The sequence below is a fragment of the Terrabacter sp. AAH1 genome (assembly GCF_054456855.1).
In genome coordinates, this window is record NZ_JBTJJV010000001.1 from 565571 (window position 1) to 621436 (window position 55866).

The 55866-nt window shown below is 71.8% G+C and carries 55 protein-coding genes (2 of these 55 only partly in view); 27 read left to right on the top strand and 28 right to left on the bottom strand.

Features of this window, described 5'->3' with window-relative positions; genetic code table 11:
• Positions 1–467: the 3' portion of an RNA polymerase sigma factor gene (locus ACXR8F_RS02670; protein WP_458798611.1), read on the top strand. It extends 247 nt beyond the left edge of the window; only the last 467 of its 714 coding nucleotides appear in the window; the start codon falls outside the window, past its left edge; its stop codon occupies positions 465–467.
• The gene (locus ACXR8F_RS02675) at positions 464–703 is read left to right on the top strand and encodes a hypothetical protein (RefSeq protein WP_045191973.1); all 240 of its coding nucleotides are present in this window, start codon (positions 464–466) and stop codon (positions 701–703) included. Before ACXR8F_RS02670 ends, ACXR8F_RS02675 begins: the two co-directional genes overlap by 4 nt.
• A gap of 108 nt (positions 704–811) precedes the next feature.
• Here ACXR8F_RS02675 and ACXR8F_RS02680 read toward each other — a convergent pair whose 3' ends face one another.
• The 6 genes from ACXR8F_RS02680 to ACXR8F_RS02705 all read right to left on the bottom strand — a co-directional run bounded on the left by ACXR8F_RS02680 (position 812) and on the right by ACXR8F_RS02705 (position 7197).
• On the bottom strand, positions 812–1813 hold the full coding sequence (locus ACXR8F_RS02680; protein ID WP_458798612.1) for a helix-turn-helix transcriptional regulator: 1002 nt from the start codon (positions 1811–1813) through the stop codon (positions 812–814).
• A gap of 366 nt (positions 1814–2179) precedes the next feature.
• Positions 2180–2668, bottom strand: coding sequence for a bacterioferritin (gene bfr, locus ACXR8F_RS02685; protein ID WP_045191974.1), 489 nt, complete (start codon positions 2666–2668; stop codon positions 2180–2182).
• The gene (locus ACXR8F_RS02690) at positions 2655–2861 is read right to left on the bottom strand and encodes a (2Fe-2S)-binding protein (protein WP_045191975.1); all 207 of its coding nucleotides are present in this window, start codon (positions 2859–2861) and stop codon (positions 2655–2657) included. The genes bfr and ACXR8F_RS02690 overlap by 14 nt, the downstream gene beginning before the upstream one ends.
• A gap of 82 nt (positions 2862–2943) precedes the next feature.
• Entirely contained in the window at positions 2944–4797 is a 1854-nt protein-coding gene (locus ACXR8F_RS02695) for a TIM barrel protein (RefSeq protein WP_458798614.1), read from the bottom strand.
• A gap of 9 nt (positions 4798–4806) precedes the next feature.
• The gene (locus ACXR8F_RS02700) at positions 4807–5730 is read right to left on the bottom strand and encodes a shikimate dehydrogenase (RefSeq protein ID WP_458798615.1); all 924 of its coding nucleotides are present in this window, start codon (positions 5728–5730) and stop codon (positions 4807–4809) included.
• Positions 5731–5778: 48 nt separating this feature from the next.
• Entirely contained in the window at positions 5779–7197 is a 1419-nt protein-coding gene (locus ACXR8F_RS02705; RefSeq protein ID WP_082081020.1) for an MFS transporter, read from the bottom strand.
• Positions 7198–7340: 143 nt separating this feature from the next.
• Here ACXR8F_RS02705 and ACXR8F_RS02710 point away from each other — a divergent pair, with 143 nt between their 5' ends.
• Complete coding sequence (locus ACXR8F_RS02710; protein ID WP_458798616.1) at positions 7341–8393, top strand: LacI family DNA-binding transcriptional regulator; 1053 nt, start codon at positions 7341–7343, stop codon at positions 8391–8393.
• The gene (aroQ, locus tag ACXR8F_RS02715; RefSeq protein WP_458798617.1) at positions 8390–8839 is read left to right on the top strand and encodes a type II 3-dehydroquinate dehydratase; all 450 of its coding nucleotides are present in this window, start codon (positions 8390–8392) and stop codon (positions 8837–8839) included. The genes ACXR8F_RS02710 and aroQ overlap by 4 nt, the downstream gene beginning before the upstream one ends.
• A gap of 91 nt (positions 8840–8930) precedes the next feature.
• Here aroQ and ACXR8F_RS02720 read toward each other — a convergent pair whose 3' ends face one another.
• The 12 genes from ACXR8F_RS02720 to ACXR8F_RS02775 form a co-directional block, all read right to left on the bottom strand.
• A complete protein-coding gene (locus tag ACXR8F_RS02720; protein WP_458798618.1) occupies positions 8931–9755 on the bottom strand; it encodes an IclR family transcriptional regulator domain-containing protein in 825 nt (274 codons plus the stop codon).
• A 48-nt stretch (positions 9756–9803) separates the two neighbouring features.
• Positions 9804–10481, bottom strand: coding sequence for a 3-oxoacid CoA-transferase subunit B (locus ACXR8F_RS02725; RefSeq protein ID WP_458798832.1), 678 nt, complete (start codon positions 10479–10481; stop codon positions 9804–9806).
• A gap of 5 nt (positions 10482–10486) precedes the next feature.
• Complete coding sequence (locus tag ACXR8F_RS02730) at positions 10487–11179, bottom strand: 3-oxoacid CoA-transferase subunit A (RefSeq protein WP_458798619.1); 693 nt, start codon at positions 11177–11179, stop codon at positions 10487–10489.
• A gap of 43 nt (positions 11180–11222) precedes the next feature.
• The gene (locus tag ACXR8F_RS02735; RefSeq protein ID WP_458798620.1) at positions 11223–12437 is read right to left on the bottom strand and encodes a thiolase family protein; all 1215 of its coding nucleotides are present in this window, start codon (positions 12435–12437) and stop codon (positions 11223–11225) included.
• On the bottom strand, positions 12437–12889 hold the full coding sequence (gene pcaC, locus ACXR8F_RS02740) for a 4-carboxymuconolactone decarboxylase (protein ID WP_458798621.1): 453 nt from the start codon (positions 12887–12889) through the stop codon (positions 12437–12439). Before pcaC ends, ACXR8F_RS02735 begins: the two co-directional genes overlap by 1 nt.
• Positions 12886–13695: an alpha/beta fold hydrolase gene (locus ACXR8F_RS02745; protein WP_458798622.1), complete on the bottom strand. Its 810-nt coding sequence runs from the start codon at positions 13693–13695 to the stop codon at positions 12886–12888. The genes pcaC and ACXR8F_RS02745 overlap by 4 nt, the downstream gene beginning before the upstream one ends.
• Entirely contained in the window at positions 13692–15065 is a 1374-nt protein-coding gene (locus ACXR8F_RS02750; protein WP_458798624.1) for a lyase family protein, read from the bottom strand. The genes ACXR8F_RS02745 and ACXR8F_RS02750 overlap by 4 nt, the downstream gene beginning before the upstream one ends.
• Positions 15062–15664, bottom strand: a complete 603-nt coding sequence (pcaG, locus tag ACXR8F_RS02755; RefSeq protein ID WP_045191989.1) for a protocatechuate 3,4-dioxygenase subunit alpha — start codon at positions 15662–15664, stop codon at positions 15062–15064. Before pcaG ends, ACXR8F_RS02750 begins: the two co-directional genes overlap by 4 nt.
• Positions 15657–16460: a protocatechuate 3,4-dioxygenase subunit beta gene (gene pcaH, locus ACXR8F_RS02760; RefSeq protein WP_045191990.1), complete on the bottom strand. Its 804-nt coding sequence runs from the start codon at positions 16458–16460 to the stop codon at positions 15657–15659. Before pcaH ends, pcaG begins: the two co-directional genes overlap by 8 nt.
• A 76-nt stretch (positions 16461–16536) precedes the next feature.
• Entirely contained in the window at positions 16537–17172 is a 636-nt protein-coding gene (locus ACXR8F_RS02765) for a hypothetical protein (protein ID WP_458798625.1), read from the bottom strand.
• Between the two features lie 71 nt (positions 17173–17243).
• Entirely contained in the window at positions 17244–17486 is a 243-nt protein-coding gene (locus ACXR8F_RS02770; RefSeq protein ID WP_458798626.1) for a hypothetical protein, read from the bottom strand.
• A 99-nt stretch (positions 17487–17585) separates the two neighbouring features.
• Positions 17586–18155, bottom strand: coding sequence for an NADPH-dependent FMN reductase (locus ACXR8F_RS02775; RefSeq protein ID WP_458798627.1), 570 nt, complete (start codon positions 18153–18155; stop codon positions 17586–17588).
• 201 nt (positions 18156–18356) lie between these two features.
• Here ACXR8F_RS02775 and ACXR8F_RS02780 point away from each other — a divergent pair, with 201 nt between their 5' ends.
• The 5 genes from ACXR8F_RS02780 to map all read left to right on the top strand — a co-directional run bounded on the left by ACXR8F_RS02780 (position 18357) and on the right by map (position 27514).
• Entirely contained in the window at positions 18357–18932 is a 576-nt protein-coding gene (locus ACXR8F_RS02780; RefSeq protein WP_458798628.1) for an NADPH-dependent F420 reductase, read from the top strand.
• Between the two features lie 204 nt (positions 18933–19136).
• Complete coding sequence (locus tag ACXR8F_RS02785; RefSeq protein ID WP_458798629.1) at positions 19137–23804, top strand: chitobiase/beta-hexosaminidase C-terminal domain-containing protein; 4668 nt, start codon at positions 19137–19139, stop codon at positions 23802–23804.
• 372 nt (positions 23805–24176) lie between these two features.
• The gene (locus ACXR8F_RS02790) at positions 24177–25136 is read left to right on the top strand and encodes an AfsR/SARP family transcriptional regulator (RefSeq protein ID WP_458798630.1); all 960 of its coding nucleotides are present in this window, start codon (positions 24177–24179) and stop codon (positions 25134–25136) included.
• 100 nt (positions 25137–25236) lie between these two features.
• A complete protein-coding gene (locus tag ACXR8F_RS02795; RefSeq protein ID WP_458798631.1) occupies positions 25237–26694 on the top strand; it encodes a carboxylesterase/lipase family protein in 1458 nt (485 codons plus the stop codon).
• A gap of 49 nt (positions 26695–26743) precedes the next feature.
• Entirely contained in the window at positions 26744–27514 is a 771-nt protein-coding gene (gene map / locus ACXR8F_RS02800) for a type I methionyl aminopeptidase (protein ID WP_458798632.1), read from the top strand.
• A gap of 138 nt (positions 27515–27652) precedes the next feature.
• Here map and ACXR8F_RS02805 read toward each other — a convergent pair whose 3' ends face one another.
• The 5 genes from ACXR8F_RS02805 to ACXR8F_RS02825 form a co-directional block, all read right to left on the bottom strand.
• Positions 27653–28366 carry an ANTAR domain-containing protein gene (locus ACXR8F_RS02805; protein WP_458798633.1) on the bottom strand — a complete coding sequence of 238 codons (714 nt, stop codon included), beginning with the start codon at positions 28364–28366 and terminating at the stop codon, positions 27653–27655.
• Positions 28367–28527: 161 nt separating this feature from the next.
• Positions 28528–29190, bottom strand: a complete 663-nt coding sequence (locus ACXR8F_RS02810) for an HAD family hydrolase (RefSeq protein ID WP_458798634.1) — start codon at positions 29188–29190, stop codon at positions 28528–28530.
• 27 nt (positions 29191–29217) lie between these two features.
• On the bottom strand, positions 29218–30108 hold the full coding sequence (locus tag ACXR8F_RS02815) for an NAD(P)H-hydrate dehydratase (RefSeq protein WP_458798635.1): 891 nt from the start codon (positions 30106–30108) through the stop codon (positions 29218–29220).
• Positions 30109–30113: 5 nt separating this feature from the next.
• Entirely contained in the window at positions 30114–30872 is a 759-nt protein-coding gene (locus ACXR8F_RS02820) for a histidine phosphatase family protein (RefSeq protein ID WP_458798636.1), read from the bottom strand.
• 70 nt (positions 30873–30942) lie between these two features.
• Positions 30943–31398 carry an ArsI/CadI family heavy metal resistance metalloenzyme gene (locus tag ACXR8F_RS02825; protein WP_045191455.1) on the bottom strand — a complete coding sequence of 152 codons (456 nt, stop codon included), beginning with the start codon at positions 31396–31398 and terminating at the stop codon, positions 30943–30945.
• Between the two features lie 101 nt (positions 31399–31499).
• On the opposite strand from ACXR8F_RS02825, the gene ACXR8F_RS02830 reads away from it, so the two are divergent.
• The 3 genes from ACXR8F_RS02830 to ACXR8F_RS02840 are packed head-to-tail and all read left to right on the top strand — an operon-like array spanning position 31500 to position 32949.
• Positions 31500–31847 (top strand): ArsR/SmtB family transcription factor, encoded by a 348-nt coding sequence (locus ACXR8F_RS02830; RefSeq protein WP_045191454.1) that lies wholly within the window; start codon positions 31500–31502, stop codon positions 31845–31847.
• Entirely contained in the window at positions 31844–32533 is a 690-nt protein-coding gene (locus ACXR8F_RS02835) for an aquaporin (RefSeq protein WP_458798637.1), read from the top strand. Before ACXR8F_RS02830 ends, ACXR8F_RS02835 begins: the two co-directional genes overlap by 4 nt.
• The gene (locus ACXR8F_RS02840) at positions 32530–32949 is read left to right on the top strand and encodes an arsenate reductase ArsC (RefSeq protein ID WP_458798638.1); all 420 of its coding nucleotides are present in this window, start codon (positions 32530–32532) and stop codon (positions 32947–32949) included. The genes ACXR8F_RS02835 and ACXR8F_RS02840 overlap by 4 nt, the downstream gene beginning before the upstream one ends.
• Before the next feature lie 38 nt (positions 32950–32987).
• On the opposite strand, the gene ACXR8F_RS02845 is transcribed toward ACXR8F_RS02840, so the two are convergent.
• The 5 genes from ACXR8F_RS02845 to ACXR8F_RS02865 form a co-directional block, all read right to left on the bottom strand.
• Entirely contained in the window at positions 32988–33623 is a 636-nt protein-coding gene (locus ACXR8F_RS02845; protein ID WP_458798639.1) for a hypothetical protein, read from the bottom strand.
• Between the two features lie 150 nt (positions 33624–33773).
• A complete protein-coding gene (gene catC / locus ACXR8F_RS02850) occupies positions 33774–34049 on the bottom strand; it encodes a muconolactone Delta-isomerase (RefSeq protein WP_045191451.1) in 276 nt (91 codons plus the stop codon).
• Complete coding sequence (catA, locus tag ACXR8F_RS02855) at positions 34049–34921, bottom strand: catechol 1,2-dioxygenase (protein WP_458798640.1); 873 nt, start codon at positions 34919–34921, stop codon at positions 34049–34051. Before catA ends, catC begins: the two co-directional genes overlap by 1 nt.
• 83 nt (positions 34922–35004) lie before the next feature.
• Positions 35005–36111, bottom strand: coding sequence for a mandelate racemase/muconate lactonizing enzyme family protein (locus ACXR8F_RS02860; RefSeq protein WP_458798641.1), 1107 nt, complete (start codon positions 36109–36111; stop codon positions 35005–35007).
• Positions 36108–37037, bottom strand: coding sequence for a LysR family transcriptional regulator (locus ACXR8F_RS02865; RefSeq protein ID WP_458798642.1), 930 nt, complete (start codon positions 37035–37037; stop codon positions 36108–36110). Before ACXR8F_RS02865 ends, ACXR8F_RS02860 begins: the two co-directional genes overlap by 4 nt.
• A gap of 194 nt (positions 37038–37231) precedes the next feature.
• On the opposite strand from ACXR8F_RS02865, the gene benA reads away from it, so the two are divergent.
• The 15 genes from benA to ACXR8F_RS02940 all read left to right on the top strand — a co-directional run.
• A complete protein-coding gene (gene benA, locus ACXR8F_RS02870) occupies positions 37232–38629 on the top strand; it encodes a benzoate 1,2-dioxygenase large subunit (protein ID WP_458798643.1) in 1398 nt (465 codons plus the stop codon).
• Positions 38626–39156 (top strand): benzoate 1,2-dioxygenase small subunit, encoded by a 531-nt coding sequence (gene benB / locus ACXR8F_RS02875; protein ID WP_458798644.1) that lies wholly within the window; start codon positions 38626–38628, stop codon positions 39154–39156. The genes benA and benB overlap by 4 nt, the downstream gene beginning before the upstream one ends.
• Positions 39157–39166: 10 nt before the next feature.
• Positions 39167–41812, top strand: a complete 2646-nt coding sequence (gene benC / locus ACXR8F_RS02880) for a benzoate 1,2-dioxygenase electron transfer component BenC (protein WP_458798645.1) — start codon at positions 39167–39169, stop codon at positions 41810–41812.
• A gap of 80 nt (positions 41813–41892) precedes the next feature.
• Positions 41893–44667 (top strand): LuxR C-terminal-related transcriptional regulator, encoded by a 2775-nt coding sequence (locus ACXR8F_RS02885; protein WP_458798646.1) that lies wholly within the window; start codon positions 41893–41895, stop codon positions 44665–44667.
• A gap of 62 nt (positions 44668–44729) precedes the next feature.
• Positions 44730–45416: an HD domain-containing protein gene (locus ACXR8F_RS02890; protein WP_082080958.1), complete on the top strand. Its 687-nt coding sequence runs from the start codon at positions 44730–44732 to the stop codon at positions 45414–45416.
• A complete protein-coding gene (locus ACXR8F_RS02895; RefSeq protein ID WP_458798647.1) occupies positions 45413–46183 on the top strand; it encodes an IclR family transcriptional regulator in 771 nt (256 codons plus the stop codon). Before ACXR8F_RS02890 ends, ACXR8F_RS02895 begins: the two co-directional genes overlap by 4 nt.
• A 64-nt stretch (positions 46184–46247) precedes the next feature.
• Positions 46248–47507, top strand: a complete 1260-nt coding sequence (locus tag ACXR8F_RS02900) for a cytochrome P450 (protein WP_458798648.1) — start codon at positions 46248–46250, stop codon at positions 47505–47507.
• Position 47508: 1 nt separating this feature from the next.
• A complete protein-coding gene (locus ACXR8F_RS02905; RefSeq protein WP_458798649.1) occupies positions 47509–48636 on the top strand; it encodes a PEP/pyruvate-binding domain-containing protein in 1128 nt (375 codons plus the stop codon).
• Between the two features lie 74 nt (positions 48637–48710).
• Positions 48711–50561: a PEP-utilizing enzyme gene (locus ACXR8F_RS02910; protein WP_458798650.1), complete on the top strand. Its 1851-nt coding sequence runs from the start codon at positions 48711–48713 to the stop codon at positions 50559–50561.
• 6 nt (positions 50562–50567) lie between these two features.
• Positions 50568–51332 carry an SDR family NAD(P)-dependent oxidoreductase gene (locus ACXR8F_RS02915; RefSeq protein WP_458798651.1) on the top strand — a complete coding sequence of 255 codons (765 nt, stop codon included), beginning with the start codon at positions 50568–50570 and terminating at the stop codon, positions 51330–51332.
• Between the two features lie 41 nt (positions 51333–51373).
• On the top strand, positions 51374–51694 hold the full coding sequence (locus tag ACXR8F_RS02920; RefSeq protein ID WP_045191435.1) for a 2Fe-2S iron-sulfur cluster-binding protein: 321 nt from the start codon (positions 51374–51376) through the stop codon (positions 51692–51694).
• Position 51695: 1 nt separating this feature from the next.
• Positions 51696–52952 carry an NAD(P)/FAD-dependent oxidoreductase gene (locus ACXR8F_RS02925; RefSeq protein ID WP_045191434.1) on the top strand — a complete coding sequence of 419 codons (1257 nt, stop codon included), beginning with the start codon at positions 51696–51698 and terminating at the stop codon, positions 52950–52952.
• Positions 52949–53617 (top strand): HD domain-containing protein, encoded by a 669-nt coding sequence (locus tag ACXR8F_RS02930; protein WP_458798652.1) that lies wholly within the window; start codon positions 52949–52951, stop codon positions 53615–53617. The genes ACXR8F_RS02925 and ACXR8F_RS02930 overlap by 4 nt, the downstream gene beginning before the upstream one ends.
• Positions 53614–55101 (top strand): aldehyde dehydrogenase family protein, encoded by a 1488-nt coding sequence (locus tag ACXR8F_RS02935; protein ID WP_458798653.1) that lies wholly within the window; start codon positions 53614–53616, stop codon positions 55099–55101. The genes ACXR8F_RS02930 and ACXR8F_RS02935 overlap by 4 nt, the downstream gene beginning before the upstream one ends.
• Positions 55098–55866, top strand: the 5' portion of a protein-coding gene (locus tag ACXR8F_RS02940; protein WP_458798654.1) for a 4-hydroxybenzoate 3-monooxygenase. 440 nt of this gene lie beyond the right edge of the window; 769 of the gene's 1209 nt are visible here — the first part of the coding sequence; its start codon is at positions 55098–55100; its stop codon lies off the right edge, out of view. The genes ACXR8F_RS02935 and ACXR8F_RS02940 overlap by 4 nt, the downstream gene beginning before the upstream one ends.

Genomic DNA, 55866 nt, shown 5'->3' on the forward strand with positions numbered 1-55866 from the left:
CGGTCGAGGTCGTCGTGCAGCAGGCCGCCGACGAGGCCATGACCGCCCTGCTCGGCAAGCTGCACAGCTTCGAGGGCCGCAGCCGGTTCACCACGTGGGCCTTCAAGTTCGCGATCCTGCAGGCCTCGTCCGACGTGCGACGCCTCCAGTGGCGGCGCCGCGAGGTGGAGCTGCGCGACCTCGACCTCGGCACGATCCCCGCCTCCGACCACGACGACGCCGAGCACTCCGCCGAGGCCGCCGACCTCGCGAGCGCGCTCGCCCGCGCGATGAGCACCGCGCTGACGCCCTACCAGCGCCGCATCGCGGTGGCCCTGCTCGTCGACGAGGTGCCCATCGACGTGCTGGCCGAGCGGCTCGGCACCAACCGGGGCGCCCTCTACAAGACCCTGCACGAGGCCCGCCGCCGGCTCCGCGCCGAGCTCACGGAGCGGGGCTACCTCTCCCCCACCGGAGGCGCCCGATGACCACCCCCCGACCCCGTTCGCCGCTGCCACCCCGTGCCGTCGACGCGCTGCTGGTCGACACGACGCCCTGGCTGTCGTGCGACGAGTGCTTCGAGCGCATGGACGTCCACGTCGAGGCGGTCCTCGCCGACCCGCACCACCACGACGCCGCGATGGAGCACCACCTGCTCGGCTGCGCGGCCTGCGCCGACGAGGCGCGCTCCCTGCTCGACCTGCTGCGCTCAGGCACCGCCTGAGACTCGAGCCGTATGCCGCCGCGCGCGCCAGTACGACCCTGCGGGACGGCATACGGCCGGGGACGCGTGGTCCGGTCGGCCCGCGGTCGGTCGGCGGTCAGCCTGCGGTCAGTCCTCCGTCAGCCCGGCGGGCCCCGGGCCGCCGTGGACGAGCCACCGCAGCTCGCTGCGGTGCTGCAGCCCGAGCTTGCCCAGCGCCGACGAGATGTGCGTCTTGACCGTGGCGGTGCCGATGTCGAGGGCGCGGGCGATGCCGGCGTTGCCCGGGTCTCCGGTGCGGCTCGTCACGAGGGCGACGACGTCGCGCTCGCGCGGTGAGAGACCCTCGAGCGGGTCGGGGCGTGCCTCACCGGGGCCGTCGACGGAGGCGTGCTGGCCCACCCGCGTGATGATGGCGGCCTGCACCTCGAAGCAGCGCCGGCTCAGCGCTGCGAGCCGCTCGTCGAGCGTGCCGTCCGCCGTCAGTGCGTCGAGCTCGTCGCGCAGCTCGTCGATCTCGGTGGCCATTCCGGTCAGCGCCGACGACGTGCGGTTGACCGCCAGGAGGGCGCCGGCCCGGCCGTCGTCCTCCAGCTCGGGGTAGACGAGGCTGAGGTCGAGGCGGCGTCCGGGATCGGCGGCCTGCACCCGGTCGAGCACGACACCCGCGAGCCACGTCATCGCGGTGACCACCTCGTCGGTGAAGACCGAGGGCGTGTCGCTCAGGGCGCCGATGATGCCGACGAGCCCGTCCTCGCCGATCATCGGGACGATCGCGGCATCCGCCGAGAGCTCGTCGTCGCCGAACCGCACGCCACGGTTGAGCAGCGCCCCGTCGTCATCGCGGTAGCGGTACGGCTTGTGCGACGCCGCGATCCAGGCGACCACCCCACCCGGGCCGTAGGTCAGGCTGCCCGTCTCGAGGTAGTGGCCGTTGCTGAACAGGTAGGGGTAGGAGATGCGTCGGTCGCGGTCCTTGACGAGGGCGATGTAGAAGTCGTCCACGGGTGCGATCGCCGACACCGCGGCCCGGCACGCGTCGTAGACGCCGAAGACGTCGCCGCGCCCCACCTCGTGCATCTTCTGGTCGGCGTGGCGCAGGGCGCGCACTACGGGGTCGCTGAGCGGCACGGTGCCAAGGCTAGTCCGCCGACGGCCCGTTTTCTCCCGATCCCGGGGAGGGCTTCTCCCCCGAAGGGGGATGGCCTCTGTCCGCCGCCGGCCGATCCTCCGCCGCGAGCGGATGGGTGATGCTTGCCCTGCCGGTCGACGGTTCCGTGTGACTCGACGACCGGGCGGAGGTCACGTGGTTGCTCCGGGGGGAGCGACCACGGCGTCCGGCGCAGGGGACCTGGCGCCGCCGGTGACCGATCCGCCCGGCTCGGGCCATTGCGGTCGCCCGGCCCCAGGCGTTCGTGGAGGGGCGCAGGGGGCCGGGCCACAACCGGGTCGCAACCGGGTCACAGCCGGGTCACGCGCCGTCCATCACCCCTGGGGTCACTCGGGCCCCTCACCGGCGGTCAGGTGCTGCGACAGGTACGCCGCCGCGCCCAGGCGGCCGAGTGCGTCGACCTGGGTCTCGAACCAGTCCGCGTGGCGCTCCTCGTCGCGGACCATCTCCTCGAAGACGCTCGCGGTGCCGTGGTCGCCGAGCTCGTGGCACTCCTTGGCCGCGGCGTTGAACTGGGCCACGGCCGCCTTCTCGCTCTCGAGGCCGAGCGCCAGCATCTCCTCCGGCGTCTCGCCGATGTGGATGGCACCCAGCTTCTGCACGTTGGGGTGACCGTCGAACATGAGGATCCGGTTGATGAGGTCGTCGGCATCGCGCATCTCGTCGATCGACAGGTCGTAGAAGACCTTGCCGAGCTTGGGAAAACCCCAGTTGTCGAGCATGCGGGCATGCAGGAAGTACGTGTTCGTGACCGTCAGCTCGAAGGTCAGGGCGTCGTTGAGGAGCTCCGTGACGCGAGGGCTAGCTGGCTGCACCTTCCACCTCCAGGAATGTGTCTCGCTGGGCCTGCTCATGCTGGCAGATGACCCGCCGCACAGAGAAGACGCACGAGCCACAGTCCTGGCCGGCACCGGTGGTCTGGCAGACGTACGAGAGGTTGTGGGCTCCCGCTTCGACGGCACGCACGACGTCGCCGTCGCTCACGGCCGCGCACTGACAGATGATCACGTCGATAAGGTAAGGCTTACCTCAGCGCCTGTCGAGTCCGGCCCAGCGGTCGGACACCTCAGCACTTTTCTTGCAGCCGGCCTCACAGCCACGGGGTCGCCGCCTGGGAGGCGAGGCGGACGGGCGTGTTCGCCGCCCCGAACCGGCGGTAGCCACCGCGACGCTCGAGCAGCTCGACGTAGAAGCGGCCGGCGACGAGCGGGGTGTAGATGTGGAAGAGCTCGCCCCCCGCGTCGTCGCGGTCATAGAGCACGCCGAGCCGGCGCAGGCGCGAGACGAGCGCCGGGTCGGGGTCGAGCCGTGCGGCGAGGTCGTCGTAGTACGCGTCCGGCACCGGCAGGAGCCGCATCCCCGCCCCACGCAGCACCTCGGCGCGGTCGAGCAGGTCGGTGCACGCGTACGCCAGCTGGTTGACCCCCGTCCACGTGGGCACCCCGGGGGCCCGCACCGCGATGTTGAGCACCACCCGCAGCGAGCCCGCCTCGGGCTGGAGGACGCGACTGCGCAGGCGGCCGGCGGGGTCGATGAACTCGCTGACGGGTCCGGGCCTCAGGCCGAGCAGCGTGCGATGGAAGGAGACCTCGGCGTCGGAACGGTCGGTGTCGATCGCGAAGCCGATGTGGTCGAGCCCTCCCCAGCCGCCGTCGGCGAGCGGGGAGGCTGCGAGCGGCTGGCCGTCGAGGTGCACCTCGACGCCGGCCGGGCTGCGGGTGGCCCGCACCCGCCGACCGCCCTCCGTGGCCTCGACGACGGGCCAGTGCAGCGCCTGGGCGCGGGCCGGCAGGTCGGACTCGGCGTCACCGCTGACGCCGACCGCCGCGACGTGCGGACGCTGGGCCGCCGCGGAGCGGCGCAGCTCGAGGTCGGAGCGCGCGTCGAGGACGACCACCGCCTCGCCGTTGCGCAGGACGGTGCGGTCCGGCGCGCCGGGCGTGTCGGCGCCGCCCTCGTCGGCCGTGAAGCCCAGGCTCGTGAAGAAGCCGAGCGTGCGGGAGTCGCCGGGTGCGACCGCCAGCTCCACGACGTCCACGGTGGGCGCGGTCGGTGCCGGCGGCGGGTCGAACAGCTCGACACGCGGTCGCCGCCCGCGGTCCGACCCCTCTGGCGCGTCGACGCCGTCCCACCTGCGACGCAGTTGCTCCTCGAGGTGCAGCAGCGACCGCATCGCGTCGCGCGCCGTGTCGCGGGGGTCGGCCTCGCGCACGATGTCGCTGAAGACCTCGAGCGAGAGCGGGCCGCGGTAGCCGGCCTCGACGCAGGCGCCGACGACCCCCTCGACGTCGAGCACCCCCTGGCCCGGGAAGCAGCGGTGGTGCCGGCTCCACTCGAGGACGTCCATGCTGAGGCCGTGCGCGTCGGCGATCTGGACGAAGGCGATGCGGTCCCCGGCGAGGCCCGCGAGCGCCTCGGGCCCGTCGCCGCGCGCGAGCAGGTGGAAGGTGTCGACGGCGACCCCGACGTTGGCGAGGTCGGCCTTCTCGACGATGTGCCGCGCCTGACCGAACCGGTTGACGTGGGTGCCCCAGGCCAGTGCCTCGTAGGCCAGCGTGAAGCCGTGCTCGGCGGCGACGGCACCGACCGCGCCGAGCTGCTCGGCCGTGAGGTCGGGGTCGTCGACGGAGGCCGGGTGCACGGCGGAGCACACGAGGGCACGGGTCGCACCGAGCCTTTCCATCAGCTCGAACTTGGCGCGGGCGAAGCGCAGCCGGTCGGTGAAGACGTCGGGGGTGAGGCCGACGAGGTCACGCAGCGGCTGGAAGAGGTCGATGTCGAGGCCGAGGTCGGCGCACCGTCGGGCGATCGCCTCCGGCCCGAGCGGCGACGACACGACGTCGGCGTCGAAGAGCTCCACCGAGTCGAAGCGCGCCGCGGCGATGGCCTCGAGCTTGACGTCCAGGCTGCCGCTGATCGAGACGGTTGCGATTCCCTTGCGCATCAGTGCTCCTCACACCGCTCGACTGGCGACGGTGGTCGTCTCGGTCACCGGGTCGACGCCGAGCACCTGCAGCCCGGTGAGCCGGGTGAAGTGCTCGGTCATGCGCTCCACGTTCGCGCGCTCCCCCGTGAAGAGGCCGTATGCCGTCGCGTGCTGGTGGATGGCCATCGCGCCGCCGGTCATCGTGGCGCACCCGATCGCCCGTGCCGCGTGGACGAGCTCGGTCTCGAGCGGGAAGTAGATGATCTCGGCCACCCACTGGCTCGGCCGGAGCAGGGCGGGGTCGAGCGGCATACCCGGTGAGCTCGACATGCCGACCGGCGTGGCCTGGATGAGGCCGCCGACCTGCTCGAGGGCGGAGGCGACGTCGAGGTGCACGCGGGCCCGACCGGGGCCGACGGCGGCCTCGAGCCGGTCGACGACGGCCCGGGCCCGCTCGGGCGACGTGTCGGAGACGAGCAGCTGCCGCACCCCGGCGCGCAGCGCCCCGTAGCCGACGGCGACGCCGGCTCCCCCGGCGCCGAGCAGGAGGGCGTCCTGCCCGGCGGCCTGTGGCAGCGTCGTCGAGAGGGCGGAGGCGAAGCCGACCCAGTCGGTGTTGTGCCCCGTCGTGCGGCCGTCCCGGATGACGACGGTGTTGACGGCGCCGAGGGCGGCGGCCTCGGGAGAGACCTCGTCGACGAGGTCGAGCACGACGTTCTTGAACGGGTGCGTGACGTTGAGCCCGTCGAAGCCGAGGCGCACCGCCCAGCGCAGCACGTCGGCGGCATCGCCCGGGCCGAGACCCAGCTCGGCCGCGTCGACGAGCCGGTAGGCCAGCGCGTGACCCGCGGCCGCCGCCTCCTCCTCCTGGAGCGGCGCGGCGAGCGAGCTGCCGATGTGCTCTCCGAGGAGCCCGATGGCGAAGGACCTCCGGCGCTGCTGTGACGTCATGATCTGCACTCTCTCCCTGGTTGGTCGTGTGGGCTGCTGTCGACCGCTCTAGCGCGTCGCCTCGCGGGTGACGGCGGTGGTGCGCACGGGCGCCGAGGCGCGGACGGTGGCGCGTCCGAGCTCGTTCGTCGGCACCTTGTGGGTGCCCCGCGGGCCGGTGGCGACGGCGACGGCCGAGATGGCGCAGGCGACGACGGCGAAGGCGGCAACCTTGGGCCAGCCGTCGCCGGTGTCGCCGAGGAGCGCTGCGGCGATGGTCGGCGTGAAACCGGCGAGCGCGAAGCCGAACTGGGTGCCGATGGCCATGCCCGACAGTCGGACGCTGGTCGGGAAGTACTCGGCGTACGTCGACGGCCAGACGGCGTTCGTCGCGCTGTAGACGATGCCGGCGAGCAGGACGCCGACGACCGCGGTGAGCGCCTGGTTGCCACTGGCGATGACGGCGACGTAGGCCGCGGAGAGCACTGCGGAGCCCGCGAGGCCGCCGAGGAAGACCGGCTTGCGGCCCACCCGGTCGGAGACGCTGCCCCAGAACGGGATCACGGCGATCGCCACGAGGTTGGAGATGATCGCGACCCACAGCATGAAGGTGGAGCTGAAGCCGACGCCGTAGGCGTCCTTCGTCGCGAAGGCCAGGGCGAAGACGGTGTAGAGCGTGTTCACCATGGCGACGAACGCCGCGAACATCACGCGCAGCACCGCACGCCAGTGGTCGCGCAGCAGGACCGAGAGCGGGGTGCGCGGGGCCGGCCGCGACTCGACCTCCGACTCGAAGGCCGGGGTCTCGTCGAGCGTGCGGCGGATGACGAAGCCGACGACGACCACGACGGCGCTGAGGAAGAAGGGGACGCGCCAGCCCCACGACAGCAGCTGGTCCTCGGGGAGGAGAGCCGCGAGCGGGAGGAAGACGGCCGGGGCGAGCACCTGACCACCCTGGGTGCCGCTCAGCGTCCAGCTCGTGAAGAAGCCGCGGCGGTGGTCGGGGGCGTGCTCGAACGACATGGAGTTGGCCCCGGCCTGCTCCCCCGCTGCCGAGAGGCCCTGGAGCAGGCGCAGGACGACGAGCAGGACCGGCGCGAGCATGCCGACGCTCTGGTAGGTGGGCAGGCACCCGACGAGGAAGGTCGAGACGCCCATGAGCAGGAGCGTGAAGATGAGCACCTTCTTGCGGCCGAGCTTGTCTCCCACGTGGCCGAGCAGGAACGACCCGACGGGACGCGCGACGTAGCCGACGCCGAAGGTCGCGAGGGAGGCGACGGTCGCCGCAGCCGTGTTGCCCTCGGGGAAGAAGATCTTGGGGAAGATCAGCGAGGCCGCCGTCCCGTAGATGACGAAGTCGTAGTACTCGAGCGCGCTGCCGACCCAGGCGGCGATGGCCGCTTTCTTCGGGGTGCGCGCCGGCTCGTGCGTGGTCGGGGTGGGCTCGGCCACGGACTCGGGGCCTTCGGGGCTGGGGACTGGCGTCATTGTCGATCCTCCTGTGTGGGCCACCTCGTCGCCCTGACGGGCTTGCACGTGGTGCTGACGAGAACGGCGGTGTTCGTCGGTGGGCTGTCTCGACGGTAGAGACGGCTTGCAATGACTGGCAAACGTTTGCCAAAATTTGCCACATGCCGTCCACGAGACGCCCTTACGCCGTGACCATCACCGACGTGGCCCGCGAGGCCGGGGTCGCCGCCTCGACCGTGTCGCGCGCGCTGACGAACCCCGACCGCGTCAACGTCGTGACCCGGGAGCACGTGCAGCAGGTGGCGGCCCGTCTCGGCTACCGCGCGAGCCCGGCCGCTCGCGCCCTGGGCACCGGACGCACGGCCACCCTCGCCCTCGTCCTGCCCGACATCACCAACCCGTACTTCTCCGGGCTCATCCGCGGCGCCGAGCGGCAGGCCGAGGCCACCGGGCACATCCTCGTCATCGGCGACAGCGAGGAGAACGCCCGCGCCGAGGCCCGGATGGTCGAGCGGCTCGCCCCCGGTGTCGACGGCTTCCTCCTCGGCTCGAGCCGGCTCCCCGACGCGAAGGTCCTCCAGTTCGACGCGGCGATGCCCGTCGTCCTCGTCAACCGGCGGGTGCCGGGGGTGACGAGCGTGAGCCCCGACCAGCAGGGCGGAACGCGCCAGATCGTCGAGCACCTCGTGGCCCTCGGTCACCGCCGCGCGATCTTCCTGGCAGGGCCGCCCGAGTCATGGCTGGGACGTCAACGATGGGCCGGAATCTCCTCTGCTGCAAAGAAGCACGGCCTCAAGGTGCGGCGGCTCGGCCCTTACCATCCCTCCGTCGAGGGCGGCCTGCTCGCCGGCGAGGCCGCACTGGCCGACGGCGCCACGGCCGTCATCGCGCACAACGACCTCATGGCCATCGGAGCCCTCAAGCGGATGAAGGCCCGCGGCGTCTCCGTGCCGGGCGACGTCAGCATCGTCGGCTTCGACGACATCTTCGGCGCCGACTTCTGCGACCCCCCGCTCACGACCCTGAGCGACCGCACCGAGCAGGCCGGGCGCTCTGCCGTCGACCTGCTCGTCGCGCTCGTGCGCGAGCAGGCCCGGAAGGAGAACGACGCCCCCGCCGACATCGTCGCGCCGACGCAGCTCGTCGTCCGCGGCTCGACCGGCCCGGCGCCCACCACTCCCCCACCCGCCCCGAACGAAGGACCCGTCAGATGACCTCACACCAGCGCATCGCCGTGCTCAACGGCCCCAACCTCAACCTGCTCGGTGAGCGCCAACCGGAGGTCTACGGCCACGAGACGCTCGACGACGTCCGGGAGAGGTGCCGGCGCGCGGCCGAAGCGGCCGGGTTCGAGCTCGACTTCCGCCAGAGCAACCACGAGGGCGAGCTCGTCGACGCCATCCAGGAGCTGCGTCACTCCACCGCCGGCCTCGTCGTCAACGCCGCGGCCTACACGCACACGTCGGTGGCGATCCGCGACGCCTTGGCCGTGGTGACGGCTCCCGTCATCGAGGTGCACATCAGCAACGTCCACCGGCGCGAGGCGTTCCGCGGGCACTCCTACCTCTCCGACGTCGTCGACGGCGTCATCGTCGGCTGTGGCACGCAGGGCTATGAGCTCGCGATCGCCCGACTCACACGGCTGGCCCGAGACGCCTGATCAGCCCCCGGTTCGATGTGTTCGACGGTCTCTCGTGACCGCCGAACACATCGAACGGGAGACATCGAACGGGGGGCGCGTGTGCGCCCGGTCAGCCGTCGAGGCGCGGGGAACCCCACCGCTGCGGCTCGTCGGCCATCTCGGGGCGGGCGAGGCGCAGGTCGTCGCCGATGGCACCCGCCGTGTCGACGAGCAACCGGGCGAGCTCGTCGTCGACGAACCGCCCCGACGAGGCGCTGGTCGTCGACACGTTGATGGCGGCGATCGCCTCGCCCCGGGGGTTGAAGACGGGTGCGGCCAGCGAGCGCAGGCCGATCTCGAGCTCCTGGTCGACGACCGCCCAGCCTCGCTCGCGGACGCGTTCCAGCTCGGCACGCAGAGCCGCCGGGTCGGACACGGTTCGCGGAGTCAGGGGCTCGAGACGCACCCGGCCCAGGTATGCCTCGAGGGCGTTCGCGGGCGCGAAGGCCAGCATCGCGCGACCCATCGAGGTGGCGTACGCGGGGAACCGTGTGCCGACGCGGATCTCGACGGCCATGATGCGGCGGGCCTGCACCCGCGCGACGTAGACGATGTCGTCGCCGTCGAAGACGGAGGCCGAGGTCGACTCGCCCAGCTGCGCCGTGAGGTTCTTGAGGTGCGGCTCGGCGACGTCGGGCAGCCTGAGCGACGACAGGAACGCGTGGCCGAGCGACAGGACACGCGGCGTCAGCGAGAACAGCTGTCCGTCGCTGCGCACGAAACCCAGGGACTCGAGCGAGAGCAGGAAGCGGCGCGCGCTGGCCCTGGTCTGCCCGGTGCGGCGGGCGACGTCGCTCAGGGTGAGGTCGCGGTGCTCTGCATCGAAGGCGCGGATGACGTCGAGCGTCTTGGCGACCGAGCGCACCATCTCACCGCCGGGGGCTGACTCGGACATGGGCCTCCTCCCGGCTCGACTGTGTCACAGAGCGATTCACTGCCACGCTCAGGCGCGCCGCAGCGGCACCGGGACGAGGGCCTCGAGCTCCTCGAAGGTCGTGCCGTGCGTCTCGCGCACGAGGACGCTGCCGTCACCACCCTCGCGGTCGATGAGGAAGACCGCGACGTCGGTGTAGATGCGGCTGACGCAGCCCACCCCGGTGAGCGGGTAGGTGCACGCCTCGACGAGCTTGCTCTGACCGTCGCGCGTCGTCAGCGTCATCATGACGAACGTGTCCTTCGCCCCGATGGCGAGGTCCATGGCGCCGCCGACGGCCGGGATGGCGCCGGGCTCGCCCGTGTGCCAGTTGGCGAGGTCACCGCGGGCCGACACCTGGTAGGCCCCGAGGACGCAGATGTCGAGGTGCCCGCCGCGCATCATGGCGAACGAGTCGGCGTGGTGGAAGTACGAGGCACCGGGCAGCTCGGTCACCGGGATCTTGCCGGCGTTGATGAGGTCGGGGTCGACGTCGTCGCCGTGCGCCTCGGGCCCCATGCCGAGCATGCCGTTCTCGGTGTGCAGCGTGACGCCGCTGTCGGGGGCGAGGTAGTTGGACACCAGGGTGGGCTGGCCGATGCCGAGGTTGACGAAGGCGCCGTCGGGGATGTCGGCGGCGACGAGGGCAGCCAGCTCGGCCTTGCCCAGCCGGGTCGGGCCCTCGATGAGGGTCGACGGGGTCTGCAGGGAGCTCACTGGTCCTCCTCCGGTCGGGGGGTCGCGGCGGTCGGCACGACGACGACGCGGTCGACGTAGATGCCCGGGGTGACGACGACCTCGGGGTCCATGGCGCCGGTCGGGACCACCTCGTGCACCTGGACGATGGTCGTCTTGGCAGCCGCGGCCATGATCGGCCCGAAGTTGCGGGCGGTCTTGCGGTAGGTGAGGTTGCCGACGCCGTCGGCCCGGTGCGCCTTGACGAGGGCGTAGTCGGCCCGGATGGGAAGCTCGAGCACGTAGTGCCGTCCGTCGATCTCGCGCACCTCCTTGCCCTCGGCGAGCGGCGTGCCATAGCCCGTGGGCGTGAAGAAGGCCCCGATGCCGGCACCGGCGGCGCGGATGCGCTCGGCGAGGTTGCCCTGGGGCACGAGCTCGAGCTCGATCTCGCCGGCGCGGTACTTCGCGTCGAACTGGTGGCTGTCGTGCTGTCGCGGGAAGGAGCAGATGACCTTGCGCACGCGCCCGGCGCCGATCAGCGCAGCGAGGCCGACGTCGCCGTTGCCGGCGTTGTTGTTGACGACGGTGAGGTCGCGCGTGCCGCTCTCGACGAGGGCCTCGATGAGCTCGACGGGCTGCCCTGCCGGGCCGAAGCCGCCGATGAGAACCGTGGCCCCGTCGGGGATGTCGGCGACCGCGTCGAGCGCGCTCTGGGTGATGGTCACCATGTCAGTTCCCTTGTGTTCGATGACTCTTGCGTATGCCGTGTGGTCACGACGTAACTCCTGCGCTGACGTTCTCGAGCACGACGGCGAGGCCCTGCCCGACGCCGATGCAGATGCAGGCAACGCCCCAGCGGCCCCCGGTGCGCTCGAGGTCGCGCGCGAGGGTGCCGAGGATGCGACCACCGGAGGCGCCGAGCGGGTGGCCGATGGCGATGGCGCCGCCGTGCCGGTTGACGATCTCGGGGTCGATCGGCCACGCGTCGAGGCAGGCGAGCGACTGGGCGGCGAAGGCCTCGTTGAGCTCGACGGCGGAGACGTCGTCCCAGCCGATGCCGGCGCGCGCGAGGGCCGCGTTGGCCGCCTCGACGGGCGCGTAGCCGAAGTACTGCGGTTCGAGGGCGCTCGCGCCGCGCCCGGCGACGCGAGCGAGCGGGTCGAGTCCGATCTCGTCGTGGGCGCCCTCGCTGCCGAGCAGCACGGCCGAGGCGCCGTCGTTGAGCGGCGAGGCGTTGCCGGCGGTGACGGTGCCGCCCTCCTTGCGGAACGACGTGCGCAGCCCGGCGAGGCGCTCCTCCGTCGTGTCGGGCCGGATCGACTCGTCGCGGGCGAGGTCGACGCCCGGGACCGGGACGACGAGGTCGTCGTACCAGCCGTCGGCCCAGGCCTGGTCGGCGAGACGGTGCGACCGGGCGGCGAAGGCATCCTGCCGCTCGCGGGTGACGCCGTACTTCTCCCGGAGCTGCTCGGTCGCCTCACCGAGCGAGACGGTCCAGTCGGCGGGCATCGCCGGGTTGACGAGGCGCCATCCGAGCGTCGTCGAGGCCAGCGCGAGGTCGCCTGCGGGATAAGGCTTCTCGGTCTTGGGAAGCACCCAGGGGGCACGGCTCATGGACTCCACGCCTCCGCTGATGACGATCTCGGCGTCGCCCGTCTCGATCGAGCGTGACGCGACCATCGCAGCGTCGAGGCTCGACCCGCACAGGCGGTTGACGGTCGAGCCGGGGATGCTCGTCGGCAGGCCCGCGAGGAGGGTGGCCATGCGCGCCACGTTGCGGTTCTCCTCGCCGGCGCCGTTGGCGTTGCCGAGGACGACGTCGTCGACCTGCTCGCCGAAGCTCCCGTCGGCCAGGCCCGGCGCGCGGCTCACGAGCTGCCTGACGACGTGGGCTGCGAGGTCGTCGGGTCGGGTGCCGGCGAGCTGACCGCCGAAGCGGCCGAAGGGGGTGCGGACGGCGTCGTAGACGTATGCGGCGGTGGTCATCACCGGTCTCCTGCTCCTGGACCGCCCTCGCGGTCACGGTCGTTGGTGGGGTCCTTCTCGTACTCGGCGAGCGCCTGCCCGGCGACGGCGAACGCGTGGTTGGCCGACGGGACCCCGAGGTAGATCGCCGCCTGGAGCAGCACCTCCTGGATCTCGTCGACGCTGAGCCCGTTGCGTCGGGCCGCGCGCACGTGCATGGCGAACTCGTCCCAGTGGTCGCGGGCGACCAGGGCGGTCAGGGTGATCGCGCTGCGGGTGCGGCGGTCGAGGCCCGGACGGGTCCAGATCTCACCCCACGCGTAGCGGGTGATGAGGTCCTGGAAGGGCTCGGTGAACGCGGTGGTGCCTGCCTGCGCGCGGTCGACGTGCGCGTCGGAGAGCACCTCGCGTCGCACGGCCATGCCCTCGGCGTGCGCCTGGCCCGCCGTGCGCGAGCGGCTGTCGTCACTCATGCCATGCCTCCTGACCGCAGCGTGTCGAGGAAGTCCGCGATCCGGTGCGCCGTCGCCTTCGGCTGCTCGGCCGGAGGCAGGTGGGCCGCGCCCGCGAGGACGCCCCAGGAGCCGCCGGAGCGGTCGGCCACGAGCTCGGACATCGGCGGCGGGGCAACCTCGTCGAGCTCGCCGGCGAGGGCCAGCACCGGCACGGCGACGCCCTCGAGGTCGTCGCGCACGTCGAAAGCCGCGAGGGCCTCGCAGCACCGCGCGTAGCTGGCGCTGTCGGCGTGCTGGAGCGAGGTGAGCAGGTCGGTGGCGCAGGCAGGCTCGCGCTCGATGAATCCCGGCGCGAACCACCGCTTCGCCGAGCCCTCGACCATGACCGGGGTGCCGGCCCGGCGCACGAGGTCGGCGCGCTCGTGCCAACCGTCGGCCTCACCGATCTTCGCGCCCGAGGCGATGCTCACGACCCCCGCAAAGGCGTCGGCGTGGTCGATCGCGAGGGCGAGGGCGACGGCCCCCCCGAGGGACACGCCGGCATACGCAACGGGTCGCCGGGCCGTGGCGCGGACGTCCTCGGTCGCATCGGCGACGGCGTTGGCGAGGTCCTGCACGCTGAAGGGCTGGTCATGCGCGGGGCTGGCGCCGTGGCCGGGCAGGTCCCAGCCGACGACGGCGAGGTCGTCGGGCAGCTCGGCGACGCAGGCCGCCCAGAGCGGCGCAACGGCGGTGCCGAGCGAGGGTCCGACGACGAGGAGGCCCGCCGGCCGCTCGGGCCGGCGCAGCTGGGTCAGGGCGATCGGGATGGTCGGGATGGTCATTGGGCTCCCCCGTGGTCGGTGCTGAGGGTGGTCGTGCGGTCGTCGCGCAGGTGCCGCGCGACGGCACGGTCGACGAGGTCGCCGGCGGCGCCGACGTAGTGGGCGGGGTCGAGAAGGTCGGCGACGGCGTCGTCGGACAGCACCTGCTCGGGCAGGTAGGCCCGCAGGATCGGCATCAGGTGCTTCGCCCGCGCGCCGCCGACGAGGGCGGGCCGGAGCGCGCTGACGGCGGAGGCACCGCCGGGCAGTCGCGCGACCTCGCGCAGGAGCCTCTCGGCGACAAGGGCCGGGCCGACCGCGTCGGCGTTGCGCCGCATGGCGTCGGCATCGACCTCGAGGCCGGTGAGCAGCTCTCGGGTCTGGGAGGCCGCGACGACGACGCGGCGGAGCAGGCGCAGCAACGCTCCCCACTCGGCGTGCCAGGCGCCGTCGGGCCGCTCGTCGACCGCGAGGCCGGCCGCGCTGTGGAGCGTCGCCCCGAGGTGGGGTGCCTCGATGGCGACCGACCGCACGAGCACCGAGAGCACGGGGTTCCGCTTCTGCGGCAGCGTGGAGGAGCCGCCGCGCCCGTCGTCGGACGGCTCGTGCACCTCGGCGATCTCGGCGCGCGACAGCGTGACCACGTCGATGGCCACCTTGCCCATGGCATCGGCGGCGCGCACGAGGCAGTCGCCCACCCGGGTCATCGGACCGCGGTCGGTGTGCCACGGCCTCCCGGGGTCGGCGAGGCCGAGCTCGTCGGCCAGCAGCCCAGCCGCCTCGGCCGAACGGCCGGGCACGAGAGCCTCGACGGCGGCAAGCGTTCCGGCCGCGCCGCCGCACTGGACCGGCAGCGTGCGCCGGAGACCGGCGAGCTCGTCGGCGACGTCGTCGAGCGCACCGAGCCAGCCGGCGGCCTTGAGCCCGAAGGTGGTCGGCAGGGCAGGCTGTGCGAGCGTGCGCGCGACCTGCACGGTGTCGCGGTGCTCGACCGCGAGGCGCGCCGCGGCGTCGGCGGCGTCTGCCAGGTGCTGGGACAGCTGCTCGGCCGCCCGGGCGACGAGAAGCATGAGTGCGCTGTCAACGACGTCCTGGCTCGTGAGCCCGCGGTGCACCGCGGCTGCGGCGTCGCCCACGCGCTCGCGCAGCGAGGCGAGCATCGGGATGACGGGGTTGCCGCCACCCTCGGCAGCAGTTCCGATGCCCTCGACGTCGTGGCCCGCAGCGTCGCAGGCCTCGGCCACGACCGCCACCACGTCGTCGTCGACGAGGCCGAGGGATCGCTGGACGCGCACCCACGCCGACTCGACGTCGAGCATCGCCTGGAGCACAGCCCGGTCGTCGGTGAGGCCGGCGGCGCGAGGGGCGCCGGGCTCGAGCAGCCCGCTCACACCTCGTGCCTCGGGTAGCGCAGGAAGACGGTCTCGCGCTCCCCCTGCAGCCGCACGTCGAAGCGCAGCGACCCGTCGCCCTCCCGGACCGCCACGAGGGTGTCGCGGTCGGCCTGGTCGAGCGAGGAGAGGAGGGCGTCCGACTCCAGGGCCGCTGCCGGCTCGGGGAGGTAGACGCGCGTGAAGAGTCGGTTGAGCAGCCCTCGGGCGAACACCGTCATCGCGATGAACGGCGCGGAGCCCGCGGAGGTGGCTCCCGGCTCGACCGTGGTGAACGAGTAGCCGCCGTCGCGCCACGTCTGGGTGCGGCCGAAGCCGGTGAACACGCCGGGGTCGCGGCGCAGCGAGCCCGGCTCGCGCACGACGCGGCCGTCGGCGTCGGGCTGCCAGATCTCGAGGAGCGCGTCGGGCACCGGTGCGCCGTGGCCGTCGGTGACGGTGCCGTGCAGCCGCACCGACCCCGGCGTGCCTGCGGGAACGAGGTGCTCGCCGTCCGCGAAGGGCAGGGCGTAGTGGTAGAAGGGCCCGACCGTCTGGCCCGGCGTGGGTGCCAGGCCGGCCGCGGCGGCATACCGCGAGTTCGCCGGTGTCTCAGACATGCTCGCCCTCCTCCATGGGGGTCGCGTGGGTGCCGGTCAGGACGATGTCCCAGCGGTAGCCGAGCAGCCACTCGTGCTCCGAGGTGTCGTGGTCGTACGTGGCCACGAGCCGGTCGCGCGCCTGCTGACTGGTGATGGCCTGGTAGATCGGGTCGAGCGCGAAGAGGGGGTCGCCCGGGAAGTACATCTGCGTTACGAGTCGCTGGGTGAACTCGGTGCCGAAGAGCGAGAAGTGCACGTGTGCCGGCCGCCAGGCGTTGCGGTGGTTGCGCCACGGGTAGGGGCCGGGCTTGATCGTGACGAACGAGTAGGAGCCGTCGTCGCCGGTGATGGCACGGCCCACGCCGGTGAAGTTCGGGTCGACCGGCGCGGGGTGCTGGTCGCGCTTGTGGATGTAGCGGCCGGCCGCGTTGGCCTGCCACACCTCGACGAGCTGACCGCGGACGGGGCGGCCGTCACCGTCGAGCACCCGGCCCGCGATGCGGATGCGCTCGCCGATCGGCTCGCCCCCGCGCTGGATGGTGAGGTCGGCCTCGAGCGGGTCGACGTCACGATGCCCGAAGACCGGCGCCACGAGCTCGATGCCCTCGGGGTCTGCGTGCCGCGGTTCCTTCGTCGGGTGGCGCAGCGCGGCGCTGCGGTAGGCGGGGAAGTCGAGGCGCGGCTGGATGCGGGCGATCCCCTGCGACTCGTCGTCGGCCTGCGCGGCCGCGATCTCGGCGCTGACCGCCGCCTGGGAGTCGCGGTCGGGCACCGCCTCACCGGCCTCGCGACCCTCGATCACCGTCTCACTCATGTCGACCTCCTCGTCTGCGTGGGGCCGACCGTAGCAGAGTGTTCGCATTCTGCACAAGCGTTCGCTATGCGAACATCTACGCGCCCACGGAGTCGACGACCTCCGCCATCGCCGCCCGGTGGACGTGCGTGGACGCCGGCAGGCCCGGCGCCAGACCGAGCTGCACTCGGAAGCGGGTCGCCCCGGGAACGGCGAGCCCTACCGTCCAGCAGCCCTCGGCCGCGTGGTGCTCCTCGTCGGTCAGCGACAGGGCCTCCGGGTCGACGTCGGAGTAGGCGTGAGCGACGGCCGACGTCGCGGCGCTCAGCGCGTCGGCGCGGTCGGGAGCCGGCGCGTCGGGCGCGAACCGGCCGACCATGCGCGAGAACGCCTCTGCCACGAGGGGGGTCAGGTCGCGTGCGGGTGTGCCGTCGGCCGGCGGACTGCCCACGGCGAGAAGCACCGACAGCTGCGCCTGCCCCAGGCCGTCACGGTCGGCCCGGTGCGTACGCGACACCTCGACGACCCAGGGCAGCGCGGCGCTCGCCCCGCCCAGCACCGGCTCCAGGCACTCGAGGTAGGGCACCTCGTCGAAGCGACTGTCCGCCACCGCCTCCGTGGTGGGGAGCAGGTCGAGCAGGTAGACGTCGTGGGGCACGTCGTCGAGCGAACGAGCGCACGCCACCACGATGCGCAACCTGTCGACCCGTCCCTTGCGCAGCGCGGAGATCATGGCCCCACACTTCTCCACTCGCGTCACGGCGGCAACGGCTTGTCGAACCGTGCCGGCGCCAGGTCCCCGCGCTACGGGCCCGTCCCTGCGATCCCGGCGGCGTACCGCCGGTCGAGCTCGCGCGTGATGCGGCGCTCGCGACGCTGCAGCTCGGCCCGCCGGTGCATCTGACCGGGGATCGGGCGATAGCCGTTCGACGCCGCGTCGCGGTCGACCATGTCCTGCAGCCGGGCCAGCTCCGCGATGAGCTCGCGGACCGTCATCGACTCCAGGGACGGAGCCTCCCGATCGAGTGGGTGCAGCTCGACGGTCATGACCGGACCTCCTCGTCCCTCTGCGACTCCCTTCGCCCTCCCATCATCCGGCCGGCACCACCTGCAGGCAATGCCGGCCGCTTCGAGGTGCGCGAACCGTCACGGGCGCGGGAGCACCGTGAGGACCCGCTCGACGTGGTCGCGGAACTCCTGCATGAAGCCGGACAGGAAGTCGGCCGTCGACTCGTCGGTGACCTCCCCGTCGTCGGTGACCAGACCCGGCCGCAGGGTCACGTACGCCTCGGGGGCGGTCATCTGCCGGGCGTTGCAGAAGCTGAGCACCCCGCGCAGGCTCTGCTGGGCCAGCGCCGTGCCGATCTGGCCGGGAGAGGCGCCGATCACCGCCGCCGGGATGTGGTCGAACGAGTTCTGACCCCAGGGCCGCGAGGCCCAGTCGATCGCGTTCTTGAGCGCGCCGGGGATGGAGCGGTTGTACTCCGGCGTGACGAACAGGACGGCCTGAGAGCGGGCGATGGCCTCCTTGAGCGCCTTCGGCTCCGCCGGGTAGTCCGAGTCGAAGTCGGGGCTGTAGAGCGGCAGGTTGCCGATCGGGATCTCGGTGAAGCTCAGGTCTTTCGGTGCGAGCCGGATGAGCGCCTTGCTCAGGGTCCGGTTCAGCGACGTCGATGACAGGCTGCCGACGAAGTAGCCGACCTCGTACGTGGGCATGCGTCCTCCTGGTGTGCAGTGGGATCGGTGGGGAGCGAGCTGCCTGAGCGTGCGGACCTACCCCTCACGAGGCTCCCAGACTCGCGGAGACTTCGACACCCCTCCCGACCGGGCACCCGTCGACCCATTGGTTGACACATCAATAATTCTCTGTCATATTAGTTGAAGCATCAATCAACAACTCAGTCTGTGGAGGACAACGTGGCACGCATCACCATCATCGGAACCGGCAACATGGGGCAGGCCATCGCGGGCGTCTTCGGCAAGGGCGGGCACTCCGTGCAGCTGCTCGGCGAGGCCGACGCCGCCACCGCGGTCAACGGCGACGTCGTCGTGCTGGCGGTCCCCTACGGCGCCGTCCCGTCGATCGTCGCCGAGCGTCGCGACAGCCTCGCCGGCAAGGTCGTCGTCGACATCACCAACCCGGTGAACTTCGAGACGTTCGACTCGCTCGTCGTCCCCGCCGACGGCTCGGCCGCGGCCGAGATCGCCAAGCAGCTGCCCGAGTCGAAGGTCGTCAAGGCGTTCAACACCACGTTCGCCGGCACCCTGGCCGCGGGCACCGTCGGACCGAACACGACGACGGTGCTCCTCGCCGGTGACGACGCCGAGGCGAAGTCGGAGCTCGCCGGCGCCATCGCGGCCGGTGGTCTCAAGGCCGTCGACGCCGGCTCGCTGGCGCGCGCCCGCGAGCTCGAGGCCCTGGGCTTCCTGCAGATCAGCCTCGCCGCCGGCGAGAAGATCTCGTGGACGGGCGGTTTCGGCGTCGTCGCCTGAGCCCCGCATCTCCCGAACGGCCGGTCACTGGTTCCACCAGTGGCCGGCCTTCGCGTTCCCGGAGCCAGGCCGTCTCGGCTCGCAGAGCGCAAGGAACGGTAAAGAGAGGGTCTGCTCACTCTCAAGGTTTCCCCAACCGATGGCACCCAACCTGCTGCTGTGACTCGTATGCCCGCTGCACGCGGCCCGGAGAAGGAGCGCCACATGAACGGCCAAGCCACACGAAAGGCTGGGTGGAGGGGTAACGCCAAGCGGCTCACGGTCGCTGCACTGGCCCTCGCCCTGCCGCTGATCGGGGTCGCCGCACCACCCGCGGGAGCAGCAACACTCTCTGCCGGCCCGGTCGACAGCTCCACGCGATTCCCCCTGTGGGTCGCCGCCGGATCCGACCGGCTCGACCTCTGCCTCGACGACCCTTCGTGCCTCGGCACCTCGGCGGGTCTCGTGCCACCGGGGGGCGAGGCGTTCTGGTTCAACGCAACTGCCACCCTGGGCGGCAACACGCCCGGTCTGGTCGAGATGGCCACCGAGGCCGCGTTCGCCGCCGACGGGCCCGGTCAGGAGATCGCCTTCAACCGCATCCGGATCCGACTCGACGTACCGTCCGCGGGCACCTACCGTGTCGACTACCCCTACGGCTCGAAGACGTTCACCGTCGCGGCCGTGAGCGATGCCGGCAAGGAGATCAACTTCACGCAGGACATCGGCTGCCTGACGGTGCCGTGCGGCGCCTTCAGTGGGTTGGCGGACTCCGGTGACGGCGGCGTAGGCGACGCGTTCCTCACGTGGGACCCGTCGGTCGCCCCTGCCGCTCCGCAGGGCTTCATCGGTGACGGCCTCTCGGAGCACAAGGTCGTCGGCAGCCCCATCGGGCGCAACTTCGTCGACGTCGTCCGCACGGACCTCGCGACGCCACAGACCATCACGCACGCCGAGACCTTCGCCGTGCAGGGCAAGATCGCACGCCCTCGAGTCCTCGCCACCCCTGCACCCGGCTCTTACAAGACCGCCCAGTCGGTCGTGCTCCAGGCCTCGGAGCCCGGCGCCACGATCCGCTACACGACGGACGGCAGTTCCCCGACGGACGCTTCCGGCAATGTCGTCGGTAGCGCCTCCGCCTACTCAGCGCCCATCGCGGTGACCGCAGACACGACGATCAAGGCGGTCAACGCCGTCGGTGGGGTTGCTGTCACCGACCCGGTCACGGGCCAGCCTTCGGCGCCCAGCGCCTTCACGTACGTCATCGACAACGTGGCGCCGAGCGTCACAGTCGACCCGGCAAGCGGCACCTACGCGTCCGCGCAGCTCGCCACCATGGCAGCCACGGATGCCAAGGACGCGGCAGCCAAGATTCACTACACGATCGGCACAGGGGCTGCGCCTGCGGACCCGACGCCATCCAGCACCCTGTACACCGGCCCCGTGCCAGTGAACGGCAACGCTGACGGCGCCCACACGTTCGTCAAGGCAATCGCCGTCGACGCGGCCGGCAACGTCTCCCCTGTGGTGAGTCGTGACTACGTCATCAGCGCGCCCGACGTGTCGGCGTCACCGGCCGGCGGGTCGTACACGACGGCCGTCGACGTGCGCCTCAGTGCCACCGACCCGGAGGCGCAGATCTTCTACAACACTGCCGGCCTCGATCCCCTGGTGCGCCGCAGCTCGACGGGTGCGGTGACGGGAGCCGACAACGGCACGCTCTACACCAACGACCCGATCCATCTGACCGGTGACACGACCTTGAAGTTCGTCGTCGCCGGCGCCGCGGGCCAGTCCACCGTCAAGACGGAGTCGTACCTCATCGACGTCCCCGCGAACCGTCCGCCGGGCGCGCTCGGGTCGGTCGGCCCGGTCGACGCCGCCACGGGCTACCCGTTCTGGTACGGCGACAAGGGCGGCACGAGCAGCTCCCTCGCGCCGAACCGGCTCGAGCTGTGCCTCGACGACCCGCTGTGCCCGGTCGTCGGCGACCTGCCCGACCCGAGCAAGCCGCTATCCTACCCGGACAACTTCCCCGACGAGTCGTTCTGGTGGTCGGGTGAAGCGGCCATCGCCGTCCCTGGCGGTCCGAGCAGCCTGCTCGTCCTCGCCCAGGAGGCCGCGTTCGGCGGAGCCGGCACGGTCGTGCCCGGCGAGCAGATCTCGTTCGCCCGCCTGCGCATTCGGCTGGACGACGTGGTCCCGGGTGCGAAGTACACGGTGACATCGCCCTACGGCGTCGACGTCGTAACCGCGGACGACAGGGGCCGTGCCCGGAGCACCGAGGACGTCGGGTGCCTGGCCGCCCCCTGCACCTGGAAGGAGTCGCTTGACGGACGCATCGGACCGTTCCTGCGGTGGGACCCCTCCATCGCTCCCGCGGCGCCGGTCGGCTATGTCGGCAACCCGCTCGTCGAGCACCAGGTCGTCGGCAGCCCGCACGGGACGAACTTCTTCCGCGTCGAGGGGCCGAACATCGGTGGACCCGGCATCGACCGGGTCGAGACCGACCTGTTCACCGTCCAGGGCCGGTTGGCCCAGCTGCGGGCCACCGCATCGCCCGGCGGAGCGCTCTACTCGAAGCCGCAGGACGTCGCGATCCAGGCGTCGTTCCCTGCCGAGGCCAAGATCGTGTGGACGACCGACGGGAGCAACCCGGCCGTCGACCCGGCGACGGGCGTCGTGACCAACGGCCAGGAGTTTGTGCCTGCGACCGGTGACGTCAACGCCAAGGCGCTCGTGCACGTGGCCGAAGGTCGGACCACTCTGAAGTTCATGGCCGTCGACCTGACCAGCCACAGCACCTCGCAGATCTACACCGAGGAGTACGCGGTCTCGGGCACCTCGCCCACTGTCTCGGCCTCTCCTGACCCGGCGAACGGACCGTTCCAGGGCCTGCAGGCGGTCACCTTGACGAGCAGCACTGGTTCCGCCGTCTGGTACACGACGGACGGGACGACGCCCAAGCTCGACGCGTCGGGCAACCCGCTCGGCACGACTACCAACTTCGGCGCTGCCGTGCAGGTGGGCCGCCCGACGACGGTCAAGACTGCTGCCGTGGACGCCCTCGGTGCCCTCGGCCCGGTGGCGACGTTCGTCTACGACATCCACAACCTCAAGGCCGTCGGGCCGGTGAGCCCCACGAACGGCTATCCGGCCTGGTTCGAGGACTACGGTTCGAGCACCCTGCCGCCCGTCAAGCTGCAGCTGTGTCTCGACGACCCGCTGTGTCCGGTCGTCGGCGACCTTCCCGACCCGACCGCACCGCTCTCGTTCCCGGACAACTTCCCCGACGAGTCGTTCTGGTGGTCCGGCGGTGCCGACTTCGCGGTCGGAGCCGGAAGGGCCCGGCTGACACTCGCCACCGAGGCGGCGTTCGCGACCCTGGACGTCCAGCCGAACCAGCAGATCGCGTTCTCGAGGATTCGGGTCCGCGCGGACAACCTGGTGCCCGGCGCGACGTACAAGGTCCTCCACCCCTATGGCGAGCTGGAGCTGACCGCGGACGCGGCTGGCGTCATCAGCAGCACCGACGACAGCGGCTGCCTCGCGGCGCCGTGCGACTTCTCACAGGTGCTGCGAGCGCCCGTCGGGCCGTTCCTCCGGTGGACCGGGACCGACGCCCCGGCAGGCTACGTCGGCGACGGGGCCACACCACACACCGTCACCGGAAGCCCGTACGGGAGGAACACGTTCCGCATCGAGCAGGTGACGGACGCGTCCGGGGCTGCGCTCACGACGCCGACGGTCGTTGGTCAGACCGACCAGTTCGTCGTTCAGGGCAAGATCGCCGCACTGCAGGCGACGGCGTCGCCGGTGGGCGGCACCTACACCACGGCGCAGCAGGTGACGCTGAGCAGCACCGACGCGGCGGCGCCGATCTTCTACACCACTGACGGCAGCACGCCGACGGCTGCGAGCACGCAGTACGCCGGGCCGATCACGATCGCGAACGAGGGGACCACGGTGCTGAAGTTCGTGGCGATCGCCAACGGCATCAGCTCGCCCGTGGTGACGGAGACGTACCTGATCGACACGATCGCGCCGACGGTGACGATGAACCCCAACGGTGGCACCTTCGCGGCCGCCCAGTCGGTCACCATCACCAGCAACGACGCCAACGCCTCGATCTACTACACGACCGACGGCTCGACCCCGACGGCGGCTGGCACGAAGTACACCGGGCCGGTTTCGGTCCCCCGCACCCTCACGCTGAAGGCCCGGGCTATCGACACCGCCGGAAACATCGGAGACGTCGTGAGTGCCAACTTCACGATCGGGCTGCCCACCACGGGCCTCACCCTGGGAACGCCGTCGCCGGCGATCGTGACGTTCGGACCAACCGGGACGACCACGCTCTCGGGCGTGCTGACCAGCGCCGGTGGCCCCATCTCGGGCAGGACCGTCGCGGTGCAGTCCCGGGCGCTCGGTTCGAGCACGTGGGTCGGTGTGACGGGCAAGTCGGCAGTCACCGGTCTGGACGGCAGGTACAGCGTGACCGGAGTGAGCCCGACCGCGACCGTCGACTACCGCGCCGTCTTCCCAGGTGACGCGTCGTTCCAGGCGTCGTCCAGCGCCGCCCAGAGGGTCCAGGTGCGGGCAGTGCTCAGCCTCAACGCACCCAACCCGTCGACGGTGAGCCGTGGCCGGAACGTCACCTACAGCGGGACGCTCGCGCCGACCCACTCCGGAGCACGGATCACCATCACCGTCTCGGCGACAGGCCAGCGAGCGCTCACCGCCTCCGCCACCGTTGCCGCTAACGGGACATGGACCGTGACGACGAAGGCACCCGGCAAGGAGGGGAGTTGGAGAGTGACTGCCACGTGGGGTGGCGACGCCGACCACCTGGCTCCAACCCCGGCGGCGACGAACCTGACCGTGGTCAAGTAGCGAGACCAAGCCGGGCGTGCGCCAGCCGCACCAGTAAGGCCGAAGGGTCCTCGTCCAGGCGAGGGCCCTTCAGCCTGTCCGGATCGCCCACTTCGTCCCCTTATGCCGCGCGAGTTCAGCTGCGCTACCACGTGATTCGCGATCTCGTCCGGAAAACGAGTGCCCAAAAACTAGGGGTCACCCTTCGCTCTCAATCTGCCCCCAGCCAACGCGAGCCCGCGCACCATGGCTGCAAGGGGATCAGCAATGGGGGGATCAGAGATGAAGGATGTCGTCGGCGTACCGGTGGTGCGGTTGTGTGGCGGGCTCGTGGTGGGGCACGGGCCGGGAGCGTTGGGTCCGCGGGACCTGGGGGGTGCGAAGGCGCGGCACGTGTTGCTGGCGCTGCTGCTCGAGGGTGGTGACCCGGTCTCGAAGGGTCGGATCATCGAGTACCTGTGGGGGGACACGCCTCCGGCGGGGGCGTTGGGCACGTTGGAGGCGTACGTGAGCCTGCTGCGCAAGCGGCTGGCCGGGGCCCCGGGTGTCGAAAGCGCCGAGGGCGCTGGGGGTGCTGAGGGCGCTGGGGGTGCGGGTGCCCGGGTGGCGCCGATCGTGACGGTGCCGGGCGGGTACCGGTGGGACGTCGCGGCGCGGGCGCAGGGGTTGACGGTGGACGTGATCGAGTTCGCGCGGTTGGTGGCGCGGGCGCAGGAGCTGTCGGGGGCGGCGGCGGTGGGGGTGTACGCGCAGGCGTTGGCGTTGGTGGCGCGGCCGTTGCTGCCGGACGAGGCGGACCTGCCGTGGTTGCAGGAGGCGGTGCAGGCGCACGAGGCGCGGGTGCTGCGGGCGTTGGCGGACGGGGCGCGGGCGGCGTTGGAGGCCGGTGACCTGGGGCACGCGCAGGTGTGGGCGCGGGCGGCGATCGGGCGGGACCGGTTGCTGGAGTCGGCGTGGCTGGTGCTGCTGGAGACGTTGGAGCGTCGGGGTGAGCACACGGACGCGGTGCGGGAGTACGAGACGTGTCGCACGGTGTTCGCGGCCGAGCTGGGGTGTGACCCGGGTCCGCGGTTGCGGGCGGTGTTCCGGCGGTTGCTGGCGGCGACCTCGGAGCAGGACGACCGGTTGCGTGACCTCGTCGCCGCGGTGGTGCGCCTGCACCACGTCCTCGACGCGTCGACGTCGGAGCGTCCCGCGGAGTCCACGCGTGACGAGCACCCTTCTGCCGCAGGTGAGCCCGGGGCCCTGCAAGAGGACTGCAGCCGCCTCATGGCCCTGATCCGCGCGGCCGACGCGCGAGCGCGAGCACTGGCCGGCCAGGCTGCGGCCATGGCCGCGACGGCCACCGGCTGACGGCACGGAGCTCTGGAGGGGCCTGCCCGCGGCAGGCCCCTCCAGCATGCGCCGGGCCGAACCCGATGGCGCTCAGGTGGCTGAGCCACGACGATGAGACGTGCACGTCGACATCCGGGTGACCGGCGGGGTAGCCCGAGGAACGATGGAGGACGGCCTCACGGTCTTCCGCGGGATCCCCTATGCGTCTCTGCCCGTGCGCCTCGACGAGCCGGGTCCGGTGGAGCCGTGGCACGGGGTCCGCGAGTGCTTGTCGTTCGGGCCCCCTCCCCCGCAGTCGGCGGCGTTCGGCATGGACGCCGCCGCTGGCGCGCACCGGGGCGTCGGCGAGTGGCTGACCGTCAACGTGTGGTCCGGCGACATCCGCGGCAGAGCACCCGTGATGGTGTGGGTGCAGGGCGGGGCGTACGCGTTCGGCACGTCCGGCCTGCCCGAGTACGACGGCTCGACACTGGCCCGGGCCGGCGTGGTCGTCGTGACCTTCAACTACCGCGTCGGTCTCGAGGGCTTCGGGCACGTGGACGGCAGGCCCGACAACCGTGGCCTGCTCGACCAGGTGGCCGCGCTCCGGTGGGTGCAGGACGACATCGAGCAGTTCGGGGGTGACCCGACTCGCGTGACCGTCTTCGGCCAGTCGGCGGGCGCCGGCTCGGTCGCGGCCCTGCTTGCCATGCCGCGAGCGAAGGGTCTCTTCCACCGGGCGATTGCGCAGAGCGTGCCGGGCACGTTCTTCACCCCGGCCCTCGCGGCCGACGTCACCCGCGCGTGCGCCGCCGAGCTCGGCGTCGACGTGGCCGAGCTCCCCGACATCGACCCGCACCTGCTGCCGCTCGCCGCCGATGCGGTGGCCGACGCCGTGTCTGCCGACGAGGTGGGGTACGCGCAGCGGTGGGGGCCGGCCGCCCACGCTCGCGTCCTCTTCGCCCCTGTCATCGACGGCGACGTCCTGCCGACGACCCCGTGGGAGGGCCTCAGTGGCGATGTCCCCCTCGTCGTCGGCCACACGCGCGACGAGCAGCGCCTGCTGTCGCTGGTCACCGGTCGTACCGGCACGATCACGCCGCGTGAGGCGGACCGCACGGCGGAGGTCCTCGCCCCCGACGCCGGTCGTTACCGCGCCTCCCTGACCGACCCCGAGCAGCTCGACGAGGTCGTGCGTTCCGACTGGCTCTTCCGTATGCCGTCGCTCCACCTCGCCGAGGCACAGCTGCGCGCGGGAGGCACCGCCTGGCTCTACGAGCTCACCTGGCCGGCCCCCGGGATGGGCGGGAGCCTCGGCGCGTGCCACGGACTCGACGTGCCGCTCGTCTTCGGCAACCTGACGGCCGGCCAGCCGGCGATGCTCATCGGGACCGTGACCGCGGAGGCGGTCGACCTGTCCGCCCAGATGCGCGGGGCGTGGACGCGCTTCGCGCTCCACGGCGACCCGGGCTGGCCGGCATACGCCTCCGGGACGACGCACGTCTTCGACGTGGTGCCCGCGGACGTGCCCTACCCCGAGCAGCTGTCGCGAGACGTCTGGCGGCAGCACCCAGGCGTGCTAGACCTGACCCCGTGACCGCCCGGTCGCACGACCCGACAGAGCAGGCGCAGGAAGGCCCCCCGAGATGATCGAGCTCCTCCACCCCGGGCAGCTGGCCCGCGCCCGAGAGACGGGAGCCCTCGTCGGGCACATCCTCCAGTCGGTGCGCGGCCGCGTCGCGGTCGGCACGAACCTGCTCGACATCGACCGGTGGACCAAGGCCATGATCGAGGAGGCGGGGGCCGAGTCCTGCTACGTGGACTACGCGCCGTCGTTCGGACGCGGCCCCTTCGGGCACCACATCTGCACGTCCGTCAACGACGCCGTGCTGCACGGCCTCCCCCACGACTACGCACTCGCCGACGGCGACCTGCTGTCGCTCGACCTCGCCGTCTCGTTGGACGGGGTCGTCGCCGACTCCGCCATCAGCTTCGTCGTCGGTGAGGCCCGGCCGGCCGAGAGCGTGGCGCTCATCGACGCCACCGAGCGCGCCCTCGCCGCCGCCATCGCCGCGGCCGGGCCCGGGACGTGCATCGGCGACCTCTCCCACGCCATCGGCACGGTGCTCGAGGGCGACGGCTACACCGTCAACACCCAGTTCGGCGGGCACGGTGTCGGCTCGACGATGCACCAGGACCCGCACGTGCCCAACAACGGCCGGCCGGGCCGCGGCTACACCCTGCGCCCCGGCCTCCTGCTCGCGCTCGAGCCCTGGGTGATGGCCGACACGGCAGAGCTCGTCACCGACCCCGACGGGTGGACCCTGCGCAGTGCCACCGGCTGCCGCACCGCCCACAGCGAGCACACCATCGCCATCACCGACGACGGCGCCGAGGTCATGACGACACCACGCTGACCGGACCTGGCGACAAGGGTCGACAGGACGGTTCCCTGCCCGGACGGCATACGGGAGCATGAAGTGTCACCCTCGGGCTCCAACAGCGCGGCCCCGGGGTGGCGGCTTCACCGTCCACCCGCCCCGCCCAGCGGCGAATCAGGCGGCCGGCTCGTCCCTGGCCGATCTGGGCGGCTGCGGCAGCTGCCCCGTCTCGAGGAACGTCGCTGCCACGTCGCGGAGCTTGATGTTCGCGTTCTGCGAGTTGCGGCGCAGGTAGCTGAACGCCGCTTCGCTGCTCAGGCCGTGACGCTCCATCAGCACCCCGACCGCCTGGCCGATCATCTGCCGGGTCGCGAGGGCTCGCTGCAGCTCCTGCGCGGAGCGGGCCCAGCCCACGATGGACGACGCGGTGAGTCCCCACGTCTCGGCAAGGTCGAGGGTGGCGGTGTCGAGCCGTTGAGGTCTCTCCCAGTAGAGGCCGAGCGCCCCGATCGGCCGGCCGTCCCACACGAGGGGGACGGCGACGCTCGCCTGGAGGCCCGTCGCGACCGCGGCTTCCCTCCAGCGAGGCCAGCGCCGCTCGGCGGAGAGCGAATCGCTGACCACGGTCAGGCCGGTCTCGATGGCCTCGACGCACGGCCCCTCCACCAGCGGCCCGTGGAGGCCGTGCACCGCGGCGATGACGGTGTCCGAGGTGGCCGTCGCGAGGAAGTCGGGGGCACGGCCGACGAGGGCTCCGGCGTGCTGCAGGAGCGGGACCGAGCGGGTGGCAGAGGCCAGCACATCGGTCAGTGTGTCGTCGAGGGACCGTGCGCCGTGCGTCGGCGTCCGAGAGTCCTTGGTCGTGGTCGCAGCCTCGAGCGCGTCCATCACGAGTACCTCCGCGGGTCCCGGGTGCTCTCGTTCTTGAAAGTCCCGTTCCGAGATGCGACTCGTCGCTCCTCGTGCCCAGGTTTCGGATGCTACTCGATCCGAAGGTCACACATCGGACTGCGCGTGCGCGCATCCTCACGTGCCGTTCGTGGCGCTCGTCAGTCCCCGAGTCCGTCGAGCAGACCGTCGCTCAGGGCGGACCTCAGCTCGGACGGGCCGGCATACACATGGACGGCTCCCGCCTCACGCAGCTCGGCCTCCGCGAAGCCACCCGTGAGCAGGCCGATGGCCGGCAGGCCACCGTTCACGGCCGCCTCGGCGTCCCACGTCGCGTCACCCACCATGACACCGCGACGGCCACCCCCCTTCTCCAGGGCGACGGCCAGCAGGTCGGCCGCCGGCTTGCTCTCCTCGACGTCGTCGGACGTCGTCCACGCGTCCGCCAGCGACCGCCCACCGACGAGATCGAGAAAGGTCTGCACGTGCTTCGGCTGTCCCGAGCTCGCCAGCACGAGGTGCAGACCCATCTCCTTGACCGACTCGAGCAACGGTCGGCTGCCCGCGAAGGGGCGCACCTCGCCGATCAGCCCGTCGAACTCACGGGTCCAGTCCTCGCGGAGCGCGTCGCCCTCGGACTGCTCGACGTCGTCGCCGGCCACGTGCGCCACGAGCTTGTCGCCGCCCATCCCTATGGCCCGGTGGATGCGCCACAGCTCGACGTCGTGGCCGTGCCGCCGGAACGCCCGCGACCACGCGAGGGCATGGTGGTAGTTGCTGTCGACGAGCGTGCCGTCGACGTCGAGGATGACGGTGTCGATCATGACAGGGACGTACCCGCGCCGGCCGGGTCACCCGCCCGACGAACGCTCCACCGCAGCGAGCTCACGGGGGATCCGCTGGCACAGGTCGCGGGCGAGGAAGCCCGGCATCTCGTCGTCGAGCACCTCGCCGGCACGTCCGTGCGTCCACGTGCCCCAGACCGCCGCCTGCTCGGGCGGGGCGCCCCGCGCCATGAGACCGGCCACGACACCTGCCTTGACGTCGCCCGAGCCTGCGGTGGCGAGACCGGGGGCACCGCCGTCGTGACGCCACGAATCGCCGTGCGGCGTGGCGATGCACGACTCCTCTCCCCCACCGAGCACCACGGAACCGGTCTCTTCGGACAGCCTGCGCACAGCGCCGAGAGGGTCTGCGGCGACCTCCGACTCAGGCATCTGGAGCGTCTCGGCCAGCTCGGTTGCGTTGGGGGTGAGGAGGATCCGTCCCCGGAGGTGGCGCACGCCTTCGAGGTTGCCCGTGAGGTATGCCGTCCCGAGAGCGTCGATGACGACTGCTGCGTCGAGGTGAGGCACCACCCGTTCGAGCAGCATCCGGGCGCACTCGGGGTCGCTCAGCCCGGGCCCGAGCAGTACCACGTCGACCGCCTCGGCGAGCTCGAGGATGCGTTCGGCGCCCGCCGCAGCGAGGTCACCCGACGCGAGGACGGGCAACGCCTCGACGTACGCCTCGGGAACGAGCACCGACAGGGCGGGAGCCGCGTCCGCGGCCGTCGCGACCTGCACCTTGCCGGCACCGACCCGCAGCGCCGCCTCGGCGGCGAGGACGACGGCGCCGGGTGTCTGGCGGCACCCACCGACGACGAGCACCGTGCCCCGGTCGGACTTGTCGCCGTCGGACGCCGGGAGCGGCCACTCGCGCAGCAGCTCGGCGTCGACGTCGCGCGGGGTGTCAGCAGGCATCGTCGTCACCCCACCTCGGACGCGGCCGTCTCGTGGGTCTCCTCGGTCTCGGAGTCCTCGAGGTGCGAGGTGTCGGCGAAGGACACCAGCTCGAGCGGGCCCTCGGCGCCGCGGCGGTAGCGCGTCAGCGAGCAGTTCCCGAGGGGCTCGTCCCGGTCGAGCTCGAGCAGGCGCTGCTCGTCGAGCCCTTCGAGCACGAACCGGAAGCTCATGATGACGGCCTGGTGCGTGAACACCCAGACCCGGCGACCGGCGTACACGGCGGCGAGGTCGACGAGGACGTGTCGCACCCGGAGGGCGACGTCGGTCCAGCTCTCCCCGCCGGGAGGGCGGTAGTAGAACTTGCCGAGCCGGGCACGCCGCTCCGCCTCATCGGGATAGGACTCGCGGATGCCGGCCCCCGTGAGCCCGTCGAAGACGCCGAGGTCCCGTTCACGCAGTCGTTCGTCCAGCGTGGGCCGCAGGCGGAGTCGCTCCGTGACCACGTGGGCCGTCTGCGCGGCCCGCGCGTACGGCGAGCTCAGCACCACCTCGGGCTGCTCGTCCGGGTCGAGTGCGGCGACGGCCCGGGCCAGGACGCCGGCCTGCTGCCTGCCCTGGTCTGACAGCGGGGTGTCCGGGTCGCGCGTGTCGAGGTCGAGGCGACCGAGCCCTCGACGTCGGGCGTCGGCGTCCGCGAGGTTGCCGACGCTCTCGCCGTGGCGCACGAGGACGAGCTGATCGACGTGGGTGGGGGCTGACTCGCGACTCGGTTCGATCGACACTGGGCCTCCTGGTGAGCTGGTCCGTCTCGGGGGAGGTACCCAACCAGTGCGTCGCCGAACAGGCGCGCCGCTAGCAGCAGGCGGAGACGGTCGGGGCGGCCTGCGCCTGCGTCGAGGTGCCGCAGCAGGTGTTCGCCTCGGCCGGCTCGCTGAAGGTCGCACTGTCGGCGAGCACGGTGTAGACCTCCCAGCGCTCACCGTCCGGCGTCCCCTCGACCCAGAACTTGTCCTGCTTGGCGTAGCAGCACGTCGTGCCTCGCTCGTCGAGGGTCGCCAGGCCCCGCTGCGCGAGTCGCGTCTGCTCGGCGTCGACCGTGTCGACGTCGCCGACCTCCACGCCGAGGTGGTTGAGGCTGCCTCCCTGCCCCGGCTGCTCGATGAGGACGAGCTTGAGCGGCGGCTGTGCGATGGAGAAGTTGGCATAGCCGGGGCGGACCTTGGCCGGCTGGGCGTCGAAGAGCGTGGAGTAGAAGTCGATCGACGACTGGAGGTCGTCGACGTTGATGGCGAGCTGGATGCGCTTCATGCGGTCATCTCCTAGACATTGATGGTTGTCGATGTGACGACAGACCGAGGTTGCACCAAGACATCGACTTCTGTCAATATCGACGCGTGTCGAACTCTTCGATGTTGACCCTCACGCCGGTCGAGGCGGTCGCCTGCTGCTCGCCGCTCAGCCGCGAGCCCCTGGACCAGGAGGCCGCCGAGCGGATCGCGCCGCTGCTCAAGGCGCTCGCCGACCCCGTACGCCTCCGGCTGCTCTCGCTGGTCGCCTCGCACGAGGGTGGCGAGGCCTGCGTGTGCGATCTCAACGACGCTTTCGAGCTGTCGCAGCCGACGATCAGCCACCACCTCAAGGTGCTCCACGAGGCGGGCCTGCTCGACCGGGAGAAGCGGGGGGTCTGGGTCTACTACCGCTCCAACCCGGCCGCGATGTCCTCCTTGGCGACGCTGATCTCCGACACCGCGTCGTGAGGCTGCGCCAGAAGGCGGCGGCCGAGCTGGTCGGCACCGCGTTCCTCGTCGCCACCGTCATCGGCTCGGGCATCGCGGCGAGCCGTCTCTCCCCGGGGAACGTCGGCCTGCAGCTGCTCGAGAACTCGCTCGCGACGGGGGCCGTCCTCGTCGCGCTGATCCTCGCGCTGCACCCGGTGTCGGCCTCGTTCAACCCCGTCGTGACGGTGCTCGAGCGGGCGCTGGGGACCCTCTCCACCCGCACGGCCGCCACCCTCGTCGCCGCCCAGGTGGTCGGCGGGCTCATCGGCGCCGTCGTCGCGAACCTCATGTTCGAGCTGCCCGCCGTGGCCGTCTCCCAGCACGTCCGCTCCGGTTCAGGGCTGTGGCTCGGCGAGGTCGTCGCCACCATGGGCCTGGTGCTCGTCGTCTTCGGCACGCTGCGGGGCGCCGACAACAGCCGCGTCGCGTACGCCGTCGGTGCCTACATCACGGCCGCGTACTGGTTCACCAGCTCGACGTCGTTCGCCAACCCGGCCGTCACCCTCGCCCGAACCGTCACCGACACCTTCGCCGGCATCGCGCCGTCGAGCGCTCCCGCCTTCGTGCTCGCCCAGCTGCTCGGTGGGGCGCTCGGACTGGGCGCGGTCGCCCTCCTCCATCCCGTACGCCGCATCTTCCCTCCAGCCCGAAAGGCAGTCCCGTGATCGACGACGTCTCCGACACCCGGCCCACGGTCCTCTTCGTCTGTGTGCACAACGCGGGCCGCTCGCAGATGGCCGCCGGCTACCTCCAGCACCTCGCCGGCGACCGCATCCAGGTGCTGTCCGCAGGTTCCGCGCCTGCCGACCAGGTCAACCCGGTCGCCGTGCAGGCCATGGCCGAGGACGGCGTGGACATCACCGCCGAGGCACCGAAGCTGCTGACCGACGCCGCCGTGCGCGAGGCCGACGTCGTCGTCACGATGGGCTGCGGCGACGCCTGCCCCTTCTACCCCGGGAAGCGGTACGAGGACTGGGTGCTCGACGACCCGGCCGGCCAGGACCTCGAGCACGTGCGTCCCATCCGCGACGAGATCCGCGCCAGGGTGGAGGCGCTCGTTGAGGAGCTGTCCGGCCGCTGAGCCGGTCAGGCGGCTGACGGGCCCAACCCGGCCGCCCGCTACCGGTCGTCCGGTGGCGGCATGAGGAAGGCCCCGGCCACCGGACCGGAGCCGCGGGTCAGCCGACGCTGCTCGTCGGCCGCGAGGTAGGCCCGGACGTTCTCGGCGACCTTCGCGACGGGGCGGGCGGGAAGGTACGCCTGCACCCCTGCGTCGAGGATGCGGCCGACCGGGCCGGTGACGTCGATGCCGAGCTCGGGGTCGTGGATCTCGGTGACGATGACCTGGGCGTCGGGGAACAGGAGGTGGAAGCGCCCCAGCAGCTGCGGACTGACGGGGTGGCTGAGGACGATGTCGGCCGAGTCGGGCGCGTCGGCGAAGTCGACGACGAGGAAGTCCGGGCCCATCGCGTCGCCGAGCCGCTGACGGGCCTCGCGCGAGAGGCGCATCGTCGTCACGACCACCTTCACACCCCCCGGCAGTGGACGGCCGAGCGGCGCGGCAGGGTCGGGCTCGTCGCGCCCACCGGGAGCCGGGTGCACCGTTCCCGTGAGGACGGCGGGCCGGAAGGAGAGGGTGCCCACCGGCATACCGTCTCGGTCGACGGTGACCTCGCCGCCGTCGACGAGAGCCTCGACGAGGTCACGCAGCTCGGGCGGAAGGTGCGCCAGGTCGATGCGGGTCTGCCCTGACACGCGCGGCGGCATCGCGTTCCAATCGGTGGTGGCCTCGGGCCTTCCACCCTGCCACGCGACCGGCCCCGACGCCGCCGCAGCGCGCCGGGCGCGCCGTCTCCCCCTCGACAAAGACGGCGCGCGCCCCTCCATCCGGGCGAACGCCCCTGCTCAGACCGCCGACGGATGCGTCGCGAGCGGTGTCACCTCGATCGTCATGTAGGGGAAGAGCGGCAGCCCCCAGAGGATCTCGTGCAGGCGCTCGTTCGACGCGACGTCGAAGACGCTGATGTTGGAGTACTGCCCGACGACGCGCCAGATGTGGCGCCACTCCCCCGCCCGCTGCAGCTGCTGCGAGTAGGCCTTCTCCCGCGCGACCGTCTCGTCCCGCACCGCGGGGTCGAGGTCGCGCGGGATGTCCACGTCCATGCGGACCGCGAAGAGCATCAGGCGCGCACCGGGTCCAGGACGAAGCCGTAGTCGACCGTCACCGAGCCGTCGTCCTGAGGGCGGGGGTCGAGGACCAGCTCGGGCTTGACCGCCGAGGCGATGTCGTCGTCGTTGTGCTCGTCGCCCGGGAAGTAGAGCTGCGCCGTGAGCAGCTCGTGGCCGGGGGCCGACACCTTGACGTGCAGGTGGGCCGGCCGCCAGGCGTGCCAGCCGGCCGCCGCGATGAGCTTGCCGCAGGCACCGTCGGTCGGGATCTGGTACGGCGCCGGCTGGATCGTGTGGATCTCGAACGCGCCGTCGGCGCCGACCGTGAACGAGCCGCGGAGGTTCCACTCGGGGATGCCGGGGGCGAACTGCGAGTAGAAGCCGTCGTTGTCGGCGTGCCACAGCTCGATCTTCGCGCCCTCGAGCGGGGTGCCGTCGGTGGAGGTCACGGTGCCGGTCCAGACGAGGGGGGTGCCCTCCTCGCCGTCGCGCGTGGGCACGGAGCCGCGAGCGCCCTGCTCGGGTGAGCCGGGCACGTAGTACGGGCCCTCGATGGTCCCCTTGCTGCCCTCGCGGTGGTCGGTGGCGACCTCCTCGACGACGTGCTCGACCCAGACGTCGAGGAAGAGCGGCCACTCGCCGTCCTTGCCGACCTGGATGAGCCACGCCTTGAGCGCGTTGTACTCGTCGTACGTGACCTTCTCGCGTCGGATGGTCTCGTAGACCGCCTCGAGGACCGAGCGGGCCAGCAGGTCGACGCGCTCCGGAGGCGTGTCCTTGACGGCGGCGAAGGCGGACTTGTCGGTGGCGAAGCGCTCCGTGGCCGCGTTGCCGGAGGCCGCGGCGGTCGCGACCTCGCCGTTGAGGTGCAGATCGGTGGTCATGGTGGTTCCTGTTCTCGCTGTTGGGTGGTGCTCTGGACTGGTGGCGGCGACGTCGGTACGTCGCCCGCGCCGTGACAGTGGAGTCAGGACGCGTCGACGCGATAGCGCCGAAGCTTCTCCTCGTCGACCTCGACGCCGAGGCCGGCGCCGGGTCGCACGACCAGCTCGCCGCCCACGATGCGCAGGGGCTCGGTCAGCAGGTCGTCGCTCATGTCGAGGAAGTTGGACAGCTCGCCCGCGTGCATCGTGGTGCGCCGGTGGGCGGCGCCGAAGGCGACGGCGCAGACCGACCCGAGCTGGCCGTCGATCTGGTTGCCCATGACGACCTCGAGCCCGAGCCCCTCGGCGAGGTGCAGCATCCGCTGCGAGCCGGTGAACCCGGTGCGGGCGGTCTTGATGGACAGGGCGTTCGCCGACCCACCGAGCACCTCGCGCGTCACTTCGGCGGGCGTCGTGGCCGACTCGTCGGCGATGAAGGGCACGTGGAGCTGGCTGACGAGCCAGCGGCGCCCGATGACGTCGTCGGCCGGGTTGAGCTCCTCGGCGAAGGCGAGGTCGAGGTCGGCCATCTGCCGCATGGCCCGCGCCGACTCGGAGGCGGACCAGCCGCGGTTGCCGTCGACGTAGAGCACGACGTCGGGCCCCAGGGCCTCGCGCAGTGCCCGCACGACGTCGACGTCGAGCGACGCCGGCCGGCGTCCGACCTTCACCTTGAAGGTGGTGATGCCGTACTCGTCGCGCATGCGCTGGGCCTCGTCGACCATCGCCGAGGGCTGGTCGAAGCCGAGCATGTGGCTCACGCGCATGCGGTCGGTGTAGGCGCCGAGCAGCTCGGTGACCGGCAGCCCGGTCGTCCTGCCGAAGGCGTCCCACACGGCCATGTCGAGCGCGGCCTTCGCGGTCGGGTTGCCGACGGTGCGGTCGAGGTGGGCCCACATCCGCTCGCGCTCGGTGAGCGACAGGCCGACGACCTGCGGGGCGAAGATCGTCTCGATGACCGCGACGATCCCGCGCTGGGTCTCCCCGTAGGTGAACGGCCGCGGCGGCGCCTCGGCGACACCGACGACACCGTCGTCGGTGCGCACCCGCACGAGGACGTGCTCGGCGTGGTGCACCTCTCCGCTCGCGAACCTCAAGGGCTTGACGTAAGGGATGCGAAACGGGATCGCCTCTACGGCAACGATCTTCACGATGCGTCCTTTGCTGGAAGTGGTTCTGGACGGCGCGACGCCTCGTCGAAGAAGCCGTGCGTGCGCAGCACGTCCAGCGCCCTGCCGACGAGCGGCGACTCCTCGCCGGCGAGCCAGGCGAGCGACAGGTCGATGCTCAGCGCGTCGTGCACCTCGCGGAAGACGACCCCTGTCAGCTGCATGCTGCGCACCGACTCGGGCACGAGCGCGACACCGAGACCGGCGGCCACGAGCGCGAGCAGGGCCGCGGTGCCGGGTGCCCGGTGGGCGACGACCGGAGCGAACCCTGCGCGCCGGCAGCTGGCCATCGCCGCCTCGTTGACCGCCGAGCCGGCGTCGGCGTAGAGGACGAACTCGTCGACGGCGACGTCGGCCACCTCGAGCCCCGGCTCGGGCACCAGACGGTGGTCGGCCGGCAGCGCCAGGACCAGCTGCTCCTCGAGGAGGCGACGCGTCTCGATGCCCGGGGCCGCCACGGGCCCGCGCAGCACGCCGAGGTCGAGCCGGCCGTCGAGCAGCCGCTCGACCTGGGCCGGCGTCAGCAGGTCGGCCTGCACGTCGAGCGACACGTCGGGCAGCTCGGCGCGCAGCAGTCTCGAGAGCCCGGCCAGCTGGGTGAAGGCGCTCGTGCCGGTGAACCCGACCCGCAGCAGCCCGCGCCGCCCGTCGGCGATCCCCTGCACCGCGGAGACCGCGGAGTCGAGCTCGTGGAGCATCCGGCGTACCTCCTGGTGGAAGAACTCGCCGGCAGGCGTCAGCCCGACCTGCCGCGTCGTGCGTTCGAGCAGCACGACGCCGAGCTCGGACTCGAGGCGGCGCACGGCCTGCGAGAGCGCGGGCTGGGCGATGTGAAGGCGTTCGGCCGCCTGCCCGAAGTGGCACGTCTGCGCCACGACGTCGAAGTAGCGGAGCTGTCGTAGGTCCATGGTTCACCTCCGTCCGGGATTCCCGTTCACGGTAGGGCGGCACCATCCAGAAACACAAAGACCAAATTCCGACCTATTGATAAGCAGAACCAATCAATCATGCCCTCACCCAGCACTAGGCATCTGCCTCGTGCACCTCCTGTCCAGCCGTGGTGGAGTTCCGGGAACCCGACGCAAAGACGCATGGAGGAGTCATGACCGAGACGCTCGACCGGGTCGGCGCGAAGCTGGCCGACGCCGTGGTGGAGGAGCCGGACACCGGCACCTACCGCGCCAACCGCCGCATCTTCACCGACGAGGAGCTCTTCGAGCTCGAGATGACACACATCTTCGAGGGCAACTGGATCTACCTGGCCCACGAGAGCCAGGTCGCCTCGCCCGGTGACTACTTCACGACGTACATGGGTCGCCAGCCGGTCGTCATCACCCGCGACAAGGACGGGCAGCTGCACTGCCTCGTCAACGCGTGCGCACACCGCGGCGCGATGATCTGCCGCCGCAAGACCGACAACCGCACGACGCTGACCTGCCCCTTCCACGGCTGGACGTTCCGCAACGACGGGACGCTCCTCAAGGTCAAGGACCCCGAGGGCGCCGGCTACCCCGAGTCGTTCGGCACGAACGGTTCCCACGACATGACGAGGGTGGCGCGCTTCGACAGCTACCGCGGCTTCCTCTTCGGCAGCCTCAACCCCGACGTCGTGCCGCTGCGTGAGCACCTCGGCGACACGACGACCGTCATCGACATGCTCGTCGACCAGTCGCCCGAGGGCCTCGAGGTGCTGCGCGGCTCGTCGACCTACACCTACGACGGCAACTGGAAGGTGCAGGCCGAGAACGGCGCCGACGGCTACCACGTCACTGCGACGCACTGGAACTACGCGGCCACGACGTCGCGACGCGACACCGGCGAGTCGAAGAACAGCACCAAGACCCTCGACGCCGGCAGCTGGGGCAAGTCCGGCGGTGGCTACTGGTCCTACCCCAACGGCCACCTGTGCCTCTGGACCTGGGCCGGCAACCCGCAGGACCGCCCGCTCTGGGACCGCCTCGACGAGCTCAAGGAGCGCTTCGGCGACGCCAAGGGCGAGTTCATGGTCAAGGGGTCACGCAACCTCTGCCTCTACCCGAACGTGTACCTGATGGACCAGTTCTCGACGCAGATCCGGCACTTCCGGCCGGTCGCGCCCGACCAGACCGAGGTCACCATCTACTGCATCGCCCCCAAGGGTGAGAGCGCCGAGTCGCGGGCGTGGCGCATCCGCCAGTACGAGGACTTCTTCAACGCCTCGGGCATGGCGACCCCCGACGACCTCGAGGAGTTCCGCTCCTGCCAGCTGACGTTCCGTGCCACCGCCGCGCCGTGGAACGACATGAGCCGCGGCGCCGAGCACTGGCTCGACGGCCCCGACGAGGTGGCCCTCTCGCTCGGGATGACCGGTGTCGTCTCGGCCGGCGTCAAGAACGAGGACGAGGGCCTCTACCCCGTCCAGCACACGTACTGGCGCGACACGATGCGCGCCGCGATGGCCAAGGAGCAGCAGCAGGCCGAGCGGGACGCGACCGTCGCGGCGGGAGGGGCCTGTTCATGACCGTCACCCAGCAGCCCGCGACGCACACGGGCGAGAAGCTCGTCACGCAGAACCTCATCGAGCAGTTCCTCTACCGAGAGGCACGCCACCTCGACGACCGCGAGTTCGAGAAGTGGCTCGACTGCTACGCCGACGACTGCGTCTACTGGATGCCCGCCTGGACCGACGACGACGACCTCGTCGAAGACCCCCAGCGCGACATCTCGCTCATCTACTACGCCAACAAGGGCGGCCTCGAGGACCGGGTCTTCCGCATCCGCACCGAGCGCAGCTCGGCGACCTCGCTGCCCGAGCCGCGCACGAGCCACAACATCAGCAACGTCGAGGTCATCGAGCGACGGGGCGACCTCGTCGACGTGCGCTTCAACTGGCACACGATGTACTTCCGCTACAAGACGGTCGACCCGTACTACGGGACGTCGTTCTACACGATCGACTTCTCGGGCGACTCGCCGCTCATCCGGCGCAAGACCGTGGTGCTGAAGAACGACTACATCCACCACGTGGTCGACATCTACCACTTCTGAGCGGGGAGCCATGACTGTCAACGACATCGACGTCGCGACGCACCAGGTGGCCCTGTCCTTCGAGGACGGCGTGACGCGGTTCGTCACGTGCCGCGAGGACCAGACCGTCGCCGACGCGTCCTACCGCCAGCGCATCAACATCCCGCTCGACTGCCGCGACGGGGCGTGCGGCACCTGCAAGGCCTTCTGCGAGTCGGGTCGCTACGACGGCGGCGCCTACATCGACGACGCCCTGAGCCCCGACGAGGCCGACCGGGGCTTCGTCCTGCCGTGCAGCATGAAGCCGCGCTCGGACCTCGTGCTGCAGGTCGCCAGCACCTCCGAGGTGGCCAAGACCAGGGCGACCACGTATGCCGGGACGCTCGTCGGCCTCGAACGGCTCTCGCGCACGACGGTCGAGATCTCCGTCGAAGTGCCGAACCGGGGCGAGCTCGCCTTCCTGCCGGGGCAGTACGTCAACATCGCCGTGCCCGGCGCCGACGTCAGCCGGTCGTACTCGTTCAGCAACGCGCCGCACGAGGAGCGCCTCACCTTCCTCGTGAAGCTGACGCCGGGGGGCGCCATGTCGACCTACCTCGAGGAACGCGCCGCCGTCGGTGACGCCGTCAGCCTCACCGGACCGCACGGCTCGTTCTTCCTGCGCGAGACCGACCGGCCCGTGCTGCTGCTGGCCGGCGGAACGGGGCTGGCACCGGTGCTGTCGATGCTGCGCACCCTGAGCGCCGCCGAGAGCGAGCGCCACGTCCACCTCGTCTACGGCGTCAGCACCGACGAGGACCTCGTGGCCCTCGACCAGGTCGAGCGTGCCGCGGAAGGGCTGCCCAACCTGACGTGGGACCACTGTGTCTCCGACCCCGACAGCACCGCTGCGAACAAGGGGTACGTCACGAGCCTCATCGGCCCGGAGCACCTGCACGACGGGGACGTCGCCGTCTACCTCTGCGGCCCGCCGCCCATGGTCGAGGCGGTCCGCACCCACCTGTCGGGCGGTGGCATCGAGCCGACGGGCTTCTACTACGAGAAGTTCGCTCTCGCGGCCCCGTCGGCCCCGTCGGCCCCGCCGGCCCCGCCGACCCCGCCGATCCCGCCGGCCCCGTCGGAGCAGGACCAGCCTGTGGCACCCGAGCCGCAACGCGATCCGGAGGAGCTGCTGCCCGCGCCGGACGCCCGGGGCATCGCCGGGCAGACCGTCCTGCCGGAGGCGGCGACCGCCGCGTGGGCAGGCCCACGTCCGACGACCGACGACGGCGAGTCGGTGCGGCGCATCGTCAAGCAGGTCGTCTTCGCGGCGCCGGCCCCAGCGGCAGACTCGACGACACCGGACGACCGCGTCGCCGCACCGCGGGGCGCGCAGCCGACGGTGGTCGCCCAGAGCGCCGACGACGGCTACCAGATCGGCGAGGAGCACCCCGACGTGCAGTCCTCGGACGCCGTCTTCGAGGCGCGCCAGGCCCTCGAGCTGGGTGCGCTGGAGCTGACCATCGGCCGGCTCAGCTCGCAGCAGCTGGCCGGCTACCGGCTGCTGGCCGAGTCCACCCTGCCCTACGTGCAGGGCGACCGCTTCCTCGACGCCCACGCGTACACCGAGGCCAACGCCGCCTTCCACGACTACCTTTTCGCGCAGACGCGCAACGCCCATCTGCTCCAGGCCTACCAGGCGCTGGGCGTCAAGGGCCGGATGGAGGAGGCGCTGCGCACGGCGACCTGGTGCCACCCGCGCTGCGCCACCGACCACGTCGAGATCGTCGAGGCCTTCGAGGCCCGGGACCGTGACCGCGCACGCGGGCTGATCGCCGACCACGCCGAGCGCTCCAAGCTGACGATGCGACGGGCCATGGCCGGCACCGCCCGCGCCACGCGGCCGGCCCACATCTCGCCCGGCCGATTCGACGACACGGTCGTCGTCGTCACGGGCGCCGCACAGGGCATCGGCGCGCAGGTCGCCCGTCGCATCGGCGCGGAGGGTGGGAGGCTCGTCCTCGCCGACCGTTCCGAGCTGGTGGCCGAGGTCGCCGACGAGCTGCGGGCCGAGGGGCACGAGGCCGTGGCCGTCACGTGCGACCTCGAGACGTGGGACGGCGCCGACGAGGTGGTGCGCCGCACGGTCGAGCGTTTCGGCCGCGTCGACGTGCTCGTCAACAACGTCGGCGGCGCGATCAACTTCAAGCCGTTCACCGAGTTCACCGAGGCCGAGATCCGTGCCGAGCTCGACCGGTCCCTCGTGACGACGCTCTTCGCGTCGCGCGCGGTGCTGCCGTGGATGGTGGCGGCCCAGCACGGCGTCATCGTCAACGTGTCGTCAGCGGCGACGCGCGGGATCCACCGCATCCCGTACTCCGCAGCCAAGGGCGCGGTCAACGCGCTGACGGCGTCGCTCGCGGTGGAGTACGCCGAGCACGGCATCAGGGTGGTCGGGACCGCCCCCGGCGGCACCCAGGCCCCGCCGCGCCGCATCTCTCGGGGCACTCCCCCGGCGGCCAGCGCCCAGGAGCAGGCGTGGTTCGACGCGCACATCGAGCAGACGCTCGGCTCGTCGCTCCTGCGGCGCTACGGCACGCTGGACGAGCAGGCCGCCGCCATCACGTTCCTCGCGTCCGACGAGGCGTCCTACATCACCGGGACGGTGCTCCCCGTCGCGGGCGGTGACCCGGGCTGACCCGGGCTGACCCGGTGCCACGCCCCGTTCGCCGTCCTGCCGGACTGCCGAGAGCGGCGAACGGGGCCTACCGTGGCCGTGTGACGCCCGCCCAGGTCCTGCCGACACGCCGGCGCGAGCTCGACGCCCTCGTCGACGTTCTCGGCGGCGGAGCACGGCCCCAGGCATCCGCTCTCGTGGTCGTCACCGCTCCGGCCGGGGGCGGGCTCACGACGTTCCTCCGCGCCTTCGCAGGCCGGTGTGGGGAGGACGACGCCGTCGTCACCACCAGGCTGGACCTGCTCCTCGGACTCCCCTGGGAGAGAGATGAACCCGGAGCATCCATCAGCAGGCTCCGGGCCGGTCGACACCGTCTCGCTGATGGCGAGTTTCCGCTGTCCACGGCGGAGCACCTGCTCGCCGACGTCCCGGTCGGTAGCACCGGCTGGGACCAGGTCATCGTGCTCGAGGACGCGCACCACGCCGACACGCACTCCGTCGAGACGCTGGTGAGCCTCACCCGTCGTCCGTCCGCTGCACGGCTGCTCGTCGTGCTCGGGTGGCGGGCAGAGCACCCGGCGACCCCCGCCCCGGGGAGCGAGACGGCATACGCAGTCGGTGAAGGGCTGCTGCACGACATCGTCCTCGCCGCTGCCGACCACGTGGTCCGGCTCGCACCCCTGGCCTTCGATGACATCCCACCCCTCGCCGAACGGCGCGGGCTCAGTCTGCCTGCGCTGCAAGTGGATCGGCTGCTCCGCCACTGCGGTGGCCGGGTGCGCAACGTCGTCGAGACACTCGACCTCGTCGCACCCGCGGACTGGGAGGCGCCGCAGCTCGTCCTCCCCGCACCACCCACGGCAGCGCGCGCGATCCGTACGGCCCTGGCCTCGACGAGTGCCGACGCACAGCGACTGGTGCGGGCGGTGGCGGTGCTCGAGCTCGGTGACCGACAGGCTCACGGGGTGGAGGTCAGCCAGGCGGCGCGGGTCTGCGGCGTCGACGCCGCGACCCTCGCCGTTCGCGAGGGTGTGCGTGCCGGCCTGCTCCGTCAGCTCGACGAGCTGGGCTGCTGGGTGCGACTGGCCGACCCGATCGCCCGGCGAGCGGTCCTCGACGCCGTGGAGCCGGCCGAGCGGGCAACGCTCCACCTGCGGGCCGCGGTGGTCGTCCACGAACCTGGAGTTGCCTTGCGGCACAGGTGGTTCGCCGACCCACAGCCCGACGACGAGCTCGCATCGCAGCTTCAGGCCGAGGCCGAGCGCAAGGGTGGCGACGGCGCCTGGGCAGCCGCGGCGGACCTGATGCTCGTCGCCTCGCGCGCGAGCGCCGACCGCGACCTCTCGGGAACCCGGCTCGTCGCAGCCGTGGACGCCCTCGTCGGCGCGGGCGACGTGCCCCGCGCCACGCGCTTCCTCGCCGAGGTCGAGACGCTACGTGAGACGCCGCAGCGCAACGCGGCCCTCGGCTACCTGGCGGTCTTGCGCGGGCGCCCGGCCGAGGCCGAGCACAAGCTCCGTCGCGCCTGGGACCTCGTCAACGCCCGTCGCGACCCTGCGACGGCGGCGGTGGTCGCGCAGCGCCACGTCCTGCACTCCCTGGCCCGCTGTCGCGCCCTCGACGTCGTGGAGTGGGCCGACCGCGCCGTCGCCGCGGCTCCCGACTCACCGCCCGCGCTCGAGGCTGCAGCGATCCGTGGCCTCGGCGTGGCCGCCGGCGGAGACCCCGCAGCGGCCCTCGCGGAGTACGAGCGCCTCCTCGCCCGCCTGCCCGAGGGGCTCGTCGCGCAACGTGTCGTCATGGCGTCCGGCTGGCTCCACCTCGCGGCGGATGACCCCGACACCGCCGTCGAGGAGCTCGAGAGCGCGGCGGGCGACCACGGGGGCGGGTCGCTGCGCATCTCGCTGTGGGCCCGGGCGTGGCTGGCCCGGGCGCAGTTCGTCACCGGCGACTGGGACGCCGCCCTCGCCACCGCCTCGGCAGGCGTCGACCTGGCCCTCAGGTCAGGCACCCAGCTGCTCGTGCCCCTCCTCGAGTGGACCCGCACACAGGTGCACGCCCTCCGAGGCGACTGGGCGGCCGCCGAGCGCAGTGCGCACGACGGCGAGGCGGGCGCTCGCGGCTACGAGGTGATGCGGGTGCCGTCGGCCCTGGGCCGCGCGGCGCTCAGCGAGGCCCGTGCCGACTACTCCGGGGTGGTGCGGGCCCTGACCCCCCTCACCGAGCCGTGGGCTCGGGGCTGGGTCGAGGCACCCGGCTTCTGGCCGTGGGCCGACGTGCACGCCAACGCGCTCGTGCTCGTGGGGCGCGCCGACGATGCCGACGCCTTCCTGCGTGGGCACGAGGAGCGAGCAGCGGCGGCGGACCACGCGTCGGCCACGGCGCGGCTGGCCTACGCGCGCGGACGGTGGCACGGCACCCGCGGCGACCTCGAGGCCGCACGCGGGTGCTTCGAGCACGCGCTGTCGCTGCTGGCGCCCCTGCCCCTCGCGTACGACCGCGCCCGCGTGCACTTCGCCTACGGCCAGACGCTGCGACGGGCCGGGCGCCGCGCCGAGGCCGACGCCGTCCTTGCGACGGCACGCGAGGCGTACCTCGCCCTCGGGGCCACGACGTACGTCGCGCGCTGCGACCGCGAGCTGGCTGCCGGCGGCGTCCACGTCGTCCGGCAACCCCGGGAGCACCACGAGCTGACGACCCAGGAGGAGGTCGTCGCCTCGCTCGTCGCCGGCGGGCGCACGAACAAGGAGGTGGCCGCCGAGCTGTTCCTCTCTGCCAAGACGGTGCAGTACCACCTCACGCGCATCTACGCGAAGCTCGGCGTGCGGTCGCGCTCGGAGCTCGCCGCCCTGCGCTCGCAGCGCGCGGCTCCCTAGTGGTTTCCGCTGGGTGGAAGCCGCTCCTTGCGGCGCCCCGTCGGTCGCGGTGCAATGACCACGTGCTGCCCAAGCTGGAGCCCCACGCCAACCACTACGGAGGCGACGTCAGCCGACACCTTCCCCGTGCCGCCGACGTCCCCGGGCTCTCCGACCCCGATCCCCACCACGCCGAGATCTGGGCGCGTGCCGCCCGCCATCTCGCCGTGCGCGACAACGACGTCCACACGCTCTACGCGTACGGGCTCGCCCGGGCCCTGCTCGCGTGCCTTCCCGACGGCGACCCCGAGGTCGTACTGCCCGCGATCCTGCTCCACGACACCGGCTGGTCGCAGGTGCCCGAGGCAGACGTCCTCGCCGCCATCGCCCCCGGCGCCGGCGACCGCGAGACGGTGCTGCGCCACGAGAAGGAGGGCGCCCGTATCGCGTCGTCGGTCCTGGCCGAGGTGGGCCACGACCCTGACCGCACGGCCCGGGTGGTCCAGATCGTCGACGGCCACGACAGCCGCCGCGAGGCGCTGTCACTCGACGACGCCATCGTCAAGGACGCCGACAAGCTCTGGCGGCTGACCCCGCACGGCGTCGACACCGTGATGGACTGGTTCGGGCTGACCCGCGACGAGGCCCACCGGCTCATCGGCAGCCGCGTTCACGACCAGCTGTGCACCGACGCCGCGCGCACCATGGCGCGAGCGCTGGCGGCCGTCGCCCGCGTCGACACCCTCCCCCAGCGGGTCGCCCTCGGATGACCCCGGGCGAGCAGGATGCACCTGGCGGCCGCACGGTCACGAGCAAGGCGCTGGCCCTGCTGGCCGCGTTCGAGACCTCGCCCGGCCCGCTGTCGCTGACCCAGCTCGCGGAGCGCGCCGACCTCCCGCTTCCGACGGCCCACCGCCTCGTGGCCGAGCTCGCGGGCTGGGGTGCGCTCGAGCGCGACGAGCAGGGCAGGTATGCCGTCGGGCTGCGCCTCTGGGAGATCGCCCAGAACGCCCAGCGTGAGCTGCGGGACGCGGCCCGGCCGTACCTGCAGGACCTGTTCTCACTGACGCAGGAGACCGCCCACCTCGCGGTGCGCGAGGGGCACGAGGCGCTCTACATCGACCGCATCTACAGCTCGAAGCGGGTGCCCCGGGCGTCCCGGGTCGGGGGTCGCCTGCCCTTGCACGCCACCGCGGTGGGCAAGGTCCTCCTCGCCTTCGAGGAGCCCTGGGTCCGGGACGCCTACGTCGCCCGGGACCTCGAGGCACCCACCCGGCAGACGCACGTCAACCCGACCCGCCTGCTGAGCGAGCTGGACGGCATACGCGAGCAGGGGTACGCCACGACCCACGAGGAGGTGCGCCCGGGTTCCTGCTCGATCGCCGTCCCCGTCGACGGCGGCGACGGGCGGGTGCGCGCCTCGATCGGGCTGGTCATGCTGTCCACCCAGTCCGACCGGATGGTGCGCTACCTGCCCACCCTCCGGGGAGTCGCGGCGCGTATCGCGCCGGCGGTCTCACGCTGGCGAGCACTCTGAAGTCACTTCCACCCAGTGGAAGTCGGCCGTTGTCCGACCGTGCGGTCAGGGCCACGATGAGGACATGTCGAAGACGACGGAAGCCCCCACGGCGCAGTCCGGCTGCCCGGTCCACCACGGCTACGAGCCCTTCAAGCTCGACGACCCGTTCCCCGCCTACGCGGAGCTCCGCCGCGAGGAGCCGGTGATGTTCGACGAGCGGATCGGCTACTGGGTGGTGACCCGCTACGACGACGTCAAGGCCGTCTTCGACGACTGGGAGACCTTCAGCAGCGAGAACGCCCAGGCGCCCGTCCGCGAGCGCGGCCCGGAGGCGAAGCGGATCATGCAGGAGGGCGGCTTCACGGCGTACTCCGGCCTCTCGGCCCGCGTGCCCCCGGAGCACACGCGGATCCGCAAGGTCGTCGCCAAGGCCTTCACGCCCCGGCGCTATAAGGCGCTCGAGCCGACCATCCGGGCCAACGTCGCCGCCCAGGTCGAGGCCTTCCTGGCACGCCCGGAGCGCCGGGCCGACCTCGTCCGCGACCTGGCCTACACGGTGCCCACGGTCACGATCCTCACCCTCATCGGTGCCGACGTCTCCCAGGTCGACACGTACAAGCGGTGGTCCGACTCCCGAGCCGCCATGACGTGGGGTGACCTGTCCGACGACGAGCAGGTGCCGCACGCCCACAACCTCGTCGAGTACTGGCAGGAGTGCCTGCGTCTCGTCTCCGAGGCCCACGAGAGCGACCCCGACAGCCTCGTCGGCGACCTCGTGCGTGCCCAACGCGAGGGCGACCCGATCAGCGACCACGAGATCGCCTCGATCTGCTACAGCCTGCTCTTCGCCGGCCACGAGACCACGACGACGCTCATCGCCAACACGCTGCGCGTCCTGCTCGCCCACCCCGACCAGTGGCAGCAGGTCGTCGCCGAGCCGAGCCGGATCCCTGCGGCGGTGGACGAGGTGCTGCGCTACAGCCCGTCGATCGTCGCGTGGCGTCGGCGTGCCACCCGCGATGCCACCATCGGCGGCGTCGACATCCCCGAAGGGGCCGACGTGCTGCTCGTCATGGGCTCGGCCAACCGCGACGAGTCGCGGTTCGACGACGCCGAGTCCTTCGACATCACCCGCCCGAACGCCCGCGAGCACCTCGCCTTCGGGTTCGGCATCCACTACTGCCTGGGCAACATGCTCGCCAAGCTCCAGGCCAAGATCGCCGTCGAGGAGGTGGCCCGTCTCGCGCCGGGCCTGCGACCGGTGCAGGACGAGCCGGTGCACTTCGGCGAGAACCTGTCGTTCCGCGTCCCCCTCGCCGTCCCCGTCTCCTGGGAGGCCTGACATGACCACCACGCCCGACGCGTACGTCCAGTTCTTCGACGACGGCCTCGAGCCGCAGCACGAGCTGCTCGGCGGCAAGTGCGCCTCGCTCGTGACGATGACGGCCGCCGGCATGCCGGTGCCGCCGGGCTTCGCCGTCACGACTCTGGCCTACGACCGGTTCGTCGACGCCGCCGGCATCGCCACCGAGATCGCGCACAAGCTCGCCGCCCTCTCGCCCGACGACATCTCGGCCGTCGACTCGGTGTCGGCGTCGATCCGCGACGCGATCTGCTCGCGGCCCGTACCTCCCGAGGTGAACTCGCAGGTCGTCGAGGCCTACGAGCGCCTCCAGTCGCGGTTCGACTCCGAGGTGCCCGTCGCAGTCCGCTCGTCGGCGACCGCCGAGGACCTCCCCGGCGCCAGCTTCGCCGGGCAGCAGGACACCTACCTGTGGCTCAGCGGGATCGACACCGTGCTGGCACACATCCGCGCCTGCTGGGCCTCGCTCTACACGAGCCGGGCCATCCTCTACCGGCTCAAGAACGACATCCCCGACGAGGGACTGTCGATGGCGGTCGCCGTGCAGAAGATGGTGAACTCCGCCGTCTCGGGAGTCGCGATGACGATGAACCCGACCAACGGCGACCGGTCCAAGGTGACCATCGACTCGTCCTACGGCGTCGGCGAGATGGTCGTGTCGGGCCAGGTGACCCCGGACAACATCGTCGTCGACAAGGTCGTGCTGTCCCTCGTCAGCCAGACCGTCGGCGACAAGCACGCCGAGCTCGTGCCCGACTTCGCGCTGGGTCGCCTGGTCGAGCGTGACGTGGACGACGAGCGGCGGGGCCGCCTGAGCCTCTCCCCCGAGCAGGTGACGGCCGTCGCCACCCTGGCCAAGGCCGCCGAGAAGCACTACGGCTGCCCCCAGGACGTCGAGTGGGCCCTCGACCGGGACCTGCCGGAGGGCTCCAACCTCCTTCTCCTGCAAGCCCGCCCGGAGACGGTTCACTCAGCACCCGCGGCCCCGGCCGCGACGCCGGCGACCCCAGCGGCCGCCGCTTCCACCGCGGCGCCGGCGTTCAGCCTCTCCGGTCTCACGTCTCGGCTCACCGGCCAGTCCGGCCGGTCCGGCCAGTCGGCCCACTGACCGCCCTTCCGGCCAGGCGCGCCCTGCGCCGACCGGCCCCTGCGTTTCCCTTCTCGCGACAAGGAAGTCCCGACATGACCGCCGACCTCACCGCAGCACCAGTGCCCGCGCCCACCCTGAAGTCCTTCCCGAAGCCCTCCGAGCTGCCGGTGCCCCCGGGCGCGGAGGGGTGGGAGGACCTCTACCCGTACTTCCTGTCGTTCCGGAACCTCAGCGGTGCCGAGGACGAGAAGTTCTGGTTCTGCGACAGCCAGCACTGGCCGACGGTGTTCAAGCCGTTCGAGACGATCGGCGGCGAGTTCGCCGTCAAGTGCCTGGGGCAGTACAACACCCGGCACCTGCTCATCCCGCCGGCCAACGGCATCGAGTTCAAGATCCATCTCGGCTACCTCTACATGAGCCCGGTGCCCGTGCCCGAGGCGGAGGTCGCTGCCCGGGTGCCCGAGTTCGAGCGACGCGCCGGCCACTACTTCCAGAACTGGGACAGCATGCTCGACGGCTGGCACACGAAGGTGCGCGCCACCATCGCCGAGATGGAGACCCTGTCGTTCGAGGCGCTGCCCGACGCCGTCCCCTTCGACGACATCGTCGCCGGCGTGGCCAAGGACGGGTCGGAGAAGCTCATGGAGAGCTACGACCGCCTCATCCAGCTCTGCTACCAGAACTGGCAGTACCACTTCGAGTTCCTCAACCTCGGCTACCTCGCCTACCTCGACTTCTTCGGCTTCTGCAAGCAGCTCTTCCCCGGCATCCCCGACCAGTCCATCGCGAAGATGGTCCAGGGCGTCGACATGGAGCTCTTCCGCCCCGACGACGAGCTCAAGAAGCTCGCGCTGCTCGCCGTCGAGAAGGGCCTGCAGGCGGCGTTCGCCGACACCGACGACGTCCAGGGCACGCTCGACCGGATCGCGGCCCTCGACGGTGGCGCGGAGTGGCTCGCCGCTTGGACCGAGGCCCAGGACCCCTGGTTCAACTTCACCGTCGGCAACGGCTTCTACGGCCACGACAAGTACTGGATCGAGCACCTCGAGATCCCCCTCGGATACGTCAAGGACTACATCCGTCGGGTCGACGAGGGGCACCAGATCCTGCGCCCCGTCGAGGAGCTCGTCGCCGAGCGCGACCGCGTGGTGAGCGAGTACCGCGACCTCGTGCCGGCCGAGCTGGTCGCCGACTTCGACGCCAAGGTGGGCCTGGCGGCGACCGCCTACCCCTACGTCGAGAACCACAACTTCTACATCGAGCACTGGACGATGGGCGTCTTCTGGCGCAAGGTCCGTCAGCTCGGCCGCGTCTTCGCCGACGCCGGCTTCTGGGCCGACCAGAGCGACCTGCTCTACCTGACCCGCGGCGAGGTGCGCGACGCGATCTTCGACCTCGTGACGGGCTGGGCCGTCGGCGCCGAGCCGACGGGACCGCACTACTGGCCCAAGGAGATCGAGCGCCGTCGCGGCATCATCGACGCCCTGTCGAGCCAGCGCCCGCAGCCGGCCCTCAACACGCCGCCCGCCGAGATCACCGAGCCGTTCACGATGATGCTCTACGGCATCACGACCGAGCAGGTTCAGCAGTGGCTCGGTGACGACGACACCGCCGAGTCGGGGACGATCACGGGCATGGCCGCCTCCCCCGGCGTCGCCGAGGGCCTGGCCCGCGTCGTCACGCACGCAGACCAGCTCGGCGAGGTGCAGGAGGGCGAGATCCTCGTCGCCACCATCACCGCGCCCTCGTGGGGACCGATCTTCGGCAAGATCAAGGCGACCGTCACCGACATCGGCGGAATGATGAGCCACGCCGCGATCGTCTGCCGCGAGTACGCCCTTCCCGCCGTCACCGGCACCGGCAACGGGTCCACGACGATCCGCACGGGCCAGCGCATCCGGGTCGACGGCAACACCGGCCGCGTCGAGCTGCTCGAGGACTGAGCGCTCGTGGCCGACTCCACCTCCACCGCGTCCGCCCGCACCGTGCTCGTCACGGGCGCGGCCGGCGGGCTCGGGCGCAGCTTCGCGCTCGGGTTCGCCGAGCGCGGCTACCGCGTCGCCGTCGCCGACATCAACGCCGACGGCGTGGCCGAGACCGCACGCCTCGTCGAGGACGCGGGCGGCAAGGCCTGGCACGGGACCGTCGACGTGACGTCGACGGCCTCGACCGAGGCCCTCGCCCGCGAGGTGGCCGGCTTCGGAGACGGGCGCATCGACGTCGTCGTCAACAACGCCGCCGTCTACGCGACCCTCAACCGCTCGCCGCTCGAGGACATCGACCCCGCCGAGTGGGACACCGTCATGGCGGTCAACCTCAAGGGCCCCTGGCTCGTCGTGCGGGCCTGCAGCCCGTACCTCCCCGAGGGGGCCAGCGTCGTCAACCTCGCGTCGGCGACGGTCTACAGCGGGTCGGAGCAGTGGCTGCACTACGTCGCCTCGAAGGGCGGCGTCATCGCGATGACCCGGGTCATGGCCAAGGAGCTCGGCCGCCGCGGCATCACCGTCAACGCGATCGCCCCCGGATTCACCCTCACCGAGGCGAGCCTCGGGCTCATGGAGAACGCCGAGCAGTACGGCGTCGACCGGTGCGCGCTGCGCCGCTCCAGCCAGCCGGAGGACATCGTCGGTGCAGCGCTCTTCCTCGCCGGCTCCGACAGCGCGTACATCAGCGGCCAGACGCTCGTCGTCGACGGCGGCCGCCAGTTCATCTGAACGAGCAACCCGAGCTCACCACCAGACCTCAGGAGCAAGACATGGCACAGATCACCTACACCGACACCACCGGCGACGCACGCACCGTCACGGCGACGGTGGGCGACTCCGTCATGGAGACCGCGGTGCGCAACGGCGTGCCCGGCATCGTGGCCGAGTGTGGCGGATCCCTGTCCTGCGCGACCTGCCACGTCTTCGTCGACGACGCCGACTTCGCCGGCCTCCCCCCGATGGAGGACATGGAGGACGAGATGCTCTACGGCGCCGCCGTGGACCGCGGCCCGACCTCCCGGCTGTCGTGCCAGATCAAGGTCGTCGAGGAGATGGACCTGCACGTGACGACGCCCGAGACGCAGGTCTGACGTGTCCGGCCTGCTCATCATCGGCTCGTCCCAGGCGGGGGTGCAGCTCGCGGTGTCGCTGCGTGCGCTGGGCCACGAAGGTCCGATCACCTTGCTGGGCGAGGAGAACCACCGGCCCTACCAGCGGCCGGCCCTCTCCAAGGAGTTCCTCCAGGACGTCATCACCAAGGAGTCGCTGATCTTCCGCACCCAGGAGTACTGGGACGAGCACCGCATCCGCGTCGTCAAGAACGAGCGGGTGGTACGCATCGACAAGCACGCGGACGGGTCCGGGGTCGCGCACGCCATCTCGGGAGCGCAGTTCCCCTTCGACCGGCTCGCGCTCACCGTCGGCGCCCGCGCCCGGCGCCTCCCGCTGCCCGGGGCGGACCTCCCCGGCGTGCTCTACCTCCGCAACGCCGACGACGCGCTCGAGCTCAAGGCCCGCGTCCCGGCCGTCCAGGACGTCGTGGTCATCGGAGGTGGCTTCATCGGCATCGAGGCAGCCGCCAGTCTGCGCAAGCTCGGCAAGACGGTGACCCTCGTCGAGGCCGGACCCCGCCTCGTCGGCCGCGCGGTCGGCGACGAGACGGCCGAGTTCCTCCGCGCCCACCACGCGGCCGCCGGCATCGAGGTGCTCCTCGGCGCCGAGGTGGGGCGCATCATCCCCCGGGCCGAGCGGGGCGACCGTGTCGGTGGGGTCGAGGTCGACGGCCGCACCATCCCCGCCGACCTCGTGCTGGTCGGCGTCGGGGTCGTGCCCAACACCGAGCTCGCCGAGAGCATCGGCCTCGCCTGCGACAACGGCATCGTCGTCGACCGTTATGCCGTCGCCTCCGACGGCGTGACCCTGGCCGTCGGTGACGTGGCCAACCAGCCCAACCCGGTGCCGGGTGCGCCCGACGGCGACCGGGTGCGCTTCGAGAGCGTCAACAACGCCGTGGAACAGGCGAAGGTCGCCGCGTACTCCATCACGGGCCGCCAGGAGGAGTACGCCGGCATCCCGTGGTTCTGGTCCAACCAGGGCGACCTCAAGCTGCAGATCGCCGGGCTCAGCTCGGGGCACGACCGCACCGTCGTGCGCCGTGACGACGCCCGAGGCCGGTTCTCGGTCCTCTACTACCGCTGCGGTCGCATCATCGCGGCCGACTGCGTCAACAACCCCCTGGACTTCATGGCGGTGAAATCCGCTCTCGCACAAGGCGCGTCGATCCCACCCGATGAGGCCGCCGACCCCGCCACCCCGCTCAAGTCGATCACGAGGAACGACCCGCGATGACTCATCCCCTGCCCCCGACCCCCGTGGCCGCCACCGGCCCGGTGGACACCACCCCCATCACACTGACGCCCGCAGGCGGGGTCGACCTCGACCCGGTGTGGAAGAGCGTCGTCCCCGAGACCCGGACCCGGGGCAACGACATCCACCTGCCGATCTCCCTCGCGTACGCCGAGCGCCTCTGCCGCGCCTACCCGCAGGCGGACTCGCGCCTCGTGCGCGTCGCGATCCTGCTCCACGACACCGGCTGGGGGCGCGTCGACGAGACCCGCATCATCTCGGAGGGCTTCGGTGGTGACTGGCGCAAGGCCGCCATCCGCTTCGAGCACGAGAAGCAGGGCTGCGTCATCGCTCGCGAGGTGCTGCCCCCGCTCGGCTACGACGAGCAGTTCGTCGACGACGTCTGCGCCATCATCGACGGGCACGACACCCGGCACGAGGCGTACAGCCTGGAGGACGCGATGATGCGCGACGCCGACCGGCTGTGGCGCTTCGACCCCGCGGGCATCGCGTTGGCATCCGGGTGGTTCGGCATGGACCCGGCGACCTACACCGACCGGCTCCGCGCCGAGATCATCCCCGAGCTGCTCACCGAGGCCGGCATCGCCATGGCGACGGCAGCCCTGGACCGCGCGACGGCTCTGCTCAAGACGGACGTGCTGCGATGATCCTCGACCGTGCGGACCTCGACCTGCCGTGGACGCACGTCGACGACCACTACGTCGACGGGACGTGGGCCCCGTCGACGGGCGACGCCCGCACCCAGGTCGTCGACCCGGCCACCGAGGAGGTCTGGGGCTCCGTCCCGGACGCCACGCCCGACGACGTCGAGTCCGCCATGGCGGCGGCCGACCGCGCGTTCCGCACCGGCCCGTGGCCGCGGCTGACCGCGGGCGAACGGGCGGCCTACCTGAGGGGTGTCGCCGACGAGATCGAGAAGCGCGCGGAGCAGCTCGCGCTCACCATCTCGCGCGAGAACGGCACTCCCCTGTCCGAGAGCCGCGGTGCCGCGAGCAACGCAGCCGGTATCTTCCGGTGGTTCGCCGGCGTCGCCGACCACCTCGACGCCGACGACGTGCGCCCGTTCCCGGCGCTGGCGGGTTCCGAGTCCGTCGTACGCCGCGACCCCGTCGGCGTGTGCGTGCTCATCGCCCCGTGGAACTTCCCGATCAACCTCGTGGCCATCAAGCTGGCGCCCGCACTCCTCGCCGGGTGCACCGTCGTCGTCAAGCCGGCCTCGCCCACTCCTCTCTCGATCCGCTTCGTCGTCGAGGCGGTCGAGGCGGCGGGCGTACCGGCCGGCGTCGTCAACCTCCTCACCGGGTCGGGGGCGGTCGGTGACGCTCTCGTGCGCCATCCGCTCACCGCCAAGGTCGCCTTCACCGGCTCGACGCCGGTCGGGCGCAGGATCGCAGCCGCCTGCGGCGAGCTGCTGCGCCCGGTCACCCTCGAGCTGGGCGGCAAGTCGTCGGCGGTCGTGCTGCCCGACGCCGACCTCGAGGCCATGGCGGCGGTCCTCGTCCGCTCGTGCATGCGCAACACCGGGCAGACGTGCTACATCAGCACCCGCATCCTCGCGCCGGCCGAGCGTTACGACGAGGTCGTCGACATGGTGACCCGCACCATCGGCGACGGCCGCCAGGGTGACCCACTCGACGACGAGACGGTGTTCGGACCCGTCGCCACCAGGGCGCAGTACGACAGCGTGCTGGACCACCTCGAGTCGGCCCGCCGGGAGGGAGCCCGCGCGACGACAGGTGGACGGGCCCGCAACGGCCAGGGCTACTTCGTCGAGCCGACTGTGCTCGCCGACGTCACCCCCGACATGCGGGTCGCGCGTGAGGAGATCTTCGGCCCGGTCATCACGGTGCTGCGCTACGAGACGGTCGACGAGGCCGTCGCCCTGGCCAACGACACCGGGTTCGGGCTCGGCGGCCTCGTCTTCTCCAGCGACCCGCAGGCCGCCCAGGAGGTGGCGGAGCGGATGGACACGGGCTCGGTCGGCATCAACTTCTTCGCCTCGAACCACAGCGCGCCGTTCGGCGGCCGCCACGACTCGGGCCTCGGCGTCGAGTACGGCCTCGAGGGTCTCGCCGCCTACGTCACCTACAAGTCGATCCACCGCCGCACGCCTACACGGGGGTCCAGATGAGCACGCCGACGACGAGCAGGACCACGGTCGGCATCGTGGGGGCCGGGCCGGCCGGCCTGATGCTCTCGCACCTGCTGCACCGCGCCGGCATCGACTCGATCGCCGTCGACAACCGCAGCCGCACCGAGATCGAGCAGACGGTGCGCGCCGGCATCCTCGAGGCCGACAGCGTGCGCCTGCTCGTCGACACCGGCGTGTCCGACCGCGTGCTGCGTGAAGGCCACGCCCACGACGGGATCGAGCTGCGCTTCGGGGGCGTCGGCCACCGGATCGACTTCAAGGGACTCGTGGGCGAGTCGGCGTGGCTCTACCCGCAGACCGACGTCTTCGTCGACCTGGCGGCCTCACGCGAGCGCGACGGTGCCGACGTGCGGTTCGCCGTCACCGACACCCGAGTCGAGGACGTCCTCGGCGACCGGCCACGGATCCGCTTCACCGACTCCTCCGGCGCGTCGCAGGTGATCGAGTGCGACTACCTCGTCGGCGCCGACGGGTCGCGCAGCATGTGCCGCCACGAGATCCCGGAGGCGCAGCGCCGGCAGTTATCGCGCGAGTACCCCTTCGCCTGGTTCGGCATCCTCTGCGAGGCGCCGCACAGCGCTCCCGAGCTCGTCTACGCCCACTCCGACCGCGGCTTCGCCCTCATCAGCCAGCGCTCCGAGACGCTCCAGCGGATGTACTTCCAGTGCGACCCCGACGAGGACGTCGACGCCTGGAGCGACGACCGCATCTGGGAGGAGCTGCAGTCCCGCGTGAGCGGGCCCG

Bases quoted from the DNA above. Each gene is read 5' to 3' on its own strand.
- ACXR8F_RS02720 (WP_458798618.1), bottom strand. From the start codon at position 9,755: ATGTCCGAGTCAGCCCCCGGCGGTGAGATGGTGCGCTCGGTCGCCAAG.
- ACXR8F_RS02830 (WP_045191454.1), top strand. From the start codon at position 31,500: ATGTTGACCCTCACGCCGGTCGAGGCGGTCGCCTGCTGCTCGCCGCTC.
- ACXR8F_RS02805 (WP_458798633.1), bottom strand. From the start codon at position 28,366: ATGGACGCGCTCGAGGCTGCGACCACGACCAAGGACTCTCGGACGCCG.
- pcaC (WP_458798621.1), bottom strand. From the start codon at position 12,889: ATGAGTGACGACAGCCGCTCGCGCACGGCGGGCCAGGCGCACGCCGAG.
- ACXR8F_RS02710 (WP_458798616.1), top strand. From the start codon at position 7,341: ATGCCGTCCACGAGACGCCCTTACGCCGTGACCATCACCGACGTGGCC.
- ACXR8F_RS02865 (WP_458798642.1), bottom strand. From the start codon at position 37,037: ATGGACCTACGACAGCTCCGCTACTTCGACGTCGTGGCGCAGACGTGC.
- ACXR8F_RS02935 (WP_458798653.1), top strand. From the start codon at position 53,614: ATGATCCTCGACCGTGCGGACCTCGACCTGCCGTGGACGCACGTCGAC.
- ACXR8F_RS02905 (WP_458798649.1), top strand. From the start codon at position 47,509: ATGACCACCACGCCCGACGCGTACGTCCAGTTCTTCGACGACGGCCTC.
- ACXR8F_RS02775 (WP_458798627.1), bottom strand. From the start codon at position 18,155: ATGCCCACGTACGAGGTCGGCTACTTCGTCGGCAGCCTGTCATCGACG.
- ACXR8F_RS02705 (WP_082081020.1), bottom strand. From the start codon at position 7,197: ATGACGCCAGTCCCCAGCCCCGAAGGCCCCGAGTCCGTGGCCGAGCCC.
- ACXR8F_RS02900 (WP_458798648.1), top strand. From the start codon at position 46,248: ATGTCGAAGACGACGGAAGCCCCCACGGCGCAGTCCGGCTGCCCGGTC.
- ACXR8F_RS02825 (WP_045191455.1), bottom strand. From the start codon at position 31,398: ATGAAGCGCATCCAGCTCGCCATCAACGTCGACGACCTCCAGTCGTCG.
- ACXR8F_RS02735 (WP_458798620.1), bottom strand. From the start codon at position 12,437: ATGACCACCGCCGCATACGTCTACGACGCCGTCCGCACCCCCTTCGGC.
- benA (WP_458798643.1), top strand. From the start codon at position 37,232: ATGACCGAGACGCTCGACCGGGTCGGCGCGAAGCTGGCCGACGCCGTG.
- ACXR8F_RS02695 (WP_458798614.1), bottom strand. From the start codon at position 4,797: ATGCGCAAGGGAATCGCAACCGTCTCGATCAGCGGCAGCCTGGACGTC.
- ACXR8F_RS02895 (WP_458798647.1), top strand. From the start codon at position 45,413: ATGACCCCGGGCGAGCAGGATGCACCTGGCGGCCGCACGGTCACGAGC.
- ACXR8F_RS02730 (WP_458798619.1), bottom strand. From the start codon at position 11,179: ATGGTGACCATCACCCAGAGCGCGCTCGACGCGGTCGCCGACATCCCC.
- ACXR8F_RS02930 (WP_458798652.1), top strand. From the start codon at position 52,949: ATGACTCATCCCCTGCCCCCGACCCCCGTGGCCGCCACCGGCCCGGTG.
- ACXR8F_RS02910 (WP_458798650.1), top strand. From the start codon at position 48,711: ATGACCGCCGACCTCACCGCAGCACCAGTGCCCGCGCCCACCCTGAAG.
- catC (WP_045191451.1), bottom strand. From the start codon at position 34,049: ATGCTCTTCGCGGTCCGCATGGACGTGGACATCCCGCGCGACCTCGAC.
- ACXR8F_RS02770 (WP_458798626.1), bottom strand. From the start codon at position 17,486: ATGACCGTCGAGCTGCACCCACTCGATCGGGAGGCTCCGTCCCTGGAG.
- aroQ (WP_458798617.1), top strand. From the start codon at position 8,390: ATGACCTCACACCAGCGCATCGCCGTGCTCAACGGCCCCAACCTCAAC.
- ACXR8F_RS02815 (WP_458798635.1), bottom strand. From the start codon at position 30,108: ATGCCTGCTGACACCCCGCGCGACGTCGACGCCGAGCTGCTGCGCGAG.
- ACXR8F_RS02745 (WP_458798622.1), bottom strand. From the start codon at position 13,695: ATGACCATCCCGACCATCCCGATCGCCCTGACCCAGCTGCGCCGGCCC.
- ACXR8F_RS02785 (WP_458798629.1), top strand. From the start codon at position 19,137: ATGAACGGCCAAGCCACACGAAAGGCTGGGTGGAGGGGTAACGCCAAG.
- ACXR8F_RS02700 (WP_458798615.1), bottom strand. From the start codon at position 5,730: ATGACGTCACAGCAGCGCCGGAGGTCCTTCGCCATCGGGCTCCTCGGA.
- ACXR8F_RS02920 (WP_045191435.1), top strand. From the start codon at position 51,374: ATGGCACAGATCACCTACACCGACACCACCGGCGACGCACGCACCGTC.
- map (WP_458798632.1), top strand. From the start codon at position 26,744: ATGATCGAGCTCCTCCACCCCGGGCAGCTGGCCCGCGCCCGAGAGACG.
- benC (WP_458798645.1), top strand. From the start codon at position 39,167: ATGACTGTCAACGACATCGACGTCGCGACGCACCAGGTGGCCCTGTCC.
- ACXR8F_RS02675 (WP_045191973.1), top strand. From the start codon at position 464: ATGACCACCCCCCGACCCCGTTCGCCGCTGCCACCCCGTGCCGTCGAC.
- catA (WP_458798640.1), bottom strand. From the start codon at position 34,921: ATGACCACCGATCTGCACCTCAACGGCGAGGTCGCGACCGCCGCGGCC.
- ACXR8F_RS02810 (WP_458798634.1), bottom strand. From the start codon at position 29,190: ATGATCGACACCGTCATCCTCGACGTCGACGGCACGCTCGTCGACAGC.
- benB (WP_458798644.1), top strand. From the start codon at position 38,626: ATGACCGTCACCCAGCAGCCCGCGACGCACACGGGCGAGAAGCTCGTC.
- ACXR8F_RS02765 (WP_458798625.1), bottom strand. From the start codon at position 17,172: ATGATCTCCGCGCTGCGCAAGGGACGGGTCGACAGGTTGCGCATCGTG.
- pcaG (WP_045191989.1), bottom strand. From the start codon at position 15,664: ATGTCTGAGACACCGGCGAACTCGCGGTATGCCGCCGCGGCCGGCCTG.
- pcaH (WP_045191990.1), bottom strand. From the start codon at position 16,460: ATGAGTGAGACGGTGATCGAGGGTCGCGAGGCCGGTGAGGCGGTGCCC.